Raw genomic sequence first — 57,149 nt, 5'->3', positions numbered from 1 at the left:
TCTTCTACAACACCGGCATCGATGCCCATCAGCACCTGACGCTCGACGAACCCTGGTCGCGGCCCGGCGATTACGTGCTGCTCAAGGCGCTGACCGATCTGGTTTGCGCCAGCAGTTCCTGCCCGGACGACATCGACCCCGCCAACGGCTGGCAACCCACCGATATCCACATCCGCGTGTATTCCGAGAAGGAGCGTTTCAGTCTCGCCATGGCCACTCGAAAAACAGCAGATGCCGACCCGGTACTGACCCGCGAAAGCGGTTTTCACCCCGCCACTTCGGCCCTCACCCGGCAGTTCACCGACTACCGCGGTTTCTGGACGCCGACCCGTTTCGACGGTTATGGCGCCATCGAGGAATATCACGGCTGCCGCGAACGCGTGGGGGTGATGGACCTTTCCGCGCTGCGCAAATTCGAGGTGCTCGGCCCCGACGCCGAAGCGCTGCTCGACCACTGCCTGACCCGCGACGTGCGCAAGCTCGCCGTTGGCCAGGTGGTGTATTCGGCGATGTGCTTCGAGCACGGCGGCATGCTCGACGACGGCACCCTGCTGCGCCTCGGCGCTGACGCATTTCGCTGGATCGGCGGCGAGGACTACGCCGGCGTCTGGCTGCGCGAACAGGCCGAGAAGCTGGGCATGAAGGTGTGGATAAAAAGCGCCTCCGAGCAGATCCACAACCTCGCCGTGCAAGGCCCGCTGAGCCGCCAACTGCTGGCGCAGATGATCTGGACGCCCGGCACCCAGCCACGGCTGGAAGAGCTGGGCTGGTTCCGCTTTCTCACCGGCCGCCTGGATGACTACAACGGCCCTGCGGTGATGGTCTCGCGCACCGGCTACACCGGCGAGCTCGGCTATGAAATCTGGTGCCACCCCGACCACGCCCTGCAGGTGTGGCAACGCCTGTGGCAACTCGGCGAGCCACTGGGGCTGGTACCGCTGGGGCTCGAAGCGCTGGACATGCTGCGTATCGAAGCCGGACTGATCTTCGCCGGCTACGAGTTCGACGACCAGACCGACCCCTTCGAGGCCGGCATCGGCTTCTGTGTGCCACTCAAGAGCAAGACGGCGGACTTTATCGGCCGCGATGCCCTATCAAGGCGCAATGCGGCGCCCCGCCACAAGCTGGTCGGCCTGCAACTGGAAGGCAACGAAACCGCCGCCCATGGCGACTGCGTGCACGTCGGCCGAGCGCAGATCGGGGTGATCACCAGTGCCACCCGCTCGCCCGTACTGGGCCGCAACATCGCCCTGTGCCGGCTGGATGTGGGCTATTGCGAGCCCGGTACGCTGGTCGAGATCGGCAAACTCGACGGCCAGCAGAAGCGCATTCGCGCGCAGGTTGCCGCCAGCACCGTCGCCTATGACCCGGACAAGAGCAGGGTGCGCGCATAGCCAGATCGGTTTTGGAAGGAGAATTGCTTGGTGATGGCCATTCGATCTCAAGGAGGATGAGCCCATGTGGTTCAGCAAGGCGTCCCATGGCCTGGCCGACGAAGTCAGCCAGTGGCTCAACGGCCTGTTCGATGGCAGCCCCAACACCACCTCCAGCAAGCCTCATCTGCAACGCAATGCGCACCTGGCCACCAACCTGCAGCGGTTGCAGCACGACTGGGACGAACTGCAGCGCATTCGCCAGCGAGCCGAGCGCCAGGCCCCACCACCCTGCACGGCCGAGGAATACGCGGCGCTCAAGCACGAGCTCGCCGAAACCCGGGGACAGCTCAGCGAGTTGCTCCAGGACCGCGCCCATTGCGAGCAACGCCTGCACACGCTGGAAGCCGAACGCCTGCACTGGAAAGAAGAGCGCCAGATCTGGGAGCTGACCAAGCGCACCCTTACCGAGGGCAGCTGGGCGATGAACGTGGTGGATGGCGACCCGGACCATGCCGACAACCTGATTCGCTGGTCGGAGCAGTTCCGCGAACTGATCGGCTACAGCGTCCAGGAATTTCCCGATGGCTGGGACAGCTATTTCAAGGTGGTCAACGCCGATGACCTGAAACAGGTCATGCAGGCCTTCAATGCGTCGATGGTCGATACCGGCGGCGATGGCTTCTACGCCGTGGAATACCGCATGCGCCACAAGACCCGCGGCGAAGTGTGGTACCGCGAGCGCGGGCGCTGCCTGCGCGATGCCCAGGGGCGACTGCGCTACGTGACCGGCGCGGTGCGGGAAATCAGCGACGAGAAAACCGCGGCCCAACTGCGCCAGCGTGAACAAGCCAACATCCAGGCGACCTATGGGCAGATCGCCCAGGTGGCGGGGGTGATCCGCAGCATTGCCGAACAAACCAACCTGCTGGCGCTCAACGCCGCCATCGAAGCCGCTCGAGCAGGTGAACAGGGCCGTGGGTTCGCGGTAGTCGCCGACGAAGTGCGCAATCTGGCACGGCGCACCCAGGAGTCCGTGCAACAGATTCAGGGCATGCTGCAGAAAGAGCGCGGCAATGAACCAGCTTCTGCCACCGACAGCAAAACGTGACCGGAAAAAGTGCAGAAAAAGACGCTATCAGCGGCAATAAGCCCATATAGACGCCTTTGGTGACTGGCACACTCATTGCTTTCCAGAAAAGAAACTTTATTTATCAAAGATAAAGTTTCAACCGTCTGCGCACCCCCTATTCCAACAATCGTTTTCGAGGGATTCAGTGATGGAAGAACAGAAGACCCCGCCTACGCTCGAAGAGCTGCAGGCCCTGATCGAAATGACTAATACCCTGAACATGGAAATGTTCTATTGGTGGTGTACCGCTCTGATGATCTGCATCCACGCAGGTTTTCTGTCTTACGAGATTGGTGCCTCGCGCCTGAAAAACGCCCTGGCGGCAGGCGTGAAGAACATCCTGGCGTTCGGCTTCATCGTCCCCAGCGTGTTCCTGCTCGGCTGGGCCGTGTACAACGCCTTCCCCGATGGCCTGGTGCCGCGCATGGACGCCCTGATGGCTGGCATGCCGTGGAGCCAGTCGATGGGCCCGAACATCCAGGACAACGCCACCGGCATCTTCTGGGGCGCGTTCGCGCTGTTCGCCGCCACCACCGGCTCGATTCTCTCCGGGGCGATCATCGAGCGCGCACGGATGAGCGCCTTCATCATCATGACCATCGTGCTCGGCGGCTTCCTGTGGCTGCTGGCAGCGGCCTGGGGCTGGCACCCGGAAGGCTGGCTAACCGTTCAGTGGGGCTACCATGACGTTGGCGCCGCAGGCGTGGTGCACATGGTGGCCGGGTTCTTCGCCCTGGGCGTGCTGATCAACCTCGGTGCGCGCATCGGCCGCTTCAACCCGGATGGCAGCGCCAACGCCATCGTCGGCCACAGCATGCCGATGTGCGTGGTCGGTCTGATGCTGATCATCGTCGGCTTCTTCGGCTTCCTCGGCGGCTGCATCATCTACAACTCCGGCGCGCAGTGGATCAACATCTACGGCGCGCCGACCAACCTCTCCGCCTTCGCCTTCAATACCCTGATGGGCTTTGCCGGCGGGCTGATCGGCGCCTACCTGACCACTCGCGAGCCATACTGGATGATGTCCGGCGGCCTGGTCGGCATCATTTCGGTAGCCCCCGGCCTGGATCTCTACCATCCCGGGCTGGCCTACCTGATCGGCATGGGCGTATCTGCCCTGGCACCGCTGGTCAACAACCAGCTGCTCAAGTTCAAGCTCGACGACGCCGTCGGCGCCTTTGCCGTACACGGTTTCAGCGGCTTTGCCGGGCTGGTGATCAGCGGCATCTTCCTGGCCGGCTATCCAAACGTGAACGGCATGGCCCCGGTCAGCTTCTTCGGCCAGCTCGGTGGCGCACTGGTCATGGCTGCATTGGGCTTCATCCCCGGCTATGGCATCTCCTACGCCCTCAAGAAAGCCGGCATGCTGCGCGTTCCGGCACATGCCGAGGAGCGTGGGCTGGATCTGACCGAAGTCCCCGCCCAGGCCTATCCGGAGTGGAACAGCCTGTACGGATCAAGCAGTACGGTGGGCGGCAACGTCGCACAGCCGCCACTGACCGCCGCACCGGCCAAATGACCCTCAGCCGGCTGCGAAGGCGGCCGGCCCATTGCCAAGGAGTATCGCCATGAGCATCACCACCTACGACGGTGCCAGCGCCGTATTCACTTTCGCGGACAAACCCGCGATCCTTGTCTTCATCAGCTTTCTGGTCGCCGCTGTCAGCCTCTACGCACTCATCGCCACCATGATTCACGAGAAACACAGCTACGCGCTGCCCGACGAAGAACTCGACAAGCTCAAATGACCACCCTCGACCGGCGGCGCCCGCTGCCGGTCATCCCCTCCTCACCACACCCACCTTCCGTCTGCGCATCAGCTCACCAACGGTGATTCAGGTCAGTCATTCGTGCCGCTGCATCCCCGCTGCCTGCGACAAAATGGCTGCCCACCCGCGCCCGGCGCACCAAGGCGTAGCAGGGGCTCGAAGCAGCCCGCTCAACGCAGCCAGAAGACATGTAACAAATTGTTTTCTACTCAGGGAGTTAGCTGAAACTGCCCGACAGACGGTAATTCTGGCAGGCCAATTGCTTTACTAGAAAGGAAATTAATTGCCTTACAGGAATAAATATCAGCCGCATGGCTGGTACCTCTCGAGGCAGCACATCCGGTTGGCCGCCGACAGCCGCCGGACCCTTCTCCCGTCGGCTGGAGGCAACAGGCAATGGTTCGGTTTTCCCGTATGCGCCGCAGTATGTCGTTGAGTCTTCCCCTGCTGTTCGCCAGTAGCGTTGCACTCGCTGACGACACGACCGCCGTGATCGATAGTGGCGACACGGCTTTCGTCGCGCTCTGCTCGCTGGTCGTGCTGCTGATGACCCTGCCGGGTCTCGCCCTGTTCTATGGCGGTATGGCGCGAACCAAGAACGTGCTGTCGATCCTCATGCAGGTGTTCTGCACCGCGTCGCTGATGTCGGTGCTGTTCGCCATCTACGGTTACAGCCTGACCTTCAGCAACGGCGGCTCGCTGCAAGCGGTGATCGGCGGTCTGGACAAGCTGTTCATGGCGGGCATCACCAAGGACTCGGTGGTCGGCACCATTCCGGAGTACCTGTACTTCCTGTTCATGCTGCTGTTCGCCGCCATCACCCCGGCGATCATCGTCGGCGGCTTCGCCGAGCGCATGAAGTTCTCGGCGGTGATGGTATTCATGGCCGTGTGGCTGACCATCAACTACATCCCCATGGCCCATATGGCCTGGGGCGGTGGCTGGGTGTTCGACCTGGGCGTGCAGGACTTCGCGGGCGGCAACGTGGTGCACTTGAACGTCGGTATCGCCGCGCTGGTAGGCGCCGCGCTGCTGGGGCGCCGCCGTGGCTTCGGCACGCCGTCGCTGGCGCCGCACAACATGACCATGACCCTCACCGGCGGCTCGCTGCTGTGGGTTGGCTGGCTGGGCTTCTGCGGCGGCTGCGCCCTGGCGGCCAACGGCTACGCCATGCTGGTGATGGTCAACACCATGCTCGCCAGCTGCGCCGGCGCCCTGGGCTGGATGATCGTGGAATGGCAACACCGTGGTCGGCCGAGCATGTTCGGTGCGCTGTCCGGGGCCATTGCCGGCCTGGTGGCCATCACCCCGGCCTGCGGCTTCGTCGGCCCGATGGGCGCCATCCTGCTCGGCTTCATCGCTGGCCCGGTTTGCGTCTGGTCGGTGGAAAAGCTCAAACCCATGATCGGCCTGGACGACGCCTTCGACGTGTTCGGCGTGCATGGCGTGGCCGGCATTCTTGGTGGCCTGCTGACCCCGGTATTCGCGCTCACCGCCATTGGCGGCCAGGGCTTCGCCGAAGGCCGCGACCTGTTCAGCCAGTTGCTGGTCAATGGCGGCGCCATCCTGTTCAGCATCCTCTTCTCGGCCATCACCAGCCTGATCGCCTACAAGGTCGCCGGCATGCTGTGCGGTGGGCTGCGGGTGGATGAGGAAACCGAGGTCGACGGCCTCGATCTCTCCTCCCATGGCGAAGTTGGCTACAAGTACTCCAACTGAGGGCAGTCCTGATGAAACTGATCACCGCAATCATCAAGCCGTTTCGACTCGACGCCGTGCGCGAAGCCCTTACCGAACAGGGAATCCGTGGCGTCACGGTCACCGAGGTCAAGGGGTACGGCCGGCAGAAAGGCCACACGGAAATCTACCGTGGCGCCGAATACGACGTGCAACTGGTACCCAAGCTGCGCCTGGACGTAATGGTCACGGATGACCTTTGCCAACCCGGCATCGACGCCATTCTCAAGGCGGCCCATACCGGCAAGATCGGTGACGGCAAGGTATTCGTCCAGCATCTGGAAAGCGCGGTACGGATCAGAACCGGCGAGCTGGACGGCGACGCGTTCTGAATACCTGTTCAACTGGACGAGCCGGTGCAAGCCGGCTCTGCCAGCCGCAATTTCATTACCAGGTTTCGGTGGCAGGCCCTCAAGCCCTGCGATAGCGCTGCCCGTCATCTTTGCGTGGCAGCCAACCCTTTCCAGACACGTCTTCGCCCTGCATCGGCAGGCGCCTCAGAGCCACGAATCCGTTGTCGCCACCGCCTGCATCCTGCGGTCATCGCGGCATGGCTGACCGCCAGGAGGCATCAGCACCGGGGCATGCGCAAACCTTCCTGGTACGACTCACCCTCTCGCGCAGACGACCACGGGCGCCGAGTCGGATGACATATTCCTGTACGTAGGTAGGTCAGCCTGACGGGCTCAAGACCTTGAGCCCGGCCACACCGCCGATGATCAGCGCCAGGCAGACCAGCCGCGCCACGCCAGCCGGCTCGTTGAGGTAGGCGATACCGTAGATGGCCGTACCGACCGCGCCGATGCCGACCCATACGGCATAAGCAGTGCCGATTGGCAGGTAGCGGGCCGACAAGGTCAGCAGGTACAGACTCAGGACGATGAAGAAGAGGCAGTACAGGCTCGGCCAGAGCCGGGTGAAGCCCTGCGTGCGGGGAAGGGCGGAGGCGTACATCACTTCGCAGATGCCGGCGACAAGCAAGGTCATCCAGGCCCAGGATGCAGTCATTGGAACTCCTTGAAATACACGAAGCAGGCCGTGTGAAAACGTATCGAGCGAAGGTCAGGCAAGACAAAAATCAGCGAAAAAGCGCAGTTTACGAGGTGTAAATGAGCATTTTGATTGGACTCGCATCCGAGCTGGTTTTTAACGCAGCCTGGCCGAGCGCAGTAGTTTTCACACAGCCTGGAAGGCCTGCCTTCGCGCAGGAAGGCAGGCCTGATGGGTGATCAGTACTGCTGCCCGGGCACCCAATTGGTGCCGGCCAGCGGCACGCGAGCCATGGCGGCGGACTCGACGGTAAGCGCTACCAGGTCCTCAGGATCGAGGTTGTGCAGGTGGCTCTTGCCGCAGGCACGGGCCATGGTCTGCGCTTCCAGCACCAGCACCCGCAGGTAGTTGGCAAGGCGACGACCGCCTTCGACCGGATCGAGGCGTTTGGACAGCTCCGGGTCCTGTGTGGTGATACCGGCCGGGTCGCGGCCGTTCTGCCAGTCGTCGTAGTAGCCGGCGGCCGAGCCGATCTTCTTCAGCTCATCATCCAGACGCGGGTGGTTGTCGCCCAGGGCGATCAGCGCGGCGGTACCGATGGCCACCGCATCGGCGCCCAACGCCATGGCCTTGGCCACGTCCGCACCATTGCGGATACCGCCAGAGACGATCAGCTGCACCTTGCGGTGCATGCCCATTTCCTGCAGCGCCTGCACGGCCTGCGGGATGGCCGGCAGGATGGGAATGCCGACGTGCTCGATGAACACTTCCTGGGTTGCTGCGGTGCCGCCCTGCATGCCGTCGAGGACGATCACGTCGGCGCCAGCCTTCACCGCCAGCTTCACGTCGTAGTAAGGCCGGCTGGCGCCGATCTTCACGTAGATGGGTTTTTCCCAGTCGGTGATCTCGCGCAGCTCGGCGATCTTGATCGCCAGGTCGTCCGGGCCGGTCCAGTCAGGGTGGCGGCAGGCCGAGCGCTGATCGACGCCGATCGGCAGCGTACGCATGCCCGCGACGCGCTCGGTGACCTTCATGCCCAGCAGCATGCCGCCGCCGCCCGGCTTGGCGCCCTGGCCGAGAACGATCTCGATGGCGTCGGCCTTGCGCAGGTCATCCGGGTTCATGCCGTAGCGAGACGGCAGGTATTGATAGACCAGATGTTGCGACTGGCCGCGTTCTTCCGGGGTCATGCCGCCGTCGCCGGTGGTGGTGCTGGTGCCGGCGATGCTCGCCCCGCGGCCCAGAGCTTCCTTGGCGTTGGCCGACAGCGCGCCGAAGCTCATGCCGGCGATGGTCACCGGGATCTTCAGGTGCAGCGGCTTCTTGGCGAAGCGGTTGCCGAGGATCACGTCGGTGCCGCATTTCTCGCGGTAACCCTCCAGCGGGTAGCGCGACACGCTGGCGCCGAGCAGCAGCAGGTCGTCGAAGTGCGGCAGCTTGCGCTTGGTGCCGCCACCGCGGATGTCGTAGATACCGGTCTCGGCAGCGCGCTGGATTTCCTGGATGGCCAGGCGGTCGAAGGTGGCCGATTCGCGCAGCACGGGGGGTTGTTTGTCGCTCATGATGAGGCTCCTGATCAGTACGCGCTGGCGTTGTCGACTTTGAAGTTGTACAGCTGACGGGCCGAGCCGTAGCGTTTGAAATCGGCGGCGTTTTCCTTGAAGCCGGCGCGATTGAGCAGCGCTTGCAGCTCTTCGATGTGCTCGGGGCGCATCTCTTTCTCGATGCAGTCCGAACCCAGCGACTCGACGCTGCCTTTGACGAAGATCTTCGTCTCATAGAGCGAATCGCCCAGCGCATCACCGGCGTCGCCACACACCACCAGCCGGCCGGCCTGGCCCATGAAGCAGCTCATGTGACCGATGCTGCCGCCGACCACGATGTCGATGCCCTTCATGGAAATGCCGCAACGTGCGCCGGCATCGCCCTCGATGACCAGCAGGCCGCCATGGGCGGTGGCACCGGCGGCCTGGGAAGCGCTGCCTTTGACGCGCACATAGCCGCTCATCATGTTCTCGGCGCAGCCCACGCCGACGTTGCCGTGTACGGTGATCGAGGCTTTCTGGTTCATGCCCGCGCAGTAGTAGCCGGCATGCCCCTGGATATCGATGGACACCGCTTCGTTGACGCCGACGGCGAGGTTATGCGCGCCATTGGCGTGGGTGACCACCCACTCGCGATCCTGCACATTGTTGACCTGGTCATGCAGCGCCTGGTTGAGGTCACGCACGGTTGCTACGGATAGATCGATGGTTTTCATGCTGCGTGCTCCTTAGGCCGACTCGCGTTCCCAGATGTACATAGTGGCGGGAACCGGTTCCCAGACCTTGGCCTTGTCGATGCCTGGCAGGCTCGACAGCGCCTGGTATTCCGAGGCCATGGCGACGTAATCGTCGGTCTCGGCGAGGATCGCCGGCTTGCAGGCGATCGGGTCGCGAATCACCGCGAAACCGTTGCGGGTGCCGATGGCAAAGGTGAAGAAACCGTCCAGCGCTTCCAGCGAGCTATCCAGCGCCTGCTTCAGCGAGTCGCCCTGCTGCAGGCGCCAGGCCAGGTAACCGGCAGCGACCTCGGTGTCGTTCTCGGTCTCGAAGTGGATGCCTTCGCGGCGCAGCTCCTGACGCAGGCGGAAGTGGTTGGACAGCGAGCCGTTGTGCACCAGGCACAGATCGGCGCCGGTGGAGAACGGGTGGCTGCCTTCCATGGTCACCGCGCTTTCGGTGGCCATGCGGGTGTGGCCGATGATGTGGCTGCCCTTCATCGAGGCCAGGCCGAAGCGCTCGGAAATCTCCCGCGGCAAGCCCATGCCCTTGAGAATCTCGATGCTCTGCCCGGCACTCATGATGCGCACGCTCGGCGCCAGCTCGGTCAACACAGCGCGTACGGCGGCTTCTTCGGCCTTGATCTTGAGCACGATGGCGCTGGCGTTCTGGAACCAGTCCAGCTCGGCACCGAGCTTTTGCTTCACGGCGCTCACCAGGGCGGCGAAGTCGTAGCCCTCCGTGGTGGCCTGTAGGGTCAGCTTGACCCAGCCATGGGCGACTTCATCGCCATAGATGGCGAAGCCGGCGCTGTCCGGGCCGCGGTCGGTCATGGCTTCGAGCATCGGTTCGAACAGCTTGCCGAGCTGCGACTCCAGCTGCGGATTTTTCAGGTAAAGCCCCACGATTCCACACATAGCTAAAACTCCTGGGCAGAAGGCGCCCTACCCATGGGTGGGCGCCGGAAAACGGTTGAACGGAAGAGTCGGATCAGAAGAATTCGGTGTAGCGCTTGATCTCCCAGTCGGAGACGTGACGGCTGTACTCCACCCATTCCATGCGCTTGAGCTTGATGAACTCGCCAACAATCTCCTTGCCCATCACCTCGGCGAACAGCGGGTCGGCTTCCAGCGCGTCGCAGGCTTCCTTGAGCGACTGCGGCAGGGTCTTGATGCCTCGCGCGGCGATGGCATCGAGGCCGAGGGAATAGAGGTTCTCGTTGCAGATCTGCTCGGGCATCAGCTGGCGGTCGATGCCATCCAGGCCGGCGACGATGATCGCGGCGCTGACTAGGTAGGGATTGCAGCCGGCATCCGGCAGGCGGAATTCCAGGCGGCCATAGGGCACGCGCACCATCGCCGAGCGATTGTTGGCGCCAAAGGCGATGAACGCCGGCGCCCAGGTGGCCCCGGAGAGCGAGTTGCCGACCACCAGACGCTTGTAGGAGTTCACCGTCGGCGCGGCGAAGGCGCACAGCGCCGGGCCGTGGGCCAGCAGACCGGCGGCGAAGTGGTAGGCGAGCTTCGACAGGCCCATGCCGTTCTTGTCGCTGGCATCGAAGAACAGGTTCTTGCTCTCGGCGCTGGCGAGGGACAGGTGGAAGTGCATGCCGTTGCCGGCCCGTTTCGGATCCGGCTTGGGCATGAACGAGCAGATCATGCCCAGGTCGTTGGCGATCTCCCCGGCGGCCATGCGGAAGAAGGTGAAACGGTCTGCCGATTCCATGGCATCGCTGTAGGTGTAATTGATCTCGAACTGGCCGTTGGCGTCCTCGTGATCGATCTGGTAGATGTCGAAACCTACCGGCTGCAGCGCTTCGGTCAGCTTCTCCAGAAACTCCCGGGAGCGCGACAGGCCCTTGTAGTCGTAGCAGGGCTTATCAAGGTTATCGCTGGCATCCACTAGTTGCAGGCTGCCGCTTTCATCACGGCGCATCAGGTTGAATTCCGGCTCCAGGCCGGTGTTGAGCGTCCAGCCGCGCGCCTGCAGGCGCTCCACCTGCTGCTGCAGCACGTAGCGGCTGTCGTAGGGCCAGGGCTGGCCGTCGACATGACCGATACACACCACACGGCCGTAACCCGGCTGCCATGGCACGGGAATCAGGGTCGAGAGATCGCCCTTGGCCATGAAGTCGGGCCCGTGGGGCTCCATGCCCATGCCGCAGATGGCGAAACCCGCGAACCCGGCGCCGGCTTCCGCCACCGCTTCGAGGCCCGAAACCGGTACCGACTTGGTCTTGGCCGAGCCATGGATATCCACGAACTGGGCCAGTACATACTTGATCCCGTGCTTTTCGATGACCCGCTGGGTTTCGCTTGGCAACATCACGTGTCTCCTGTCGACTCGCCGATTATTCCAATTAGGAAATTAAATTTCCCAATAAGAATGCAATCAGCTTGCCAATCTGCAAACCCGCCCTACCAGCCTCGCAAAACCCAGGTTTTCTCCTCTATGAAGAGGAAAAATGCTTTCATAGCAGGAATTTTCTGGCCCCAGCCTGCACCATTGCGACGCAATCGAGCTCATTCATGGTGCGAACTTAATATTCATGAATAGAAACTTTCCCGTATGAGTGAAATTAAAGACGCCGCCCCTCGTTTGAAACTGGAGCAGTACCTGGGCATGCAGATCCGCCGCCAGCGTCTGGCCCAGGAACTGAAGATCGCCGAGGTCGCCCGCATCGCCGGTATCAGCCAGGGCATGCTCAGCAAGATCGAGAATGCCCAGGTATCCACCAGCCTCGAGACCCTCAGCCGCCTGTGCGACGTGCTGGGCATGCCAATGTCCAAGCTGTTCAGCCAGTACGACCAGCAAGGCAGCGGGGCGCTGCTGGTGAAAGCCGGTGAAGGCCTGGAGGTGGTGCGCCGCGGCACCGAGAAAGGCCACACCTATCACCTGCTGAATCATACCCGCGGGCCGAAAAAGAGCTTCGAGGCTTATATGGTCAGCATGGACGATGCCAGCGAGGAGTTTCCGACTTTCTCTCATCCGGGCACCGAATTCCTGCACCTGCTCGAAGGCGAACTGGTCTACCGCCACGGCAACCAGCTCTACGCCATGCAGGCCGGCGACAGCCTGACCTTCGACGCCGAAGTCCCCCACGGCCCGGAACAGCTGATCCAGGTACCGATCCGCCTGCTGTCGATCATGAATTACGGCAAGGAATAACAACGCCGCCTCGCCCGAAAGCTGCCAACGCGAGTCACGCCTCAACGCGCCGACTCGCACTCCCTTCTATATCTCCCTTTCGCACCACCTGCCCCCGTACGCTTTTGCCTGCCGTGCGCCTGCTCGGCACGACTTCTGCTGCCTGACATCAAGCAACCGGCCACGGTAATTCGGCTTGAAAGCATCACTGGAACAGCGACCCACATAGTTTCCTGTAGAGATAAATAAATTCTCTACAGGCATGGACACGAACAACCTGTTCGCTTATAAAAATCACCACCGAGAAAATTAGATTCGCCGTACGAAAATATATTCACAGGCGAACCACGCATTCACCCATCAAGAATTCCTGCCGCCGACCTTTCCGAGGATCCGCCATGCAGCACGCCCAGAACCAGTACGTGATCAAGATCAGTTGCCCGGCCACGTCGGGCATCGTCGCCGCGGTGGCGTCGTTTCTTGCCGAGCATCAGTGCTACATCAGCGAGATGTCGCAGTTCGACGACGAAATCAGCAGCACCTTCTTCATGCGCGCGGTGTTCCGCTTCAATACGGGCGTGACCGATGACCTGGCGAAGATCGAAGAAGGCTTCGCCGCGGTGGCGGGCGCCTTCGACATGACCTGGGGTCTGTACAGCACCAGCAAGCCGATGCGCGTGCTGTTGATGGTCAGCAAGTTCGACCACTGCCTGGCCGACCTGCTGTACCGCCACCAGAAGGGCGAGCTGAACATGGAGATCACCGCCATCGTCTCCAACCACCTCGACCTGCGCCCCATGGCCGAGCGCGAGGGCATCCGTTTCGTTTACTTGCCGGTGACCAAGGAGAGCAAGACCGCTCAGGAAGCCGAGCTGATGAAGATCGTCGATGAAACCGGCACCGAGTTGGTGGTGCTGGCGCGCTACATGCAGATCCTTTCCAACAACCTGTGCAAGCAGCTGGCGGGCCGGGCGATCAATATCCATCACTCCTTCCTGCCCGGTTTCAAGGGTGCCAAGCCTTACCACCAGGCGTTCGAACGCGGCGTGAAGCTGATCGGCGCCACCGCCCACTACGTCACGTCGGACCTCGACGAGGGGCCGATCATCGAGCAGGAAGTGCAGCGCGTGGACCACGCCCTCAAGCCTGACGACCTGGTCGCCATTGGCCGCGATACCGAAACCGTGGCGCTGTCGCGGGCGGTCAAATACCACACCGAGCACCGGGTTTTTCTCAACGGCGACCGTACGGTGATCTTCCGATGAGCACGCTGATCGACGGCAAGGCAGCGGCCGCCCGCGTACTCGCCGAGGTGAAGGCCGATGTCGCGCAGCTGCATGCCCAGGGCCTCGAACCGGCACTGGCCGTTGTGCTGGTGGGTGACGACCCGGCCAGCCACGTGTACGTGCGCAACAAGGTGCTGCGTGCCGGTGAAGTAGGCATCCGCTCGCTCGAATATCGCCTGGCGGCCGAAGCCAGTGCCGCTGAGGTGCTGGAAGTGGTCGCCGCGCTGAATGCCAACCCGGCCGTACACGGCATCCTGGTGCAGCTGCCGCTGCCGGAACACATCGACGAAGTGCGCGTGCTTGAGGCCATCGACCCCGCCAAGGATGTCGACGGCTTTCATAGCGAGAACGTCGGCGGCCTCAGCCAGGGCCGCAAGGTGCTGACGCCCTGCACACCAGCCGGCTGCATGCGCCTGCTGCGTGACACCCTGGGCGATCTTTCCGGCAAGCACGCCGTGATCGTCGGCCGTTCGAACATCGTCGGCAAACCGATGGCAGCGCTGCTGCTGGCGGCCAACTGCAGCGTCAGCGTGCTGCATTCACGCAGCGTCGAGCCGCAGAAGCTGTGCCGCCAGGCCGACATCGTGATCGCCGCTGTCGGCCGCCCGCGAATGATCGACGCGGGCTGGATAAAACCCGGTGCGGTGGTGATCGACGTCGGCATCAACCGTATCGACGAAGACGGCAGAAGCCGCCTGGTCGGCGATGTGGACTTCGCCGCCGTACAACCGCTGGCCGCTGCCATCACCCCGGTGCCCGGCGGCGTCGGCCCGATGACCATCGCCCTGCTGATGCACAACACCGTACTCGCCGCCCGCCAGCAGAGCGGGCAGGCCATTCAGGAGGCTCGCTGATGCCTTTCTCGCTGCTCAAATACGGCCTGTCGTCGGAGTACCCGGTCGAGGTCGACCTGCCCGCCCCCAAGGAGCTGAAAGCCTCCTATGACGTGGTGATCATTGGCGCTGGCGGCCATGGCCTGGCCACCGCCTACTACCTGGCCCGGTACCACGGCATCAGCAACATCGCCGTGCTGGAAAAGGGCTACCTGGGCGGCGGCAACACCGCGCGCAACACGGCGGTGATCCGCTCCAACTACCTGACCAGCGAAGGCGTGAAGTTCTATATCGAATCGGTGCGGATGTTCGAGAACCTCTCCAACGAGTTCGACTTCAACATCATGTATTCGCACCGTGGCCAGCTCACCCTGGCCCATACCGACGCCACCGTGCGCGCCTTCCGCCAGCGCGCGGAAGTGAACAAGCACTTTGGCGGGCGCACCGAGATGATCGACCGCCAGCAGATCCGCGAACTGGTGCCGAGCCTCAACCTCGACCCCGGCCATATCCCGGTGCTGGCCGGCCTCTGGCACATCGACGGCGGCACCGCTCGCCACGATGCCGTGGCCTGGGGCTACGCCAAGCAGGCGGCCAAACGCGGCGTGGAAATCCACCAACTGACCGAAGTGCAGGATTTCGTCGTCGAGGGCGGCCGCATCCGCGCCGTGAAGACCAACCGCGGCACCATCCGCTGCGGCTGCGTGGTGCAGGCGGTGGCGGGCACCAGCTCGCTGCTGATGAACAAACTGAAGATCAAGGCGCCGATCCACACCTACCCGTTGCAGGCGATGGTCACCCAACCGTTCAAGCCATTCCTCGACCCGCTGGTGAGCTCCAGTGCCCTGCATTGCTACGTGCAGCAGACCAGCCGCGGCGAAATCGTGTTTGGCGGCGGTTCCGACCCCTACCCGCTGTACAACACCCGCTCGACCCTGGACCTCAAGGAAAGCCTGCTGGCCTCGGCCGTCGAGATGTTCCCGTTCATGGCCAACGCCAAGCTGATGCGCCAGTGGGCCGGCATCACCGACATGACGCCCGACTACAGCCCGATCATGGGCCTGTCGCCGATCGAGGGTTACTACCTCGACGCCGGCTGGGGCACCTGGGGCTTCAAGGCCACGCCGATCTGCGGCAAGACCATGGCCGAGCTGGTCGCGAGCGGCGGCAAGGTGCCGGAGCTGATCGCACCGTTCGGCCTGGATCGCTTCAGCCGCTTCCAGCAGGTCAACGAAATGGGCGCCACGGCGGCCAGCCACTGACGGGTTACAGCCAATGAAGATCATGACTTGCCCGCTCAACGGGCCGCGCAACATCAGCGAATTCACCTACGGTGGCGAGCTCAAGCACATGCCCGACCCGGCCACCTGCAGCGTCGCCGAATGGGCCGACTACGTGTTCAACAGCGAGAACCTGCTCGGCGTGGTCACCGAATGGTGGATGCACACGCCGTCGAGCTACTGGTTCCTGGCCGAGCGCCACACCGGCAGTGACGAGATCCTGCGCACCTTCGACCCTCGTGAACTGTTCGACCAGCGCGTCGATTTCGCCGCACCGGAGGCCGCCCAATGAACCGCCTGCCCGCTCCCATGGGGCTGTTGATCGACCGCAACAAACCGCTGACCTTCAGCTTCGATGGCAACACCTGCCAGGGTTTCGCCGGCGACACCGTCGCCAGCGCCCTGGCCGCCGACGGCCGCTGGCTGCTGTCGCGCTCGTTCAAGTACCACCGCCCGCGTGGCCCGCTGACCATGGCCGGCCAGGACGCCAACACCCTGGTGCAACTGCCGCACGAGCCCAACGTGCTGGCGGACGAATACCCGCTGGCGGCGGGCATCGCCGTGACGCCGCAGAACGTCAATGGCAGCCTGGACAAGGATCGCGACGCGATTCTCGGCAAATTCTCCAAGTTCATGCCGGTGGGCTTCTACTACCGCGCCTTCTACAAGCCCAAAGGCATGTGGAAACGCTGGGAGCCGTTGATCCGCAAGAAAGCCGGCCTCGGCGTGCTCGACCTGAAGTTCGAGCCGACCTACCACGACAAGGCCTACCTGTTCTGCGACCTGGCGGTGATCGGTTCCGGCCCAGCCGGCCTGTCCGCAGCACTGCACGCCGCCAATGGCGGAGCCAAGGTGCTGCTGATCGAACAGAACCCGGTGCTCGGCGGCTCGCTGACCTACGCCCGTTTCGGCCTCGACGCCAACGCTGCCATGGGCCTGCGTGAAGAGCTGGTCAGTGCGGTGCAGGGCCATGCCAATATCCGCGTACTCGATTCGGCGATCTGCAACGCCTGGTTCGCCGACAACTACCTGCCGGTGATCCAGGGCAATCGGCTGTACAAGGTACGCGCCAGGCAGTGCATCGTCGCCAGCGGCTCTTTCGACCAGCCGGTGGTCTTCCGCAACAACGACCTGCCCGGCGTGATGCTGACCAGCGCCGCCCAGCGGCTGATGCGCCTGTACGCGGTGAAACCGGGCAAGCGCGCGGTGGTCCTGACCGGCAACGACGACGGCTACCTGGCCGCGCTCGATCTGTTCGAGGCTGGTGTGGAGGTGGCCGCGGTGGTCGACATGCGCGAGCGCAGCGACACCCCCGGCCTGATCACGGCCGTGCAAGCCAAAGGCATTCCCTGCCACGTCGGCCATACCATCTATGAAGCGTTCGCCGGCAAACACGCCCAGCACATCAGCGCGGTCGACGTCCGGCGTATCAGTGCTCAAGGCAAGGTCGCCGAGGCCAGCACTCGGATCGACTGCGACCTGCTGTGCATGTCCGCCGGGTACATGCCCGTGTATCAGCTGCTTTGCCAGGCCGGCGGCAGCCTGCGCTACGCCGACGAACACGCGGCATTCTCGATCCACAACCTGCCGAAGATCCTGCGCGTGGCCGGTTCGGTGAATGGCCGCCACGATCTGCAGCGCGTCCTGGCCGATGGTCAGCGGGCAGCCAACGAAGCCCTCGCCGACCTCGGCCTGCAGGTCACGGCGGTAACCGGCGCGGACAAGGACGACAGCCAGGTCAACTTCCCCTGGCCGATCTTCGCCCACCCTCAAGGCAAGGAATTCGTCGACTTCGACGAAGACCTGCAGATCCGGGACATCGTCAACGCCACCCGCCATGGCTACCGCGACGTACAGCTGGTCAAGCGCTTCTCCACCGTCGGCATGGGGCCGTCGCAAGGCCGCCACTCGGCGCTGCCCACGGCGCGCCTGGTGGCCGATGCCACTGGCCGCAGCGTCAGCGAAACCGGGGTGACCACGGCCCGCCCACCGTTCTCGGCGGAAAAACTGGCGCACATCGCCGGGCGCGGCTTCGACCCCTATCGGCAGACCGCCATGCACCAGCGCCACGTCGAGCTCGGTGCCAAGCTGATGCCCGCAGGCGTGTGGCAGCGCCCGGCCTTCTACGGCAAGGCCGAAGACCGTGAAGCCTGCATGCAGGCAGAAGCCCGCCATGTGCGCGAAAAGGTCGGCCTGATCGATGTTTCCACCCTGGGCGGCCTGGATGTGCGCGGCCCGGATGCCGCCGAGCTGCTGGAGCGCCTTTACACCTTCGGTTTCAAGAAGCTTGCCATCGGCCGTACCCGCTACGCGCTGATGACCGCCGAGGATGGCGTGGTGATCGACGACGGCGTGGCCTGCCGCCTGGGCGAGCAGCACTTCTACGTATCGGCGACCACCAGCGGCGTGGATCGCGTTTACCGCAGCATGCTCAAGTGGAATGCGCAGTGGCGCCTGAACGTCGACATCGCCAACGTCAGCGCCGCCTTCGCCGCGGTCAACCTGGCCGGCCCGCTGTCGCGCCAGGTACTGGAAAAGGTTTGCAGCGATGTCGACCTGTCATCCGAGGGTTTCCCCTATCTCGGCGTACGTGAGGGCAAGGTCGCCGGAGTACCGGCGCGGCTGCTGCGCGTTGGTTTCGTCGGTGAGCTGGGATACGAAATCCACGTGCCGGCGCGCTTCGGCGAGCACCTCTGGGATGCGCTGATGGCCGCCGGCGCAGCTTTCGACATCCGCCCGTTCGGGGTGGAAACCCAGCGCCTGCTGCGCCTGGAAAAGGGCCACGTGATCATTAGCCAGGACACCGATGGCATGACCCACCCCGCCGAAATCGACATGGGCTGGGCCATTGGCCGCAAGAAGCCGTTCTTCGTCGGCAAGCGCACCATCGAAATCCTCGAGGCGCAGCCGCTCAAGCGCAAGTTGGTGGGCTTCACCCTGCCCAAGGGCAGCGCCAAACCGCTGGAAGGCCATCTGGTGCTCAAGGGCGCGGACATCAGCGGCAACGTCACCTCGTGCGAATACTCCGAGACCGTCGGCGCGATCATCGGCATGGCCTACGCCGCCGCCGACCAGGCCACACCCGGCATGCAGATCCCGATTCGCGTGGAAGGCGGCGAAATTGTCCAGGCCACCGTGGTGCAATTGCCCTTCTTCGACCCTGAAAGTAAACGCCAGGAGCTGTGATCATGAACCTGACTATTCGCGACCACGCTGAACGCAGCCCCATTCATGACCTGCACAGCCATGCACCGCTGACCCTGCTGGGCGACCGGCTGTTCGTCGCCGGTTCCGCAGGCGAAGGCGAGCAATTGCAACGCTGCGCGCTGATCGACCTGAGCAACCTGCCGCGGGTCGGTTTTCGCGGCACCGACAGCGCGGCCTATCTGCAGAGCAAGGGTTATCAACTGCCGGACAGGCCCAACCAGGCCTGCCTGCAAGGCAGTGGCGAGCAGGTGCTGCGGCTATCGCAGACCGAGTATTTCGTGCTCGGCAGCCTGACCGACGGCGGCGCCCGCATCGCCGCTGACGAGGCGGGCTGGCATTACGACGAGCGACAGGCCAATTACCTGCTGCCCCGCCAGGACAGCCACGCCTGGCTGGCCGTGACCGGCGCGCACCTGCCGGAACTGTTCGCCAAGCTCTGTGGCGTCGACCTGCGCGCCGACACCTTCCCGGTCGGTGCCGTGGTACAGACCTCGGTGGCGCGCCTGAATGCCATCGTGGTCAATGCCGGCACAGCGGCGTTGCCGGTCTTTCATCTGCTGTGTGATCGCGCGTCCGCGCATTACCTGTGGGGCGCCCTGCTGGACGCCATGGACGAGTTCGGCGGCAAACCGGCCGGCATCGAGGCGCTGAGTTAACGCCGATGATCGAGATTCGCCATGGCCGCCGATAAAGAAGAACTGACCGACTACCGCGTTCCCGCGCTGCAACGCGGGCTCGCCATTGTGCAGATGTTCACGGCCAGCCAGCGCAACCTGAGCAGCAACCAGATCGCCGAGCGCCTGGGCGTCAGCGTCTCGGCCATTTACCGAATTCTGGTCACCCTCACCAACATGGGCTACCTGAGCAAACTGGGCACCAACAATTACGAACTGGGCCCGCAGGTGCTCTGCGACGGCTTCGCCTACCTGGCCAGCCGTGACCTGGTGGATATCGCCATGCCCCACCTCAATACCCTGCGCGACCGCACCTCGATGTCCTGTCACCTGGGCATCCGCGAACATACCGAGGTGCTTTACCTGTACCGGGCATTCGCGGCGCAGCGGCTATCGGTGAATGTGCCCATCGGCACGCGTTTGCCGTGTCACATCACCGCACTCGGCCGCGTGCTGCTCTGCGAGCTGGAAGAAAGCGCGCTGACCGCGCTCTATGCCCATGTTCGCCTGGATGGCTACCCGGCGCCCGCGCCCAAGACGCTGCCTGAGCTGCTGCGCATGAGCAGCGAAGATCGCGCACGCGGGTTCGTTCTGCATCGCTCGGACTACTCCACCGCCATCGCCGCCCCGGTGCGTGATCACAGTGGGCGGATCGTCGCCGCCATCAACCTGTCCGGCCCTGATGCAGTGATGGATGACGACGCCAACCGGCAGGCATTGCACGAAAGCCTGCTGGCCAGCGCCGCGCAGATCTCCCGCAGCGCCGGCTACCGCACCGCCTGACAGCACGTTTCACGTGGAACGCCGATTTCTATCGGTGACGTCCCATCGATAGCGTGGTCTATGCTGCACGGCAGCCATCAAGCGAACGACCATGGAATTCGGCATCCAGCATTTTTTCGGCTATCTGATCGCAGCGATTCACGCCCTCGGTGCGCTGGCCGCCGTGCACGCGATCCTCACCGTGCGCACCGCCCAGGGCGCCATCGCCTGGGCACTGTCGCTGTTCTTCATGCCTTACCTGACGCTGCTGCCCTACGTGATCTTCGGGCGCAGCCGCTTCTACGCCTATATCGAGGCGCGCCGGGTGGTCGACAAGCAGATGCACAAGGCCATGGCTTCGCTGGACTGGCGGCCCTGGGTGCAGGAAGCCATCGCCGCCGGCGAGTCGGAAGCCTACGGCCAGCTGCGCGCGCTGCCACGCCTGGGGCGCATGCCGTGCCTGGCAGGCAACCAGGTCAGCCTGCTGGTCAACGGCAAGGCGACCTTCGAGGCGATCCTCCAGGCGATTGCCGACGCGCATCAGGTCATCCATATCCAGTTCTTTATCGTCCATGACGACAAGCTTGGCCGTCGCCTGCAGGAGGCCCTGCTCGAGCGCGCTGCCGCTGGTGTACAGGTCTACTTTCTCTACGACGCGGTGGGCAGCCACGCCCTGCCGCGCCACTACATCAAGCGCCTGCGCGATGGCGGCGTACACATGCATGCCTTTCCCACCGGCGGCGGCGTGCTCAATCGCTTTCAGCTGAATTTCCGCAACCACCGCAAGATCGTGGTGGTCGACGGCGAGCGCGGTTTCCTCGGTGGGCACAACGTCGGCGACGAATACCTGGGCGAAAAACCGCGCCTGTCGCCGTGGCGCGATACACACGTCGAAGTGCATGGCCCGGCGGTGGCCTGCCTGCAGGAATCCTTCGCCGAAGACTGGTTCTGGGCGACCCGCAAACTGCCGCCGCTGCTGTTGCCCGAGCGTTACCCGGACGAAGGCATGCTCTGCCAGGTGGTCACCAGCGGCCCGGCTGATGCCCAGGAAACCTGCTCGTTGCTGTTCGTGGAAATGCTCAACGCCGCCCGCGAGCGCATCTGGCTGACCAGCCCCTACTTCATCCCCGACGAGGCGCTGTTCGCCGCCCTGCGCCTGGCCGTGCTGCGCGGCGTGGACGTGCGCATCCTGCTGCCTTCGCGCCCCGACCACCGCATCGTCTACGCCGCCTCCAATCTGTTCGCCCTGGAAGCCCTGCGCGCCGGCGTGCGGATCTTCCGCTACAAGCCGGGCTTCCTGCACCAGAAGGTCGCGTTGATCGATGGCGACATCGGCGTGGTCGGCAGCGCCAACCTGGACAACCGTTCCTTCCGCCTCAACTTCGAAATCACCCTGGTCACCGTCGACGCCGAATTTGCCCGCCAGGTCGAAGCGATGCTGCTGGAAGACTTCAGCCAGTCCCGCGAACTGATCGGCGCCGACCGCCGCGAGGTGCATCGCCTGCAGCAATTGGGCATGCGCGTGGCGCGGCTGATTTCGCCGATTCTCTGAGCGCCTGTTCAAACGAAGCGGCAGGAACACTGCCGTGCCGCGAATCAGGGCTGCGTTTACTTGAAAACTTCGCCCCCAAGGGCTGGGTTCCTGCGAAAGACCGTTTTGAGCGGTCTGGGTATGGCAGCTTTCAGCGCTGTCCTAGCGCAGCAATTTTAGAAGCCGAGCACTGAAGAGTTCGGCGTTCTTTTTCAGGCTGAACAGCTTAGGGTCCAACAGCCAGGTGTGGGTGACCCCCATCAGCGATGTGTAGAGCAAGGTCGCGCTTTGTTCGCTGTCCTGCTCAGGCAACTCGCCCAGGCGCTTACCCTCGTCGATCAGTTGGGTCAGGCTGCGTACGATCAGCCGTGTGAGTTTGCGCTCCCGGCGTACCGTGCCGGCCATTTCGGCGGTCAGCTCGGTTTTGTTCAGCAGAATTTCGAAGGACTGACGGTGCCAGGGATTTTCCAGCAGGAGGCTGAACCAGTGCTGACAGAGATATTCGATGGCCCTTAGCGGTGTCTCCTGCCGCGCCATGCTCTGTTCCACCAGTTGCTCCAGCGGTTCCTGAGAATAGTGCAGGACGGCGCTGTAGAGCTCGTCCTTGTTCTTGAAGTGCCAGTAGATGGGGCCTCGGCTGAAGCCTGCCGCGCTGGCGATCATCGCCAGTGTCGTGTGGGAGTAGCCGTGTTTACTAAAAAGCTCCAGCGCTGCTTCGATGACTTTCACGCGGGTTTTTTCGGCGTCTTCTTTGGTTCTGCGCATGCGGGTCTTCAGTCGGCGATGGTGGCCGGCGAGGCATCTACGTCGCCGGCCTGACGTTAGAGCTTGCCGTCGTTGGCCATCTGCATATAGGTAGTGTCGAAGCGCAGTTTGACGTTATCGGCATCACCCAGCAACTTGCCCTTGGGCATGGCAATGCCGATGAAGTCCGCGTTTGCAGCGTTTTCCCCAAGCAAACCATGGGCAAAGGAGAACTGGCGTACGCTATCCATGGCGCTGAATGCCTCCGGGCTTTCGATGAAGGCCAGCGAGTCCTTGGGCGTCCAGAACATCTTCATGCCCTTGAGCTGTGACTCGTAGCCGGCCTGATCGGTGCCCGACGCCTTGCCGAGAAAGGCCCGGGCCTTGGCCCCCTCCTCGGTATCACTGGCGATGATGCCCATGACCTCGTACCAGGCGCCGACCACCGCCTTGCCAAAGGCCGGGTTGTCGGCCAGCGTCCTGGTATTGGTCAGGGTCAGGTCCTTGATGTGGCCGGGGATCTGACTGGAGTCGAAGACTCTGTGGCTGCCTGGGGTGGCGGCCACTTCATCGAGCAGCGGGTTCCAGGTCACCACGTTGCGCACATCCTTGCTGGCGAACGCGCCAACGATGTCGGCATCCGAGGTATTGACCACCTCTACATCACGCTCGCTGAGGCCGACACTGTCCAGCGCATGAGCCAGCAGGTAATGGGAGACGGAGAGCTCGACCAGGTTGACCTTCTGCCCCTTGAGGGTTTTCAGGTCGGCGCTGTCCTTCATCACCATGCCATCGTTGCCATTGGAGTAGTCGCCGACAATCAGCGCCGTGCTGTCGACGCCACCGGCGGCGGGAATCGACAGCGCGTCCATGCTGGTCAGTACCACGGCGTCGAACTGCCCGGCCGTGAACTGGTTGATCGATTCGACGTAGTCGTTGATCTGGGTGATTTTCACCTCGATCCCGTACTTGTCGGCCCACTTCTTCATGATTCCCGACTCGTCGGCGTACTTCCACGGCATCCAGCCGGCGTAGATGGTCCAGGCCAGGTTGAACTGCTGCTTCGTCTCGGCATGGGCAGCCATCGGCAGCAAGCTCGCGCAGGCCAGACTGGTGGCGCAGATCAGGGTTTTCAGCGTCTTGAACGGCATGGGATGACTCCTTGTGCAATCGGAAAATGCATCAGAAGAATTTCAGGTAACGCTGGATTTCCCAGTCGGAAACGTGGGTGTGGTAGGCATTCCATTCGTCACGTTTGAAGTCGACGAAGGCCTGGAACAGGCTGTCGCCGAAGACTTCGCGGCTTAGCGGGTCTTTCTCGAAGGCATCGATGGCTTCGCTCAAGGTGCGCGGCAGGCATTCGATGTCCATCTCGGCGACCTGTTTTTCGTTGTAGTTGTACATGTTCTCGCGGTGCGGCAGGCCTGGTTCCAGCTGCTCGCGCACGCCTTCCAGGCCGGCAGCGAGAATCATCGCGGCGCCCAGGTAGGGGTTGCTGGCGATGTCGGCGGCGCGACATTCCACCCGACCGCCCTGGGAAGGAATGCGCAGCATGTTGGTGCGGTTGTTGTTGCCGTAGCAGACGAATACCGGCGCCCAGGTGGAGCCGGACATGCTGCCCTTGCGCACCAGGCGTTTGTAACTGTTGACGGTCGGCGCGATCACCGCGCAGATGGCCTGGGCATGCTTGAGCACGCCAGCGATGAAGTGGTAGCCGAGCTTGCTCACGCCGCAGTCGTGCAGGTCGTCGCCGTCAGGCTCGAACAGGTTGCGCCCGGTCTCGCGGTCGGCCAGCGACATGTTGTAGTGCGCGCCACTGCCGGTGCGCTTGGCCGATGGTTTGGGCATGAAGCTGGCGAAAGCTCCGTGCTTGCGGGCGATTTCGTTGGCCAGCATGCGGAAGAACACGAAGCGGTCGGCCATGGTCAGCGCGTCGGCGTATTTGAAGTCGGTCTCGAACTGGCCATTGGCGTCTTCGTGGTCGAAGGAGTAGACATCCATGCCGATGTCGTTCAGCGCCTCGACCAGTTCGCCAACGATGTGCAGGTTGTCCATCAGCCCACGCGGGTCGTAGCAGGGCTTGGCCAGATCGTCACGGGCGCTGATCGGCTCGAAGCCGCCATCGGCGCTGTCCTTGTAGATGAAGAATTCGGTTTCGATGCCCAGGTTGAACGTGTAACCCATGGCGGCGGCGGCATCGACCTGGCGCTTCAGTGCACCGCGCGAGCAGGCGGCGAAAGGTTTTCCATCCAGGTAAAGGTCGCTGGCGAACCAGGCCAGGTCCTTGTTCCAGGCGCACTGGATGGCGCTGGCCGGATCGGGCATGGCGGCCACTTCGTTGTCGCTGATGTCCTGTGGCACGCCGTCCAGCGCGGCGCCGGTGTAAAGCTCGGAGCCTTCGAGCATTTGCCCAAGGTGCGACAGAGGCACGAATTTGCCTTTGATCACGCCATGGATATCGACATAGCTGGCCATGGCGTACTTGACGCCTTTGGCTTGCAGGTTGTGTTTCAGGTTCTCGGCAGCAGGGCTGTGACTCATGACGTGAGCTCTCCAGTGAATAGTTCGTAGCGCATGGCGCGCTGGCACGAATCGTTCATTCAACATACATGCCAGCGTGTATATAAATTAATGAACGTCACGGCCGCTGCTGTGCACGTCAGGATCACAGGACTTTGCGAGGAATTTTCAAATGATTGAATTGGTTAAGGAAAAGCGCTTCATGCCGCTGGGTGATCTGCGGCTGCAAAGCGGTCAGGTGCTGCGTGACGCGCAGCTCTGCTATCAGGTGCTCAGCCAGGCGAACGCGGCGCGGGACAATATCGTGCTGCTGCCGAGTTACTACGGCGGCACACATTGGGGCAACTTGCCCTTGCTTGGTGCAGGAAGTCCGTTGGCCAGCGGTGAGTACTGTGTGGTTTTGGTGTCGATGCTCGGGGCCGGTTGGTCCACCTCGCCAAGCAATGCCGCAGAGGGGCAGCGTGGCGCCGATTTTCCACAGATCGCGCTCGGCGATAATGTCGAGGCGCAGCGTCTCCTGCTCGATAGGCTGTTCGGTGAGTGGCGCCTGGCACTGGTGGCGGGTTGGTCGATGGGGGGTATGCAGGCCTTTGCCTGGGCTATGGCGTATCCACAGCGGGTTGCACGCATCCTGCCCATCTGCGCGACCGCTCAGTGCTGGCCGCACAATCGGGTATTTCTCGAGGGGGTCAAGGCGGCGCTGTGCGCCGATGCCGCCTGGCAGGGCGGACACTATGGACAGCCGCCTGAAGCCGGGTTGCGCGCTTTTGCGCGTGTTTATGCAGGCTGGGCCTATTCGCAGGCGTTCTACCGCAAGGATCTGTATCGCGCGCTGGGGTTCGAGACGATCGAGGACTTGTTGGCCTACTGGGAAGAGGATCACCTGCAGCAGGACGCCAATGACCTTTTGTGCGTGCTGCAGGCCTGGCAGCGTACCTGGTTCGCCGACTCACTGGTTGCCGAGCTAGGCCGTATAGAGGCCCGCACCCTGATCATGCCGGGCAGCAGCGACCTTTACTTCACGGTCGAGGATGCTCGGCACGAAGCCGCGCTGATCCGCCAAGCCGAGCTGCGCATATTGCAGTCGGACTGGGGGCATTGTGCAGGCGGCCCCGGCCGGGAGCCGCAGGCGATGGCGCAAATATTTTCGGGGATGGCGCAATTGCTGGCGGGCTGATCGTGCCTGCTGCGCCATGTTGCGGCTTACAGGGACGTTGGCCACCTCTCAGACGAAAGACCTCCTTCACCAGGCACCAAGCCGTGACTTGACAGCAACTGCTGCCGAGCCAGGCGGATCTCGATGTTTGTTTGCGCATGGTCAGCGACCCAGCCGCCCGCACATCAAGCCCGGTCGTGCCGCAATGCTCGCCGTGAACCTTGAATCGCCCAGCCTTCGGGTAGACGTTGCCGCCGAGAACACGCCTGACAAATCCCGCGATCCGCCTTGCGCTCAGCGCTGTTTGGGTGCTGCCTTCAAGTCAATCAACCGATCGTAACGCCCATCTAAAACGAGCGATTCGATCAAATATACGCCGCAATCCCTGAACCAACTAGAAAATATTTGATCGATTCAATCACCAATGCTATTAATACTGAACAAAACAATCATAAAGACAGGATAAGCCATGAAATTCCACGGTATCGTCCCTGCCCTCGTCACGCCGTTCAATGCGGCCCAGGAGGTCGATGAACCGGCGCTTGCCGCGCTTATCGAGAGCCTCGTCTCTTCCGGTGTGCACGGCCTGTTCGTGCTGGGCACCAATGGCGAGTTCTTCGCGCTCTCCGACGCCGAGAAAGTGCGCATTGCCAAACTGACCGTTGAGCTCGCCGCCGGCCGCGTGCCGGTGATTGCCGGCACCGGCGCCTTCGCCACCCGCGATGTGATCGAACTGAACAAGAAGATGAGCGATGTGGGCGTTCAGGCCCTGTCGGTCATCACGCCGTTCTTCAATGCCGTCAGCCAGAGCGAACTGATCAATCATTACCAGCGCATCGGCGACGCCTCCGACCTGCCGATCATGCTCTACAACATCCCCGCCAAGACCGGCATGTCGATCGGCATCGGCGCGGTTGCCGCGCTTTCCCAGCACCCGCAGATCAAGGGCATCAAGGACAGCGCTGGCAACTTCGACGCCCTAGTGCAGATGATGCGCTACCGCAGCGACGACTTCGCGGTGTTCGCCGGCACCGACTCGCTCATCTACTGGAACCTGCTGGCTGGCGGTGACGGCGCGGTGGCGGCCACTGCCAACGCCGTGCCCCATGTGGTGATGGAGATCTGGAACCAGTTCCAGGCCGGCAACCACGAAGCCGCCCGCGCCGCTCAGGAAGCCCTGCGTCCGCTGCGCGACGCCTTTGCCCTGGGCACCATGCCGTCCGTGCTGAAGAAGGCCACCGACCTGCTCAACGTGCCGGTCGGCCCCTGCCGCGCGCCCGTTACCGCCCTCGATGAACAGACCGTGCACAAGCTCGAAGGCTTGCTGGCCGTCTACCAACGCTGAGCCGGAGGACCACCATGTATCACTTCCAGACCGTCAAACACGTCGTTCACGGCCCCGACAGCCTCAATAGCCTGGGCGACAAGCTGGCGCTGCTCGACAAACCACTGCAGCGCGTGGTGCTGGTCACCCAGAACGCCATGCACCAGCTGGGCGTCACCGAACGCGTGGTCGCTCAGCTGCAGGCCAAGTCCATCGCCGTCACCGTGATCGATGACGTCGAGATCGAGCCGACCCTGGAAAACATCGAAGGCGTGTTCCGCCGCGCCGTGGCCCCTGCCGCGCCAGATGCGCTGATCGCCATCGGCGGCGGCAGCGTGCTGGACGCCGCCAAGCTGTTCGCCGTGCTGCTCACCAACGACATGCCGCTACGCGACATGCTCGGCATCGACAAGGTGCCCAACGCCGGCGCGCCCATGGTGCTGGTGCCAACCACCTCGGGCACCGGCTCGGAAGTCACCCCCAACGCCATCGTCACCCTGCCGGACGAAGAGCTGAAGATCGGCGTGGTCAGCCGTCACCTGCTGCCGACCCTGGTGATCCTCGACGCCACCCTGACCCTTGGCCTGCCCAAGCCGATCACCGCCGCCACCGGCATGGACGCCTTCACTCACTCGCTGGAGTCGTTCATTTCCACCAAGGCCAATCCCATCAGCGACACCTTTGCCCTGGAGTCGATGCGACTGATCGCCGGCAGCATCGTCGAGGCCTATCAGCAGCCCGGCTCGGTGCAGGCCCGCAGCGACATGCTGCTCGGCTCGATGTATGGCGGCCTGGCCCTGACTGCCGCCGGCACCGCTGCCGTACACGCCCTGGCCTACCCGCTGGGTGGCAAGTTCCACGTCACCCACGGGGTGGCCAACGCCATGCTGCTGCCCCACGTGATGGCCTTCAATATGGATGCCTGCGCGCCACGCCTCAAGCGCGCTGCCTGCGTCTGCGGCCTGGCGCAAGAGACGGACAGTGACGAAGTGGCCGCGCGCAAACTGATCGACCAGATCAGCGCCTGGACCGCCACCCTGGAGATTCCCCAGAACCTGCGCGACTTCGGCGTGGCCGAGGAGCACCTGGCGGACATGGCCGTGGCGGCCTCCAAGGTCACCCGCCTGATGGTCAACAATCCCAAAGCACTAAGCCTGGACGACATCCAGCAGCTGTACCGGCGCCTGCTGCCATGAAACGCCCCCTGCTGGTGATCGCCGACGACCTGTCCGGCGCCGCCGATTGTGCGGCCGGCTTCGCGCGCCACGTGGCTACCGAGGTGCTGCTGGACCCGCGGGCCGAGCACCGCGCCCAGCCGGTGACCGCCATCGACCTGGACACCCGTCGCCTGCCGCCGGACCAGGCCGCGCAGCGCCATCACGCCCTACTGGAAACCCGCACCTTCGCCGGCCACGGGCTGTACAAGAAGGTCGACTCGACCCTGCGCGGCAACCTGCTCAGCGAAGTTGCCGCGCTGTTGGGCAAGGGCATGGCGCTGGTCGCCCCCGCCTTTCCGGCGATGGGTCGTACTACCTTGGGCGGCGTGCAGTACGTCGATGGCGTGGCCGTCGATCAGAGCGATGTCTGGCGCAACGAAGGCCTGAGCGGCACGAGCGATCTGCTCGAACTGTTCGGCAGTGACGGCTTGCGCTGCGCCGCACTCGACCTCGAACAGGTACGCGGCGCCGAGCTGGCTGGATCGCTGGCCCGCCATCTGCGAGCCGGTACCCAGGTGCTGGTCTGCGATGCCCAGTTGGATGCCGACCTGCAGGCGCTGGCCCAGGCCTCGGTCGAGCACGCCGATCAACTGTTCTGGGTCGGCTCGGCCGGCCTCGCCCAACACCTGCCCGCCGCCCTGGGGCTCGCACCGCGCATAGCGCCGGCGCTGCCTGAGGCCGCAAAGCCTGTGCTCACCGTGGTCGGCAGCATGTCGCGGCATTCCCAGGCTCAGGCCGCGCTGCTCGCCGAGCGCAGCGGCCAGCAATGGCAGCGCATCGAACCACAGCTGTTGCTGGCAACTGATGCAGCCGATCAGCGCGACGCGTTGAGCGCTCGCTTGGCCGCGCAGATGGCGAGCGGCAAGGATCTGCTGATCAGCCTCGAACAGCGCGACCGCGACCCAGCTCAAGCGACGTTGCTGGGCGCGCCCCTGGCGCAGTTGCTGCTGCCGGCCATCACCAAGGCCGGCGCACTTATCGCCACCGGCGGCGAAACCGCCCGCGCCCTCCTTGCCGCTGCCGCCATCGACAGCCTGCAGCTGCACGGCGAGCTGGCCCCCGGCGTGGTGCTGTCCAGCGCCCGCCGGCAGGGCCGCGAGCTGGCCATCGTCACCAAGGCCGGTGGCTTCGGCCAGCCGGACACCCTTTACCAGGCCTGGGCTCGCCTGCACGGCGCCAGCCATTCCCAGCCCCTCTCCGAGAAGGAAGCCCACCATGTCTGAACGCCCCGTAATCGGCATCACCCTGGGCGATGCTGCCGGCGTCGGCCCGGAAATCATCATGAAGTCCCTGGCCCATGACAGCGTCTACGCCATGTGTCGACCGCTGGTCATCGGCGACGCCCGGCGACTGGCCGATGCCAACCGCATCGTCGGCGGCAGCCTCGAGGTCAACGCCATCGAGCATCCGCGTCAGGCACGGTTCCAGCCCGGCGTGGTGGACTGCATCGACCTCGACCTGATCCCCGACGACCTGCCCTACGGCCAGCTCTCGGCGATCGCCGGCGACGCGGCCTTCCGTTACATCGAGCGCACCGTGCAGCTCACCGAAGCCGGTGAGCTCGACGCCATCTGCACCGCGCCGCTGAACAAGGAAGCCCTGCACGCCGGTGGGCATATCTTTCCCGGCCACACCGAAATGCTCGCCCACCTGACCGGCATCGAAGAGGTGTCGATGATGCTGATGACGCCGACCCTGCGGGTCATCCACGTCACCACCCACATCGGCATCATCGACGCCATCGCCCGCATCGAGCCGGGTCTGGTGCGCCGCACCATCGAGCGCGCCCACGAGACCCTGGTACGCGCCGGCATCGACAATCCGCTGATCGCGGTGTGCGGCATCAACCCCCACGCCGGCGAGAACGGCCTGTTCGGCTACGGCGAGGAGGCCACCAAGATCCAGCCGGCCATCGACGAGCTGCGCGCCCGCGGCTGGCGCGTGGAAGGCCCGCTGCCGGCCGACACCCTGTTCTTCCGCGCTGGCCGTGGCGACTTCGACGCGGTGGTCGCCATGTACCACGACCAGGGCCATGGCCCCGTGAAGGTCATGGGCCTGGAGGCCGGGGTCAACGTCACCATCGGCCTGCCGGTGATCCGTACCTCGGTCGATCACGGCACCGCCTTCGACATCGCCGGCAAGGGTATCGCCGACGAACGCAGCCTGATCGAGGCGCTGCGCCAGGCCGTGGAACTGGCCACACGCAAACGCAAGCAGCCGACTCCTACCCACGCCTGAGTCACCCCCAACTTCCTCACGCAAGCCCTAGACAAGAACAATCGGAGCGAATGATGGAAACCTTCAACACCCAAGGCACGTTGATCATCATCGGCATGGTGGTCGTCTACATCCTGTTCACTTCCTGGCTGACGATGCGCATTCGCAGCAAGAACACCGAACAGTACATGGTCGCATCGCGCAGCATGCCGGCCTTTATCGTCGGCATGCTGATGATGTCCGAATACATCGGCGCCAAATCCACCATCGGCACCGCCCAGGCGGCGTTCGAAAGCGGCATGGCCGCGGCCTGGGCGGTGGTCGCCGCCGCCATCGGCTTTCCGCTGTTCGCCATCCTGATGGCCAGGAAGCTCTACAGCTCCGGTGAATACACCATCTCCGGCTTCATCGAGCGCCGTTACGGTTATGGCGCCAAGATGATGGTCTCGGTGATCATGATCTACGCCCTGCTGCTGGTGAACGTGGGTAACTACGTCAGCGGCGCGGCGGCCATCGCCACGGTGATGCATATCAACCTGCCCACCGCCGCCTTCATCACCGCCATCGTCAGCACCCTCTACTACGCCTTCGGCGGCATGAAGAGCGTGGCCTACATCAGCGTGCTGCACACCGTCGTCAAATACGCCGGGGTGATGATCGTGCTGTGGATCGCCCTCAAGCTGGCCGGCGGTTTCGATCAGGTTCACCAGAGCCTGCCAGCGCACTACTTCACCTGGGACGGCGCCATCGGCGGCTCCAAGGTGATGGCCTGGATCATCGGCACCGTGGGCGCGATCTTCTCCACCCAGTACATCATGCAGGCGATCAGCACCACCAAGAGCGCCAAGTCCGCACGCAACGCCGCGCTGTGGGCTGGCCTGATGTGCCTGCCGATCTCCATCGCCCTGGGCGTGATTGGCGTGGTGTCCAAGTACCTGCATCCGGACATGGACAGCCTCTACGCCCTGCCGGTATTCCTTCAGTCGATGAGCCCATGGATGGCCGGTGTGGTCACCATCTCCCTGGTCGCCTCGGTGTTCGTCGGCGTCAGCGCCGTGGCCCTGGCCATCACCTCGCTGGTGGTGCGCGACTTCTACGTGCCAATCTGCAAGCCCAACGCCGAACGCGAATTCCGCATGACCAAGGTGATCAGCCTGATCGTCGGTTTCGTGCCCCTGGTGTTCGTGTTCGCCGCGCCGGAAATTCTCAACCTGTCGTTCTTCACCCGCGCCCTGCGCCTGTCGATCACCGTCATTGCCCTGGTGGCCATCTACCTGCCGCTGTTCGCCACCGGCCGCGGCGCGACCTGGGGCCTGGGCGCCGCCACGGTCACCACCAGCGTGTGGTACCTGATGGGCAACCCGTACGGCATCGATAACATGTACATCGCCCTGATCACCCCGGCCGTGGTGATCTGCATCGAGCGCCTGCTGCCGCGCAGCAAGGCCGACGCCAACGCTTCGGAGGTTTCCAATGCCAACTCTTGAACAGCGCCACGACGCCTACCTGCCCACGCCCTATGCCCAGAACCATGCCGCCAATCTGCATGAACTGGCCGACGGCACCCTGCTGTGCACCTGGTTCGCCGGCACCCAGGAAGGCATGGCCGACATCTTCGTGCTGCTGGCACGCCGCGACCCGGCTACCGGCGTGTGGAGCGAGCCGCAGAAGATGTCCGAAGACGCCAGCCGCTCGGAGCAGAATCCCATCCTGTTCCAGGCGCCGAATGGCCCGCTGTGGCTGATCTGGACCGCCCAGGTTTCCGGCAACCAAGAAACCGCCATCGTACGCCGTCGCCTGTCCGAGGACGGCGGCCTGACCTGGGGTCCGATCGAGACGCTGTTCGATGAAGTGGGCACCTTCGTGCGCCATCCGCCAGCGGTGCTGAGCAACGGCGACTGGGTATTTCCAGTGTGGTACTGCATCACCCAACCGGGCGAGAAATGGATCGGCAACCATGACGTCAGCGCGGTGATGATCAGCAGCGACCAGGGCCGCACCTGGAGCCGCCACGACGTACCGCAGAGCACCGGCGCCGTGCACATGAACGTCCATCAACTGAGCGACGATAGCCTGCTGGGCCTGTTCCGCAGCCGCTGGGCCGACAACATCTATGCCAGCCGCTCGACCGATCTGGGCCGCACCTGGAGCGTACCGGCGCCCACAGAATTGCCGAACAACAACTCGTCGATCCAGTACATCCGCCTGGTCAGCGGCGAACTGGCGCTGGTCTACAACCCGATCAACGCCGAGGGCATCGAGCAGCGCCGTGCCTCGCTGTACGACGAGATCGAGGACGAGGGCGACGAGCGTGTCACGCCGACCGTCAATGCCGATGGCCGCGGCGCCGTGTGGGGCATCCCGCGGGCGCCCATGAGCCTGGCGATTTCAGCCGATGAAGGTCGCAGCTGGCCGCTGCGTCTGGATATCGAGCTCGGCGATGGCTTCTGCATGACCAACAACTCCCAGGAGAAGCTCAATCGCGAGTTCTCTTACCCAAGCATCATCCAGGCCCGCGACGGTAGCCTGCACGTCGCCTTCACCTACTTCCGGCAGAAGATCAAACACGTGCATATTCCCCTGGCGGCTATCCGCTAGAGCCAACGGGCGCCCTGGCGGCGCCCCTTTTGCGTGGAGAATCCAGATGAGTGAAGACCGCCGCTGCGCCTTGGTCACCGGGGTCAGCTCGGGCATCGGCGAAGCCATTGCCCTGCGCCTGCTCGAAGACGGCTGGCAGGTGATCGGCATGAGCCGACGCGCGCCGAGCCTGCAACACCCGAACCTCAGTTTCATCGCCGCCGACCTGGCCGACAACGCCTCGCTGGCCGGTGCCCTGGGGGACATCCCCGCACTGGACGCCATCGTTCACGCCGCCGGTTTCATGCGCACCGCGCCCTTGGGTGAACTGCGCGCCGAGGACGGCGCGGCCATGTGGCAGGTGCACGTCAGCGCTGCCACGCAACTGGTCAACGGCCTGCTCGACCGCCTGCGAGCACCGGGACGCATCGTGCTGGTCGGCAGTCGCACCATGAACGGTGCGGCCGGCCGCAGCCAGTACGCTGCCACCAAGGCCGCGCTGATCGGCCTGGTACGTTCCTGGGCCATCGAGCTGGCGCCCAGGGGCATCACCGTCAACCTGGTCGCCCCGGGCGCCACCGAAACGCCGATGCTGATCGACCCGGCCCGCCAGGGCACGCCACCGCGCCAGCCGCCCATCGGGCGTTTTATCCAGCCCCGTGAAGTGGCGGCCATGACCGCCTTTCTACTCGGCCCCGACGCCGGCGCCATCACCGGTCAGCAGCTGGTGATCTGTGGCGGTGCCTCGTTGTGAGCTGGCCAGGCGGTAAGTGATACAGTGCAGCCGCCTCTCCCTGAAGGATCGCCATGAAAGTCGCCAAACGCCGCCAGGCCATTCTCGAGCTGGTGCTCTCCAACAACGGCAACGTCAACGTCGAGACGCTGTGCAGCTCGCTCGGCGTGTCCGAAGCCACGGTGCGCCGCGACCTGTCCTCGCTCGCCGAGCAGGGCATGATCATGCGCACCTACGGCGGCGCCGCGCACATCGGCAAGCATGCCCCGGAAGCTTCGCTGGAAGAGCGCAGCAGCCATTCCAGCCTGGAGAAGGAGCGCATCGCCCGCGCCGCACTGGCCCATGTGCAGGACAACGATACCGTGCTGCTCGACGGCGGCACCTCGACCGCGAGCCTGGCCCGGCTGTTGCGCGAGCGCACCGGCCTGCACGTGATCACCAACAACCTGCTGGCCCTGGAATCGCTACATGAATTGCCGCAAGGGCGGGTGACGGTGCTAGGCGGCGACCTGCGCCCCGGCAGCATGGCCACCTTCGGCCCCGCGGCCATGGCGATGCTCGAACGGCTGAGTGCCGACAAGGTGTTCGTCAGCGCCGATGGCGTGGTCGCCGGGCGCGGCCTGTGCGAAGCGAGCGCCAGCCAGGCCTATCTGAAGGATTTGATGATCCGCCAGGCGGCGGAGGTGTTCGTGCTGGCCGATGCCAGTAAGCTGGGCCGCGACCAGCAGCAATACTGGACGCCTCTGAACACCCGCTGGACGCTGATCACCACCGGCAGCGCCGAACAGCTGGCCGATTTTGACGGTGATCCGCGAGTGATCCAGCAGCGGCTCTAGGCTCTGTACGAAAAGTACCTGCGCTCGGTGATGCTTCGTTAAAAATCGGCTGGATTGCCAGCTCAGTCGGAATGCTCATTTACAGCTCGTAAACTCCGCTTCCTCACCGATTTTTGCCTCGCCTGACCTTCGCTCGGAGACTTTTCGGACAAACCCTCGGCCGCTGCTGGTCGCTTCAGGTTACTGACGCGGACGCAACGAGCCGCAGTCAGCCGACACCCAGCGCGCCTCGGATTCCATGCTGCCCTGCTGGCGGCCGGCGCCGCTGTCGAACTCGCCGTTGACCTTGGTGGTGAAGTTCTTGTCGTCGAGGAAGTGCGCCTCGCCCTGGCCGCGGCCCTGCGGGCAGGTGAAGTTGAACACCCAGCGGTCGTTGTCACGGGAAGTGATCTGCTGGCTGCAGTTGGGGTCCTGCAGGGGAATGTTCTGCGCATCGACCTGGGCCTGGCTGATGCAGTACTGCACGCCCTTGTCGCCGAGCTGGATGCCTTGCTGGGCCATGGCCCGCTCCATCATTTCGCGCTGGGCCTGGGGCAGGTTCTTGAACTGCTGCAGCATCACGTCGCTGCTCGGCAGAGTCTTGCCGCCCAGTTGCATGTTGTTGGAAGTGATTTCCCAGAGACCGGGCTGGATCGGTTGCTGGGCGGATGCCATGAAGGGCAGCGCCAGCAGGCAGAGAGGCAGTAACTTCACACTAAGCTTTGACATACGGAACTCCGTTCTATGACCGCGACGCGGCTCGCCAGATATCCGACAGCGCAGCGGCGGGTAAGTCTCGACGCAATGCTATCAGGACACCTTTAATCCTCGCGCTCCTGACGATACAGCCTGAGGCCCCGCGCCTGGTAGTTGGCCAGTGCACTGGGATGGTCGAGGGTGCAGGTGTGTACCCACACCCGCCGGGTGCCAGGCCACGCCCAGGCAGACTGCAGCGCGTGGGTCAGCAGCGGGCCGCCGAAGCCCTGGCCGAAGAAGGCTTCTGCCAGACCGAAATAGAGGATTTCCACGGCGCCTTCGGCGTCGCGCTGCAGTTCGTAGTAACCGGCGATCGCGCCTTGGTGATAAGCGACCCAGGTGCGGTGGTCGTCGCTTTCGATCGCCTCACGCCACTGCGCGTCGGACCAGGCGAGCTTGTCCGTCCACTCCCAGGGCTCGCCGACCAGTTGATAGAGAAAACGGTTGAGCTGGAACTGCTTGATGCGGCACTCGACCACCTGCAGATCATCGGGCATGGGCTTGCCGCGCACCTGCTCGGCGCTGCGCATTTCCAGGTAATAGGTGATGTTGCCGCCGTGCTCGCTCATACCGTGATCCGTCGTGTTGAGAGGCCTGGGCCTCGTGGCGAAGCACGCAGGCTAACGAGCAGCGCCGCGTGGGGCAATCCCGAGTCAGGTCGGACAGCGATAGCCGCCCGCAGCACCGCTACACATTTAGCGAAAATCCCGCCGGCCACTGCGCTTTCTTCCGCCCCTTCGCTTATTTACTCTCGGCAGCCCCGACCGCCGCCAGCGACATCACCATGACCTTGATCGCCACTCCCAACGCCCCCAGCGCCTGGCGCCAGCAACTGGCCCGGTTCATGGACGGCAAGCCCGTCCAGCGCGTCATCACCACGCTGATCCTGATCAACGCCGCGATCCTCGGCATGCTCACCTCCAGCGAGCTGACCCTTGAGTGGGGCTGGCTGCTGGTGCCTGTGGATATGTTCATCCTGGCGGTGTTCGTGATCGAGCTGGCGCTGCGCTTCGCCGCGCGGGGCATCGGCCTATTGCGCGATCCCTGGGCAGTATTCGATTGCCTGGTGGTCGGCATCGCCCTGGTGCCGGCCAGTGGCCCGTTCAGTGTACTGCGGACCTTGCGCGTATTACGGGTGCTGCGTCTGGTGTCGATCAACCCGAGCATGCGCAAGGTGGTGCAGGCGCTGCTGGCATCCCTGCCGGGCATGGGCAGCATCGTCATGCTGATGGGGCTGCTGTTCTACGTCGCTGCGGTGATGGCGACGCAACTGTTCGGCGAGCACTTTCCCGAGTGGTTCGGCAGCATCGGTGCCAGCCTCTACACCCTGTTCCAGGTGATGACCCTGGAGAGCTGGTCGATGGGCATCGTGCGGCCGGTGATGGAGCAGTATCCGCTGGCCTGGGTGTTCTTCGTGCCCTACATCCTGATCGCCACGTTCATGATGCTCAATCTGTTCATCGCGGTGATCGTCAACGCCATGCAGGATGCCCAGGGGCCGGACCCCGAGGTGGCGGCGCGGGCACAGCGCGAGGAGATGATTCTTCAGGAGCTGAAGGCGCTGCGGGCGGAGTTGGGGGAGATGCGCACCCGCTCCCACATGATTCAACGTATGGCAGCTTGCCCTGTCACCGGTCCCACTTGCAGCTCCACAGCTCCACCACCGGCTGACTCGCCGTCGGCGGCCCGAGCCACTCGCTGAACGGCTGGCATCCCTTTGCATGGCATAACTGATAGTCGCCCGCCTCGGGCGTGCGCCCCAGGCGCAGCGGTTGCAGGGGCGGCATCTGCCGCTGGTAATGCCAGGCGCCGTCACGTAGCACGGCACCATCGGGTATTTCCATGCCGGCGCCGCTGCCGCGGACCCGCGCCTCGCCGAGCAGCAGCCCGTCCGGCGTGACGCGGTAGTCCTCTTCCCAGCGGATTTTCTCGATGGTGTGGTTCCAGGCCAGGGTGAAGGACGGTACGGGCACCTGTGCCCATACCGCCCCCGCCAGCCCCAGACACAAGCCGATCAAGCGGCGGCCACAGCAACGCGGCGCGCGCGCCACAGATGCTGAGCGATCAGCAGAGCGCCGAGCGCATAACCGATCTCGTCACTGATCGGCAGGGCCAGAATCAGCGCCACACCGGCGGCGAATGCCCAGATGCGCTCCCACCAGGCCAGGCGCGTGTTCAGGTAACCGACCACCGCCATGCCCCACAGCCCGACCGCGAACACGCTCTTGATGAACATGTACAGGGTCGCGCCCCAGCTGTCGCCCTGCATCATCAGGGCCGGGTCGTACACGGCCATGAACGGCACCACGAAGCCGGCAGCGGCGATACGCACCGCCCACAGGCTGATCTTGAAGCCGTTCTCCTTGGCGATCGGCGCGGCCGCGAAGCAGGCCAGCGCCACCGGCGGCGTGAGGTCGGCCATCAGGCCGAAATAGAACACGAACATGTGCGAGACGATCAACGGCACGCCCAGGTCCAGCAGCGCCGGCGCAGCGATCGCGCTGGTGATGATGTAGTTGGGAATGGTCGGGATGCCCATGCCAAGAATCAGACAGGTGATCATGGTCAGCACCAGCGACAGGAACAGGTTGTTCTGGCCGATGGCGAGGATGTAGCCGGCAAAGGTGGTGGCGATACCGGTCAGCGAAACCACGCCAATGATCACGCCTACCAGGGCGCAGGCGATACCGACCGGAATCGCGTGGCGCGCGCCTTCGGCCAGCGCATGCACGCAGGCCTGCAGGGTTTCCCGGCCGCCCTTGATGAACCAGCAGACCGCCACCAGCGCGCCGATCACCCCGAACACCACGCCGATGCCGAGCTGGAAGAAGCCGGCGCAGAGAATGCCCAGGGCAATCCAGAACACCATGCGCATGATCTTCGACGACACCTTGAGGATGATCGCCGAACCGAGGATCACGATGGCGGTGAGCGCCAGGCCCACGGTGCCGGAGAACATCGGCGTGCGCCCGGAGAACAGCAGGTACACCAGCACCAGCAAAGGAATCAGCAGGAACCAGCGCTGCTTGACCGCCGCCCAGGCGCTGGGGCACTGGTCTTTCGGCAGGCCGCGCAGATTGGCACTCTTGGCCTCCAGGTGAACCATCCAGAATACCGAGCCGAAATACAGCAGCGCGGGAATCAGCGCCGCCTTGGCGACTTCTACGTACGGCACGTTGATGGTCTCGGCCATGATGAACGCCACCGCACCCATCACCGGCGGCATGATCTGGCTACCCATGCTCGATGTCGCTTCCACCGCACCGGCAAAAGCCGGGCGATAACCGAAGCGCTTCATCAACGGAATGGTGAACTGCCCGGTGGTCACCACGTTGGCCACGCCGGAGCCGGTAATGGTACCCATCAGCGCGGACGAGGCCACCGACACCTTGGCCGGGCCGCCCAGCTTGTGTCCGAACAGGCCCATGGCAAAGTCGGTGAACAGCTTGATCATCCCGGCCTGCTCGAGGAAGGCGCCGAACAGGATGAACAGGAAAATGTAGGTCGCCGAGACGTAGGTCGGGGTGCCGTAGAAGCCCTCGGTGCCGAAGGCCAGCTGGTTGACGATCTGGTCGAAGCCGTAGCCCCGATGCGCCAGGTCGCCCGGCAGGTACTCGCCGAACAGGCCGTAGAGGAGGAACAGTCCGCAGATCAGTGGCAGGGCGATGCCCATGACGCGCCGCGCCGCCTCGAAGATGAGCACCGTCAGACCGACGCCGATGATCATGTCCCAGGTGGTGAGGTCGCCGGAGCGCAGAATCAGATCACCTTCGAAAATCCACTGGTAGGCGAAGGTGGCCATGCCGGCCAGGCCGAGCAACCAGGCCAGGGGCTGGTTCGGGCGGCCCTTGCCGAAGGCCGGGTAGCAGAGAAAGACCATCAGCAGCAGGAAGCCGACGTGCCCGGCACGCAGTACCTGGCTGGACACCGGGTGAAAGGCTGCCGTGATGATCTGGTACGTGGAGAACAGCAAGGCGGTGTAGAACAGCGCCTTCGGCCATTCGTTGGGGCTGCTGTTGAGCCCTTGGTTTTCGCTCATGAAGGTCGTGCCTCACGCAAGGAAAGCTGGAAATGAGCCGATGCATTCGTGGTTCGTAGGATGGGCGAGGCGACTGTGGTGGATGAAACAAGCGCCGCGATTACAGCTGCGCCGTAACCCACCACCGTCGCAATACCGACTGGTGGGTTACAGGTCACTGTTCGCGTCCTGCTTCAGAACACGATCCGGCGTGAACCCACCTACGATTCGGCTGTTACTTCAGTACGCCGGCTTCCTTGTAGAAACGCTCAGCGCCTGGGTGCAGGGGAATCGGCAGCCCTTCGGTGGCGGTTTCCAGCTTGATGTCCTTGGCGGCCGAGTGCGAATTGACCAGGCGCGGCAGGTTGTCGAACATCAGTTTGGTCATCTGGTAGGCCACTTCGTCGTCGACACCTTCATGGCTGACCAGAATGTTGATGATGGCGGCAGTCGGTACGTCCTGATCCTGGCCGTCGTAGGTGCCGGCAGGAATGACGCGGGATTGGTAGGCGCTGCTGCCGATCTTGGTCACCACCTCTTCCGGGATGGCCACGAAGGTGATTGGCACCATCGACGCCAGGTCACGGATGGCGGCCATGCCCAGGCCGGACGACTGCAGGGTGGCGTCCAGCTGGCGGTTCTTGATCAGCTCGACCGACTCGGCATACGGCATGAACTCGACGCGGCCCATGTCCTTATAGCTCAGGCCCGCAGCCTTGAAGATCGCCCGGGCGTTGAGCTCGGTACCGGATTTCGGGGCACCGACGGAGATGCGCTTGCCCTTGAGGTCTTCCAGGGTCTTGATGCCGGATTCCTTGCTGGCGACGATCTGGATGTAGTTCGGGTAGGTGGCAGCGATGGCACGGATCTTCTTCAGCGGCGCCTTGAAGCCAGCGTCCTCGACGCCCTTCCAGGCATCGTCCACCGAATCGCCCAGGGCAAAGGCCAGCTCACCGCGCCCGGCCTGCAGCAGATTGAGGTTTTCCACCGAAGCCTTGGTGGCCTGCACCGAAGTCTTCGAGCCTTCGATGCCGCTGCCATAGACCTGAGACAGGGCTACGCCGATCGGGTAGTAAACGCCGCTGGTGCCGCCGGTGAGCACGTTGATGAAGGTAGGCGCGGCGATGGCCGCGGTGCTGGCAGTGAAGGCCGCTGCAGCAGCGAACAGGCTGAAACGCTTGGTCATTCGCATGGGTGTTTCTCCGTATTGTTCTTGTCAGAGAGCCGGTCTGAATGCCGGTTGCCATGGACATAGCAGAAGCCGTGCCACACGCCGCAGTGCCCATGCCAGGGCGGTTTGCCGAGAAAGGCAGCAGGAAAATCAGCGAAAGCCTGCCGATTTCGATCAGGCAATCGGCAGGATTCCGCTCATGAGGTTTGAAAAAGCGAGGCGCCCCCGCCCGCTCGCGCAATAACCTGCCGTCAACCCACCAGGTCAGGAAACAGACCTGTCCGCCGCCACTCAATCCTCGTCGCTGCTCCCGGCAGGCCGATAACTGCTGCGCTGCAGACCATGGCGCTGCATCTTCTCGTTAAGGGTACGGCGCGGCAGTTGCAGCAGCTCCATGGTCTTGAGGATGCTGCCCCGGCAACGCAGCAGGGCGCTGTGCAGGCACTGCGCCTCGAAGGCCTCCATCTGCTGGGCCAGCGACTGGCCGACGTCATCCTCCAGCGAACCACCAAGGCCTAGGGCATGGCGCTCGGCGGCGTTGATCAGCTCGCGCACGTTGCCGGGCCATTCCTGGCCGAGCAGGTCGGCCAGCTCCGCCGGCGTCAGCGGTTCCAGGCTGCGGCCATGGCGCTGCGCCGCGTCCTCGGCGAAATGTTCGAACAGCAGGGCGATATCCTCGCGGCGCTCGCGCAGCGGCGGGATCTGCAGCGTGGCGACGTTGAGCCGGTACAACAGGTCCTCGCGAAAGCGCCCGGCCTTCACCTCGTCGAGCAGGTCGGGCTTCACCGCGCTGATCACCCGCAGGTCGACGCGGATACTGCGGTTGGAGCCCAGCCGCTCCAGGGTCTTTTCCTGCAGCACGCGTAGCAGCTTGACCTGCTGGGCCAGCGGCAGGCTCTCCACCTCGTCGAGAAACAGGGTGCCGCCATCGGCATGCTCGATGCGCCCGATGCGCTTGTTCTGCGCACCGGTGAAGGCGCCGCTTTCATGGCCGAACAACTCGCTCTCGAACAGGTGCTCGGGAATCGCCGCGCAGTTCAGCGCCACGAAGGGCTTGTCGGCGCGCTCGCTGAAATCGTGCAGGCAGCGCGCCACGCGCTCCTTGCCGGCGCCGGTTTCGCCGCGGATCAGCACGTTCACCGAGGTGCCAGCCAGGTCGAGCACCTGCCGGCGCAGGCGCACCATGGCCCGGGACACGCCGAGCAGCTGGGCGGCGATGCCATCGCGTACCGCGAACTGCTGGCGCAGGGCGCGGTTGTCGATGACCAGCTGGCGCTTTTCCAGGGCGCGGCGCACGGTGTCGAGCAGCCGGTCCGGGGTGAAGGGCTTTTCGATGAAATCGTAGGCGCCCTGCTTCATTGCCTGCACCGCCACCGGCACGTCGCCATGGCCGGTGATCATGATCACCGGCAGGTCGCGGTCACAGTCGACGATACGGCTCAGCAGCTGCAGGCCATCGGTACCGGGCATGCGCACGTCGCTGATCACCACACCTGGAAAATCGGCATCGATCAGCGTCAGGGCCTCGGCGGCGCTGGCGCATGCCTGCACGCTGAAACCCGACAGTTCCAGCCACTGCTGGGCCGCCTCGCGGATTGCCGCCTCGTCGTCGACGACGATCACCTGACCAGTCATGGCCCCTCCTTATCGATGTTGTCCACAGCCTGGCTCGCGGCCAGTGGCAGGCGCAGGGTGAACACTGCGCCCGCGTCGTGATTACCCGCCTCCAGGCTGCCGCCCAGGTCGCGCACGATGCCATAGGAAATCGCCAGTCCGAGCCCCAGCCCGTCACCCACTGGCTTGGTGGTGAAGAACGGCTCGAACACGCTGCCCAGATGCTCCGGGGCAATGCCGCCACCACTGTCGCGGATCTGCAGCACGCATTGCCCGTCCTGCACGTCGATGCGCACCTCGAGCAGGCGCTGCGGGCTTTCCAGCATGGCGTCCAGAGCATTGTTGAGCAGATTGAGAATGACCTGTTCGAGGCGGATGGAATCGCCGCACACCCGCCCTTCGCTGATGATCTCGCGGCGTAGTTCCACCTGCTCACCGCGCAGGCGTGGCGCCAACAGCAGCAGCGCCTGCTCCAGCACCTCGCTGAGCAGCAGCTGCTCACGCAGCCCGTCCGGGCTCTTGCGGGCGAACGTCTTGAGGTGGCTGGTCAGGGTGGCCATGCGCTGCAGCAGGCCATCAATGCGGGTCAGCCCTTCACGGGCCTCCTGCTGGCGGCCGTTGTCGAGCAGCAGGCCGAGGCTGCCCAAATGCATCTGGATGGCCGTAAGCGGCTGATTGATCTCGTGGGCCATGGCGGCGGACATCTGCCCCAGGGCCGCCATCTTTGCCGCATGCACCAGACCTTGCTGGGCTTCGCGCAGCTCGGCGGTGCGCAGCGTCACCTCACGCTCGAGGTTCTCGCGGATGCTAGCCTGCAGGCGCTGGTTCTTGCGCCGCTGCAGCAGGAACAGCACCAGGAACACCAGGGTCAGCCACACGCCGGCGGCGGCCAGGCGATAACTGCGTGCGGTGTCCCCCAGGCTGCTTTCCTCGATCAGCAGGTGTAGGGTCCAGGCCTCGCTGGGCAGTTCCTGGCGCTGCCAGAGGTAGTTATGCCGGCCGTCGGGGCCGTCGATGATCACCCAGTCGGCATCGCCGTCGAAGTGCGGGCCAGGCTCGCGGGTCAGCGTCTGCAATTGCCGCTCGGCGTACTTGCGCACCTCCACCAGCTCGGCATGGTCCAGCTCGTCGAGTTCTTCCAGGGCGCGGAACCGCCAGGCCGGCCGGCTGCTGAGGATCACCACGCCGTAGCTGTCGGCGACCAGCAGCACGCCGGGTTGGCCGACCCAGTCGCGCTGCAGCTCCTCCAGCTCCAGCTTGACCACCAGCACGCCCAGCACCGAACCGTCGTTGTCATACACCGCGTGGGAGAGGAAATAGCCGGGCACGCCGGTGGTCACCCCCACTGCGAAATAGCGGCCGGCGTTGTGCTGCATGGCGTCCTGGAAATAGGGGCGAAAGCTGTAGTTGCTGCCCACGAAACTACTCCACTCGTTCCAGTTGCTGGCGGCGAGCGTCACGCCCTTGCGGTCGATCAGGTACAGCACGCTGGCGCCAGCAGCGGCGTTGAGCAGTTCGAAGCGGCGGTTGAGCTTGTCGCGCAGGTGCGGATCTTCCGGCGCCTTGAGCAGCGCCCGGATGTCGCTGTCCATGGACAGCAACTGCGGCACCGAGCGAAAACGGTCGACCAGGGTCTGGATCGACTGGGCGTAGAGCTGCAGCTGCCCGTGGGCCTCGCTGCTGCGGTCATCCCAGGCGCGCTGCTCGGCGTAGCGACTGGCCAACCACAGGCTGACAGCCAGGCCAAGAATGACCAGCAGCACGATGGCGACGGTGCGATAGCGCAGAAACAGGGCGGTCATGCATGACTCGGGTTCTTATGATGCCGGCATGTTAGCCCGAAACGTGCGCAGGGCGAGTAACCGATGCCGCGGCCGTTGTCGCCTGGGTTAGCCGAAGGCGTAACCCGGGGTGAGAGATTCAGTACGTACAGACGCCCCGGGTATCGCTGCGGTCAACCCAGCCTACAGGCAATACAGCTCAGGGTCGCGTCATCATCAGTTCGGGCACCGGACGGCCAGCGACGAGCTGCTCGTCGACCAGCCGCACCACGTCCGCTTCACTGCGCACCTGATACCAATGGCCCTGTGGATAAACCGTCAGGGTCGGGCCCTGATCACAGGGAAACTGGCACTGGGTGCGGGTGATATGCACGCCGCCCTCGCATTCCAGCTTGCCGGCCGCCTTGACCTGCTCGCGCAGCTTTTTCCACAGCGGCAAGGCGCCGCGACGGGCGCAGCGCGGGCCGTTGCACAGCAGCACACGATACTGGTGGGCAGGAATCGTCGACCAGGCGTGGCTGCCCGGCAGTTCCGGTACGTCGACGCAGCCGAGGTGCAATTCCGCCCGCTCGATCAGCGCACAGGCAGCGCCAGCCGCGTCGGCATCGAGCTGGCCGAACAGGCTGGTAACGAACACGCGTTTGGGGTCGGTTCTGGCCGCCAGTTCACTGCGCAGCCAGTCGACATGCTGGCTGCTGCTCTGTGGCTCTAGGTCGATCACCAGGCAGGTGCCGCTGCCCTCGCCCACGCGATGCCAGAGGCCGTCGTAGCCCGCGCCGGTGTCGACGATATCGGCCAGTGCCGCCTCGCCCCGCAGCTCGGCCAGCCGGGCACGAAACAGCTCGGCGAAGGAACCGACGAGCAGATCGGGGCCGGCGAACAATACCTGGGCATAGGGCGTGACAGTCATGGTCGGGCTCCGCAAAAAGTGCGGCAGTTTAACAGCGCTGGCGCGGATAGGTTTCGTAGCCGCATCGAGCGCGGTTTCGTAGCCTGGGTATCGCTTCGCTCTACCCAGGCTACGGATTGGTTGAGTAGGTTACGCCACTATCCAGCAACGCCCGCCACAGAGCCTCAAGCTCGGCGAACTCACGGTCCACCGCCGGCAACGCCGGCCGCTGCAACACCAGCACCGGCACGCCGCGCTCGCGGGCGACCTGCAGCTTGTGCTCGGTGGCCGCGCTGCCGCTGTTCTTGCTGACCAGCACATCGCAGTTCAGCCGCGCGAACAGCGCGCGCTCGTCTTCCAGGCTGAACGGCCCGCGGGCACCGATCACCTCGGCCCGCTCGCCCGCCGGCTGGCCTTGCAGGCAACGTATCGTCCAGTGCTGATGGGCGGGAATCTCGTGCAGATGCTCCAGCGGCTCGCGCCCCAGGGTGAACAGTGGCCGCCTGAATGGCGCCAGGGCGGCGATCAGCGAGGGCCAGTCGAACACCTCGCGCCAGTCATCACCCGGTGATGCCGTCCAGCCCGGACGCCGCAGCGCCCAGCAGGGCACGCCGGCCTGCTGGGCAGCGCGTGCCGCGTTATGACTGATCTGTGCGGCATAGGGATGCGTAGCGTCGACCAGCAGTGTGATGCCTTCCCTGTGGATAAACTCGGCCAGCCCTTCGGCACCGCCAAAGCCACCGACGCGCACCTGACAAACAAGGTCATCCGGCACCTTGCCCAACCCAGCGAGGCTGTAGATATGTTCGGGGCCAAGGCGGCGGGCGAGACTCAGCGCTTCACCGATCCCGCCCAGCAACAGGATCCGGCTCATCGCGGCTTGCTGACGTCGAGCAGGGTGATCGGCAGCGCGCCGCGCCAGGTGTCGAAGCCGCCCAACGGCTTGGCCTGGGCCACCTCGATGCGGGTCAGCTCGCCGCCGTGTTCGCCGCGAAAGGCGATCAGCGCTGCCTCGCTCTGCAAGGTCACGGCATTGGCCACCAGCCGGCCACCGGGCTTGAGTGCCTGCCAGCAGTGCTGCAGCACACCGGGCACGGTCACGCCGCCTCCGATGAAGACCGCATCCGGCGCGGCCAACCCGCCCAGCGCCTCGGGCGCCCGCCCGGCCACCAGTTGCAGGCTGGGCACGCCAAGGGCATCACGGTTGTGGGCGATATGTGCCTGGCGCCCGTCATCCGCCTCGATGGCGATGGCGCGGCAGCTCGGGTGGGCGCGCAGCCATTCGATACCGATGGAACCGCAGCCGGCACCGACATCCCAAAGCAGCTCACCCGGTGACGGCGCCAGCCGCGACAGGGTAATGGCCCGTACATCACGCTTGGTCAGTTGGCCGTCGTGACGATAGGCGTCATCAGGCAGACCGGGGGTCAGCGGCAGGCAGCGGGCGCCCTCACCGACCAGGCAATCGATGGCCACCAGATTGAGATCCGCGGCGCGCTCGAGGGACCAGCCTTCGGCCACCCCGTCGATACGCCGTTCGTGCTCGCCGCCCACGTGCTCGAACACGCTTAGCCGGCTAGCGCCGAAACCCCGCTCACGCAGCAACTCGGCGATAGCGGCCGGGCTGTCGCCATCGTTGCTCAGCACCAGCAGGCGCACGCCGGGGTGGATCTGCGCCTGCAACGCCGCCAACGGGCGGGCGACCAGCGATACGACGGCGGTGCTCTGCAGCGGCCAGCCCAGACGGGCCGCGGCCAGGGACACCGACGATGGCGCTGGCAGGATACGCAGCTCGTCCGGCGCCAGCTCGCGGGCCAGGCTGGCGCCGACGCCGAAGAACATCGGGTCACCGCTGGCCAGCACGCAGACCGGCGTGCCGCGGCGCTCGAGCACTGGCGTCAGGGAAAACGGCTTCGGCCAGGGCAACCGTACAGCGCGGATGCAATGGGGCAGAAGCGCCAGCTGGCGCTCGCTGCCGACCACCAGCTCGGCCGCCAGCAATGCATGCCGCGCCGTCTTACCGAGGCCGGCGTAGCCATCTTCACCAATGCCCACGACGGTCAGCCAGGGTGTCATTTCTCAGTCCTCATCATTGGCCGCCAGCAATGGATTGGGTGGAATTGCCATTCGCCCGATCTGTAGCAATGGCCTTCTCTACAGCGACTGCCATCAACACATTGCAGCCATGCTTCTGTGCGATCCGACGACGCGGCTTTTCATCCCGGCGGGCAAAGCGGGCATAATAGCGCCTCTGTCGGTGCCAAGCGGCTACATGTGAGCCAATGCGGCCTAAGAGGGAACACGAGCAGATCGTTCTGCAGCGTGGCTGCCCCCGCAACTGTTGCAGCGAGCGCCTTGCCAATCGCCACTGGGAAACCGGGAAGGCCAGCCAGGCGCCATGACCTGCGAGCCAGGAGACCTGCCGACCGATTCAGTCGCATGAGCCCACACCGGGCGGGGTGTCCCGGTGAGAGAAGCGAAACCTTCTCTGGCCTATCCTCGAACGGATGCCCATGTGACCCGACATTGGTGATCCGTTGAAACAGCCTGCTCGCACACCATCCCCACCTGTTCGCCCCTCGGCCTGTCCGGGGTTGCTGCGTATCGTGCAGGCGAAGGATGGTGGCATCTGCCGCATCAAGCTGCCCTGCGGCCGCCTCGAAGCCGAGCAGGCCCAACGCATTGCCCATGCCTCGCAGCAGCATGCCGGCGGGGTGATCGAGGCAACCAACCGCGGCAATCTGCAGATTCGTGGCATCCACGCGGGACGTGAGGACGCGCTGATCGGCGAGCTGCTGGACGCCGGCCTGGGCCCCAGCACGCCCGGCGCCGATGACGTGCGCAATCTGATGGTCAGCCCAGCCGCTGGACTCGATCCGCAGGCGCTTGTGGATATCTCACCACTGGCCACCGAGCTGCTGACGACGCTGGAGAACACGCCGCGCCTCCATGCCCTGTCGCCGAAGTTCGCCCTGCTGCTGGACGGCGGCGAACGCCTGGCGATGCTCGAACACCCCCACGATATCTGGCTCAGCGCCCTGCCCCTCGATGACGGGATCGGCTATGCCTTCGGCCTGGCTGGCTGCCCGCCCGTTTCGGCAGATGATGCGCCCGCATTGGCTATCGTGCCGCAAGCCGAAGCTCATACGCTGATCATCATCCTGCTCGACCTGTTTCTCGAGCTGGCCGCCCCCGAGCAGATGCGCATGCGCCATCTGCTGGAAACTCATGCGCCTGCCGAGCTGCTACAGCGTCTTCAGGCTCGGTTGGGCAATGCGCTGCTGCCGATGAACGATTGGCGCCGGATACCGGCGCACGCCAATACCCATCTCGGCATCCATAAACAGCACCAGCCTGGTCTCGTGCATATCGGCGCCAGCCCTCCCCTTGGCCGGCTGGCGGCAGAACAGCTGCTCGGCCTGGCAGCACTCGCCCGCCGCTACGGCGACGGCAGCCTGCGCCTGACGCCCTGGCAGAGCGTGCTGTTGCCCAATATTCCCGAGGCCGCTGCCGATGCAGTTATCCACAGCCTGCATGCGCTGGGCCTGCTGACCGATGCCAGCGCACCGCTGACGCGTATCATCGCCTGCACCGGCGCCAGCGGCTGCGCCAAGGGGTTGGCCGACACCAAGGCCGATGCCCTGCGTCTGGCCGAACGGCTGCCCGCAGGCAGCGAGCAGCCAGGCATTCACCTCTCGGGATGTAGTCGCTCCTGCGCTGCCGCCCATCGCGCGCCCTTTACGTTGCTGGCCGTGGCCGAAGGTCGCTACGACCTGTTCGCCCGTCAGCCTCTCGGCAGCGGCTTCGGCCAGCTGCTGGGCCATCACCTGACACCTGACGAAGCCGGCGCCCTGCTCGCCTCGCTCACCGCTACCCGGAGTTCCACCCGATGACCGATTACATCCGCGATGGTCAGGAGATCTATCGCAACTCCTTCGCCATCATCCGTGCCGAGGCCGACCTGAGCGCCATTCCGGCGGATCTGGAGAAGCTCGCGGTGCGGGTCATCCACGCCTGCGGCATGGTCGACGTGGTGCAGGATCTGCGCTTCTCGCCGGGTGCCGGCAAGGCCGGGCGTGAGGCACTGGCCGGAGGCGCGGCGATTCTCTGCGATGCGCGCATGGTCGCCGAGGGCGTCACCCGCGCACGGCTGCAGGCCGCCAACCCGGTGATCTGCACCCTCAACGATGCCGGCGTGCCGGAGCTGGCCAAACAGCTCGGCAACACACGCTCGGCGGTGGCCCTGGAGCACTGGCGCGAACACCTGGAAGGCTCCGTGGTGGTGATCGGCAATGCACCAACGGCGCTGTTCTACCTGCTCGACATGCTCGCTGCGGGCGCGCCCAAGCCGGCGCTGATCCTCGGCTTCCCGGTCGGCTTCGTCGGCGCCGCCGAATCCAAGGATCTGCTTGCCGCCACTTACGCCGAGCATGGCGTGCCCTACGTGATCGTCCAGGGCCGCCGCGGTGGCAGCGCCATGGCCGCCGCGGCGATCAACGCCCTGGCCACGGAGGTCGAGTGATGAACAGTATGGAACGCCTCGGCAAAGGCCGCCTGCTTGGCCTGGGCGTAGGCCCCGGCGACCCGGAACTGATCACTCTCAAGGCCCTGCGGCTGCTCAAGTCGGCGCCGGTGGTCGGCTATTTCGTGGCCAAGGCCAAGGCCAACGTCGGCCAGAGCGGCAATGCCTTCGGCATCATCGAGGCGCACTTGGACGACAGCCAGCAACGCCTGCCGCTGGTCTACCCGGTGACCACCGAAAAGCTCGAGCCGCCACTGACCTACGAAGGTGTGATCAGCGACTTCTACGACACCTGCGCGCTGCAGATCGCCGAGCATCTGGACGCCGGTCGCGACGTGGCGGTGATCTGCGAGGGCGACCCGTTCTTCTACGGCTCCTACATGTACCTGCACGACCGCCTGGCCGAGCGCTACGAGGCCGAGGTGATCCCCGGCGTCTGCTCGATGCTCGGCAGCGCCGCGGTGCTCGGTGTGCCGCTGGTGTACCGCAACCAGAGCCTGTCGGTGCTCTCCGGCGTGCTGCCCGAGGACGAGCTGAGCGAGCGGCTGCGCAACGCCGAAGCCGCCGTGGTGATGAAGCTGGGGCGTAACTTCGAGAAGGTGCGCCGCGTGCTGCAGGCGCTCGGCCTGCACGACCGCGCCCATTACGTGGAGCGCGCGACCATGGCCAACCAGCGCATCGTGCCGCTCGATGAAGTCGAGCCGATGGCCTCGCCGTATTTTTCGATGATCGTGGTGCCGGGCGAGAAGTGGCGCGGTTGAGCCGCGCCCTCTCCTGCACATTGAATCTGGAATCCCCATGACCCTTTCCCCTGCCATCGTCATTCTCGGCCCCTCCGCGCTGGCCACCGCGCAGCGCATACAGGCGCTTTATCCACAGGCGGTTATCCACGGCCTGAATGGGCGAGTCGAAGCCGATGCGGCCTATGACGACTTCGGCGACACCCTGCGCGGCCTGTATCGCAGCGGCACGCCGATCATTGCCCTGTGCGCCGCCGGTATCGTCATTCGCAGCCTGGCGCCGCTGCTCGCCAGCAAGGGCGCCGAGCCGCCGGTGCTGGCGGTGGCCGAAGACGGCAGCGCCGTGGTGCCGCTGCTGGGCGGCCTGGGTGGCGTCAACCGCATGGCCCGGGAGATCGCGGCAAGCCTGCAGGTCAGCGCGGCGATCACCACCAGCGGCGAACTGCGCTTCGGCACCTGCCTGCTCGACCCGCCGAGCGGCTACGTCCTGGCGGATCTGGAACAGGGCAAGCGCTTCGTTTCCGACCTGCTCGGCGGGGAAAAGCTGCGCATCGACGGTGATGCACCCTGGCTGGATCAGAGCAAACTGCCGATGGCCGAGGATGCAAGGCGTACCCTGCATATCACCACAGAGCAGCGCACGGCTCAGGCGGATGAGCTGCTGATTCATCCACGCACGCTGCTCGCTCTGGTCGACAGTACGGACAACCTTGCCGCGCGAATCGGCCAGGCGTTCGAACAATCAGGCCTTGCGCAGAAAGCCCTGGCCGCCCTGCTCGCACCAGCAGCCCTGATGACCGATAAGGCGCTAGCCCAGGCCGCCAGTGAACTGGGCATGCCGCTGCGCTTTGTCACGCCGCATAGCGCACTGCCCGCGGCTATCGCGCAGCAAGACGGCCTGCAGCTGCTGAAGTCCGAATCGCCCGACGCCGCGCAAACCATCGGCCGGCCGCGTGGCCGCCTGACCGTGATCGGCCTCGGTCCTGGCGCCGCCGAGCATATGACGCCCGCCGTACGCCGCGCCTTGGATGAGGCCCAGGACCTGCTCGGTTACGAAACCTACGTGCGCATGGCCGAGCCGCTACGCGACGATCAGGTGCGCCATTGCAGTGACAATCGCGAAGAGCTGCAACGCGCCCGACACGCCTTCGAGCTGGCTGCCAGTGGCCGCCGCGTGGTGGTGATTTCCTCAGGCGACCCCGGCGTGTTCGCCATGGCGGCGGCGGTACTGGAAGCCCTCGAAGAGGCTGAAGCGCCCGCTGACTGGCACGCCGTTGAGCTGGAGGTGCTGCCCGGCGTCTCCGCCGCTCTGGCCACCGCTGCCAAGGCCGGGGCGCCGCTGGGCCACGACTTCTGCCTGATCTCCCTGTCGGATAACCTCAAGCCCTGGACAGTGATCGAGAGCCGTCTCGACCACGCCGGCGCCGCCGACCTGGCCATGGCCTTCTACAACCCGATCTCCAAGGCGCGCCCCTGGCAGCTCGGTCGCGCCCTGGAAATCGTCCGTACCCACCGCACGCCGGACACCGTGGTGGTACTGGGCCGCGATATCGGCCGCCCTGCCGAAGCACTGCGGGTGATCAGCCTTGGCGAGCTGACGCCGGAGATGGTCGACATGCGTACCCTGGCGATCGTCGGCTCCAGCCAGACCCGGCGCTTGCCCCGTGGTGACGGTGGCGAGTGGGTCTACACGCCTCGCAGTTATCCACAGGCGTAGCCTCAGGCCTTTACATCACCTTTACATCGCCCTGACAGCGCCTTGCACAGACCTCTGGATAATCGACGCTGCCCCGCTCCCTGCGGGGTCATCTTCTTCTCCGGAGCCCATGATGAACGCCCGACTCCCTCGCCTCGCGGTTGCTGCCCTGCTGCTCTCGCTTTCCGTCAATGCATTGGCCGGCCCCGGAGGTCCAGGCGGACCGGGTGGCGGCCCTGGCTGGCACGGCGGCCCCGGGCCAGGTTGGGGCGGACCTGGGCCGCGGCATGGTCACGGCCTGCCAGACCATGCTCGCGAGCTGTGGATAGGCAGTGCGCTGTACTTCGTCGCGGCCGGCACCTACTACATGTGGAACGCCGACCGCCGCCAGTACATCGTGGTCGAGGCGCCGCCGGTGATCCGCGCGGCGCCCACCGCCAACTACGACGTGATCGCCTACCCGGCCCGTGGCCAGAACGCCGACCTGCAGGCCCGCGACCGCTACGAGTGCCACAGCTGGGCGGTCAGCCAGAGCGGCTTCGACCCGGCCACGGCCTACAGCGCGCCGCCGGTCAACGCCAGCGACACTTACCGGCGCGCCCTGGGCGCCTGCCTGAGCGGGCGCGGCTACAGCATCAATTGAGCAGTGCGTTGAGATCGTCGTAGAGCGCCTGGGGAATCTGCACGCCATCGGCGAGGCTGCCGGCGCGAGCATCGTAGCGGCGCTGCGATGGCAGTCGCGCGCCCTGTCCTTCGATACCGTCGAACAGTGCCTCGGCCCGGGCCAAGTGCGCGTCGGCCGCAGCGCCGAGAAAGCGTTGTGGATCGAGGGCAATGATCAGCTCACCATGGTAAGGCGACGACTTGCTGCCAGCGTCGTAGGCCAGCGACTCGGCACTGGTTAGGTCGCCGATCAGCGGCCCGGCGATCAGCTCCACCATGGCCGCCAGCGCCGAGCCCTTGTGGCCGCCGAAGGTCAGCATGGCGCCGTTCATCACCGCTTCGGCACTGGTGCTGGGCTGGCCGCTGGCATCGATGCCCCAGCCTTCGGGAATCGGCTTGCCGGCGCGGCGGTGCAGCTCGATGTCACCACGGGCGATGGCGCTGGTGGCGAAGTCGAAGATGAACGGGTGCTTGCCGGCACGCGGCCAGCCGAACGCGATGGGGTTGGTGCCGAAGATCGGCTTGCTGCCGCCGGCTGGCGCGACCCAGGCATGGCTGGGGTTGCAGGCCAGGGCGACGAGACCGAGCTCGGTGAGCTGTTCGATCTCCACCCACAGCGCGGAGAAATGCACGCAGCGGTTGATCGCCAAGGCGGCGATGCCATTGGCCCTGGCCTTGTCAGCCAGCACTGGCAGCCCGGCCTGGAACGCCAGTTGCGAGAAGCCACCGCGGGCATCGACGCGCACGATCGACGGCGCCTGGTCGATCACCTCCGGCTCGGCATCGGCGACCACCTTGCCGGCCTTCAGCGAACTGACGCAGCCCAACACCCGGTACAAGCCATGGGACGCACAGCCATCGCGCTCGCCGGCCACCACGGTGGCGGTCACCGCATGGGCCTGGGCCTCGCTGAAACCAGCATGGCGCAGGATGGACAACGATAGCGTGCGGGCTTCGTCCAGGGTCAATCGAATCATCGTGGGCTCCTTGGGCAGGTAGGCGGTCAGCGGCATATGCCGACCTTATACACTGGCGTCATGGCCGCCCACTGGCTTGATCGCTTTGCACCAAGGCGTTGCCGATTTCGGCACAGCCGCGCGGCCGCGATCAGCCGGCCTTCAGTTGCCGGCGCAACTCGGCGAGCACCGGGGCACTGTCCGGGCGTACACCGCGCCACAGGTGGAAAGCTTCCACGGCCTGCTCGACCAGCATGCCGAGGCCGTCGAGGGTACGTGCGGCGCCCTGCTCCGCGGCCCAGCGATTGAACGCCGTGGGGCCGGCGCCGTACATCATGTCGTAGCAACAGGTATGGCCAGGCTGGATCAGGCTGGCGGAGATCGGCGGCAGCTCGCCGGCCAGGCTGGCCGAAGTGCCGTTGACGATCAGGTCCACCGGCGCGTCGATCCAGTCGAAACCGCTGGCCACCACCGGGCCGAGATCGGCGAACTGACGGACCAGTTGCTCGGCCTTTTCCACCGTGCGATTGGCGATCACCAGGGTTTGCGGCTGCTGCGCCAGGAAGGGTTCGAGAATGCCGCGCACCGCGCCACCGGCGCCAAGCAGCAGGATGCGCTTGCCGCGCAACTCGATGCCGGCGTTCACGGTCAGGTCGCGCACCAGGCCGGCGCCGTCGGTGTTGTCACCGAGCAGGCTGCCGTCGTCGAGCTTCTTCAGGGTATTCACCGCACCGGCGCGGCGGGCGCGCTCGGTCAGGCTATCGGCCAGGGCGAACGCCTGCTCCTTGAACGGCACCGTGACGTTGCCGCCCAGGCCCTCAGCGAAGAAAGCGCGGGCATAGCCCTCGAAATCCTCCAGCGGCGCCAGCAGCGCCTCGTAGCTGAGCTGCTGACCGGTCTGTTCGGCGAACAGCCGGTGGATCAGCGGCGACTTGCTGTGGCCGATGGGGTAGCCGAATACACCGTAGCGATCCATTGAAGTTTCCGCAGGTAAAAGCCAAAAGCGGCAAGCCTGCAGCTTTTGGCGGCGCGCTTCAAGCCTGCTGCAGGCCGAGCCAGTCGCGGTCGGTCAGGAAGTACTCGGTCAGGCGCGCTTCCTCGCTGCCCGGCTCGGGCTTCCAGTCATAGCCCCAGCGCACCTGCGGCGGCAGCGACATGAGGATCGACTCGGTGCGCCCGCCCGACTGCAGGCCGAACAGCGTGCCGCGGTCGAACACCAGATTGAACTCCACGTAGCGGCCGCGGCGGTATTCCTGGAATTCGCGCTGCGCCGGCGTGTAGGGCGTGGCCTTGCGGCGCTGCACGATGGGCAGGTAGGCGTCGATATAGGCATCGCCGATGGCGCGGATAAAGGCGAAGCAGGTGTCGAAACCCCATTCGTTGAGGTCGTCGAAGAACAACCCGCCGATACCCCGTGGCTCGCCGCGGTGCTTGAGGTGGAAGTAACGGTCGCACCAGGCCTTGTAGCGCGGGTAGACGTCGGCACCGAACGGCGCACAGGCCTGCTCGGCAACACGGTGCCAGTGCACGCAGTCCTCTTCGTTGCCGTAGTAAGGGGTCAGGTCGAAGCCGCCACCGAACCACCACACCGGCTCCTCGCCTTCCTTCTCGGCGCTGAAGAAGCGCACGTTGGCGTGGGACGTGGGCACGTACGGGCTGTGCGGGTGGATGACCAGCGATACCCCCAGGGCCTGGAAGCCGCGACCGGCCAACTCGGGGCGATGGGCGCTGGCCGACGGCGGCAGGTTTTCGCCGAACACGTGGGAGAAGTTCACGCCGCCCTTTTCGATCACCGCGCCGTCGCCGATCACCCGCGTACGTCCGCCACCGCCACCCGGCCGCTGCCAGGCGTCTTCGACGAAGCTGGCCTGGCCATCCTCGTTTTGCAGGGCGGCGCAGATACGGTCTTGCAGGTCGAGCAGGTAGGCCTTCACGGCCTCGGCTTGATTACTCACGGGGGCACCTTGTGTGGCGAGCGACAGCTGAAATCGGCGGCTAGCATAGCACCGGCCATCCGCGCTCCGCAGTTGACGCCGGTCAACCAGAGGTGCGACGTTCAGCCGCTGAGCAAAATCGCTTCAACCCCGTGGGGAACTCGGGGTCTATTGCACTCACTCTTCAAGCAGGAGCAAGACGATGGCCAAACGCATCCAGTTCAGCCGCCACGGTGGCCCCGAGGTACTCGAATACGTCGACTACCAACCCGCCGCTCCCGGCCCGCACGAGGTGCGTGTGCACAACCAGGCCATCGGCCTCAACTTCATCGACACCTACTTCCGCAGCGGCCTGTACGCGCCGCCTTCGGTGCCCTCCAGCCTGGGCACCGAAGGCGCCGGCTTCGTCGACGCCATCGGTTCCGAGGTCAAGGGCTTGCAGGTCGGTGACCGCGTGGCCTACGCCACCGGCCCGCTGGGCGGCTACAGCGAGCTGCACGTGCTGCCGGCGGACAAGCTGGTCAAGCTGCCCGACGCCATCAGCTTCGAGCAGGCCGCCGCGGTGATGCTCAAGGGTCTGACCGTGCAATACCTGCTGCGCCAGACCGCCGACCTGAAAAGCGGCGACATCATCCTGTTCCATGCTGCCGCCGGTGGCGTCGGCTCCTTCGCCTGCCAGTGGGCCAAGGCCCTGGGCGTCAAGCTGATCGGCACCGTGAGCTCGGCGAAAAAGGCCGAATACGCCAAGCAAAAAGGCGCCTGGGCGACCATCGACTACAGCCATGAGAACGTCGCCCAGCGCGTGCTGGAACTGACCGACGGCAAGAAATGCCCGGTGGTCTACGACGGCGTCGGCAAGGACACCTGGGAAACCTCGCTGGACTGCGTGGCGCCGCGCGGCCTTATGGTCAGCTTCGGCAACGCCTCGGGCGCGGTCACCGGCGTCAACCTCGGCATCCTGTCCCAAAAGGGCTCGCTGTACGTCACCCGCCCGACCCTGGCGGGCTACGCCAACACCCCGGAAAACCTGCAGAAAATGGCCGACGAGCTGTTCGGCATGATCGCCAAGGGCAAACTCGACGTGGAAATCACCGGCCGCTACCCACTCAGCGAAGCTGCCACCG

Annotated in this window: 51 protein-coding genes, 1 pseudogene and 1 riboswitch (2 of these 53 cut by a window edge); of the genes and pseudogenes, 31 read left to right on the top strand and 21 right to left on the bottom strand. The window is 64.8% G+C overall.

Annotated features, from left to right (window positions below):
* From PVA39_RS00720 to PVA39_RS00690, 6 genes and pseudogenes are all read left to right on the top strand, one after another.
* Positions 1-1,394, top strand: the 3' portion of a protein-coding gene (locus PVA39_RS00720; RefSeq protein WP_274122376.1) for a DUF1989 domain-containing protein. Its footprint begins 952 nt before the window's first position; 1,394 of the gene's 2,346 nt are visible here — the last part of the coding sequence; its start codon lies off the left edge, out of view; it ends in the stop codon at positions 1,392-1,394.
* A 64-nt stretch (positions 1,395-1,458) separates the two neighbouring features.
* Positions 1,459-2,436: pseudogene (locus tag PVA39_RS23290) on the top strand (methyl-accepting chemotaxis protein); the annotation flags it as partial.
* 217 nt (positions 2,437-2,653) lie between these two features.
* Positions 2,654-4,024: an ammonium transporter gene (locus PVA39_RS00705; protein WP_274122375.1), complete on the top strand. Its 1,371-nt coding sequence runs from the start codon at positions 2,654-2,656 to the stop codon at positions 4,022-4,024.
* A 49-nt stretch (positions 4,025-4,073) separates the two neighbouring features.
* Positions 4,074-4,253: a hypothetical protein gene (locus PVA39_RS00700; RefSeq protein WP_274122374.1), complete on the top strand. Its 180-nt coding sequence runs from the start codon at positions 4,074-4,076 to the stop codon at positions 4,251-4,253.
* A gap of 417 nt (positions 4,254-4,670) precedes the next feature.
* Positions 4,671-5,993, top strand: coding sequence for an ammonium transporter (locus tag PVA39_RS00695; RefSeq protein ID WP_274122373.1), 1,323 nt, complete (start codon positions 4,671-4,673; stop codon positions 5,991-5,993).
* 11 nt (positions 5,994-6,004) lie between these two features.
* Entirely contained in the window at positions 6,005-6,343 is a 339-nt protein-coding gene (locus tag PVA39_RS00690; RefSeq protein WP_274122372.1) for a P-II family nitrogen regulator, read from the top strand.
* 340 nt (positions 6,344-6,683) lie between these two features.
* Here PVA39_RS00690 and PVA39_RS00685 read toward each other — a convergent pair whose 3' ends face one another.
* The 5 genes from PVA39_RS00685 to glnT (PVA39_RS00665) form a co-directional block, all read right to left on the bottom strand.
* Positions 6,684-7,019 (bottom strand): DMT family transporter, encoded by a 336-nt coding sequence (locus PVA39_RS00685; RefSeq protein WP_274122371.1) that lies wholly within the window; start codon positions 7,017-7,019, stop codon positions 6,684-6,686.
* Positions 7,020-7,240: 221 nt separating this feature from the next.
* Entirely contained in the window at positions 7,241-8,563 is a 1,323-nt protein-coding gene (locus PVA39_RS00680; protein WP_274122370.1) for an FMN-binding glutamate synthase family protein, read from the bottom strand.
* Between the two features lie 14 nt (positions 8,564-8,577).
* Positions 8,578-9,261 carry a protein glxC gene (locus tag PVA39_RS00675; protein WP_274122369.1) on the bottom strand — a complete coding sequence of 228 codons (684 nt, stop codon included), beginning with the start codon at positions 9,259-9,261 and terminating at the stop codon, positions 8,578-8,580.
* A 12-nt stretch (positions 9,262-9,273) separates the two neighbouring features.
* On the bottom strand, positions 9,274-10,179 hold the full coding sequence (locus tag PVA39_RS00670; RefSeq protein WP_274122368.1) for a class II glutamine amidotransferase: 906 nt from the start codon (positions 10,177-10,179) through the stop codon (positions 9,274-9,276).
* A 73-nt stretch (positions 10,180-10,252) separates the two neighbouring features.
* The gene (glnT, locus tag PVA39_RS00665; protein ID WP_274122367.1) at positions 10,253-11,587 is read right to left on the bottom strand and encodes a type III glutamate--ammonia ligase; all 1,335 of its coding nucleotides are present in this window, start codon (positions 11,585-11,587) and stop codon (positions 10,253-10,255) included.
* Positions 11,588-11,830: 243 nt separating this feature from the next.
* On the opposite strand from glnT (PVA39_RS00665), the gene PVA39_RS00660 reads away from it, so the two are divergent.
* The 9 genes from PVA39_RS00660 (at position 11,831) to cls (ending at position 22,003) form a co-directional block, all read left to right on the top strand.
* Positions 11,831-12,430, top strand: a complete 600-nt coding sequence (locus tag PVA39_RS00660) for a helix-turn-helix domain-containing protein (RefSeq protein ID WP_274122366.1) — start codon at positions 11,831-11,833, stop codon at positions 12,428-12,430.
* 377 nt (positions 12,431-12,807) lie between these two features.
* On the top strand, positions 12,808-13,674 hold the full coding sequence (gene purU / locus PVA39_RS00655) for a formyltetrahydrofolate deformylase (RefSeq protein ID WP_274122365.1): 867 nt from the start codon (positions 12,808-12,810) through the stop codon (positions 13,672-13,674).
* On the top strand, positions 13,671-14,549 hold the full coding sequence (gene folD, locus PVA39_RS00650; RefSeq protein ID WP_274122364.1) for a bifunctional methylenetetrahydrofolate dehydrogenase/methenyltetrahydrofolate cyclohydrolase FolD: 879 nt from the start codon (positions 13,671-13,673) through the stop codon (positions 14,547-14,549). Before purU ends, folD begins: the two co-directional genes overlap by 4 nt.
* A complete protein-coding gene (locus PVA39_RS00645; protein WP_274122363.1) occupies positions 14,549-15,790 on the top strand; it encodes an FAD-dependent oxidoreductase in 1,242 nt (413 codons plus the stop codon). Before folD ends, PVA39_RS00645 begins: the two co-directional genes overlap by 1 nt.
* A 13-nt stretch (positions 15,791-15,803) precedes the next feature.
* Complete coding sequence (locus PVA39_RS00640; protein ID WP_274122362.1) at positions 15,804-16,100, top strand: sarcosine oxidase subunit delta; 297 nt, start codon at positions 15,804-15,806, stop codon at positions 16,098-16,100.
* Entirely contained in the window at positions 16,097-18,994 is a 2,898-nt protein-coding gene (locus tag PVA39_RS00635; RefSeq protein ID WP_274122361.1) for a 2Fe-2S iron-sulfur cluster-binding protein, read from the top strand. Before PVA39_RS00640 ends, PVA39_RS00635 begins: the two co-directional genes overlap by 4 nt.
* On the top strand, positions 18,994-19,671 hold the full coding sequence (locus PVA39_RS00630) for a sarcosine oxidase subunit gamma (protein WP_443200938.1): 678 nt from the start codon (positions 18,994-18,996) through the stop codon (positions 19,669-19,671). Before PVA39_RS00635 ends, PVA39_RS00630 begins: the two co-directional genes overlap by 1 nt.
* A 21-nt stretch (positions 19,672-19,692) precedes the next feature.
* A complete protein-coding gene (locus tag PVA39_RS00625) occupies positions 19,693-20,472 on the top strand; it encodes an IclR family transcriptional regulator (protein ID WP_274122359.1) in 780 nt (259 codons plus the stop codon).
* Between the two features lie 91 nt (positions 20,473-20,563).
* Positions 20,564-22,003 (top strand): cardiolipin synthase, encoded by a 1,440-nt coding sequence (gene cls / locus PVA39_RS00620; RefSeq protein ID WP_274122357.1) that lies wholly within the window; start codon positions 20,564-20,566, stop codon positions 22,001-22,003.
* Positions 22,004-22,144: 141 nt separating this feature from the next.
* Here cls and PVA39_RS00615 read toward each other — a convergent pair whose 3' ends face one another.
* Genes PVA39_RS00615 through glnT (PVA39_RS00605) form a run of 3 tightly spaced genes read right to left on the bottom strand, consistent with a single transcriptional unit; the run spans position 22,145 to position 25,267 of the window.
* Positions 22,145-22,747, bottom strand: coding sequence for a TetR family transcriptional regulator (locus tag PVA39_RS00615; RefSeq protein WP_274122356.1), 603 nt, complete (start codon positions 22,745-22,747; stop codon positions 22,145-22,147).
* A 56-nt stretch (positions 22,748-22,803) separates the two neighbouring features.
* Positions 22,804-23,877: a putative urea ABC transporter substrate-binding protein gene (locus PVA39_RS00610; RefSeq protein ID WP_274122355.1), complete on the bottom strand. Its 1,074-nt coding sequence runs from the start codon at positions 23,875-23,877 to the stop codon at positions 22,804-22,806.
* Between the two features lie 31 nt (positions 23,878-23,908).
* Entirely contained in the window at positions 23,909-25,267 is a 1,359-nt protein-coding gene (gene glnT, locus PVA39_RS00605) for a type III glutamate--ammonia ligase (protein WP_274122354.1), read from the bottom strand.
* Positions 25,268-25,418: 151 nt separating this feature from the next.
* Here glnT (PVA39_RS00605) and PVA39_RS00600 point away from each other — a divergent pair, with 151 nt between their 5' ends.
* The 9 genes from PVA39_RS00600 (at position 25,419) to PVA39_RS00560 (ending at position 35,306) form a co-directional block, all read left to right on the top strand.
* Positions 25,419-26,423 carry an alpha/beta fold hydrolase gene (locus tag PVA39_RS00600; RefSeq protein ID WP_274122353.1) on the top strand — a complete coding sequence of 335 codons (1,005 nt, stop codon included), beginning with the start codon at positions 25,419-25,421 and terminating at the stop codon, positions 26,421-26,423.
* A gap of 448 nt (positions 26,424-26,871) precedes the next feature.
* On the top strand, positions 26,872-27,747 hold the full coding sequence (dapA, locus tag PVA39_RS00595) for a 4-hydroxy-tetrahydrodipicolinate synthase (RefSeq protein WP_274122352.1): 876 nt from the start codon (positions 26,872-26,874) through the stop codon (positions 27,745-27,747).
* A 14-nt stretch (positions 27,748-27,761) separates the two neighbouring features.
* The gene (locus PVA39_RS00590) at positions 27,762-28,922 is read left to right on the top strand and encodes an iron-containing alcohol dehydrogenase (RefSeq protein WP_274122351.1); all 1,161 of its coding nucleotides are present in this window, start codon (positions 27,762-27,764) and stop codon (positions 28,920-28,922) included.
* A complete protein-coding gene (locus tag PVA39_RS00585; protein ID WP_274122350.1) occupies positions 28,919-30,166 on the top strand; it encodes a four-carbon acid sugar kinase family protein in 1,248 nt (415 codons plus the stop codon). Before PVA39_RS00590 ends, PVA39_RS00585 begins: the two co-directional genes overlap by 4 nt.
* Positions 30,159-31,181, top strand: coding sequence for a 4-hydroxythreonine-4-phosphate dehydrogenase PdxA (pdxA, locus tag PVA39_RS00580; protein WP_274122349.1), 1,023 nt, complete (start codon positions 30,159-30,161; stop codon positions 31,179-31,181). Before PVA39_RS00585 ends, pdxA begins: the two co-directional genes overlap by 8 nt.
* A 53-nt stretch (positions 31,182-31,234) precedes the next feature.
* Positions 31,235-32,647 carry a sodium:solute symporter family protein gene (locus PVA39_RS00575; protein ID WP_075928959.1) on the top strand — a complete coding sequence of 471 codons (1,413 nt, stop codon included), beginning with the start codon at positions 31,235-31,237 and terminating at the stop codon, positions 32,645-32,647.
* A complete protein-coding gene (locus tag PVA39_RS00570) occupies positions 32,634-33,758 on the top strand; it encodes a sialidase family protein (RefSeq protein WP_274122347.1) in 1,125 nt (374 codons plus the stop codon). The genes PVA39_RS00575 and PVA39_RS00570 overlap by 14 nt, the downstream gene beginning before the upstream one ends.
* Before the next feature lie 46 nt (positions 33,759-33,804).
* Positions 33,805-34,491 carry an SDR family NAD(P)-dependent oxidoreductase gene (locus PVA39_RS00565; protein WP_274122346.1) on the top strand — a complete coding sequence of 229 codons (687 nt, stop codon included), beginning with the start codon at positions 33,805-33,807 and terminating at the stop codon, positions 34,489-34,491.
* Positions 34,492-34,544: 53 nt separating this feature from the next.
* Positions 34,545-35,306, top strand: coding sequence for a DeoR/GlpR family DNA-binding transcription regulator (locus PVA39_RS00560; RefSeq protein ID WP_093500985.1), 762 nt, complete (start codon positions 34,545-34,547; stop codon positions 35,304-35,306).
* A 180-nt stretch (positions 35,307-35,486) separates the two neighbouring features.
* On the opposite strand, the gene PVA39_RS00555 is transcribed toward PVA39_RS00560, so the two are convergent.
* Positions 35,487-36,014, bottom strand: a complete 528-nt coding sequence (locus tag PVA39_RS00555; RefSeq protein ID WP_443200924.1) for a DUF3617 domain-containing protein — start codon at positions 36,012-36,014, stop codon at positions 35,487-35,489.
* A gap of 92 nt (positions 36,015-36,106) precedes the next feature.
* On the bottom strand, positions 36,107-36,610 hold the full coding sequence (locus tag PVA39_RS00550; RefSeq protein WP_274122345.1) for a GNAT family N-acetyltransferase: 504 nt from the start codon (positions 36,608-36,610) through the stop codon (positions 36,107-36,109).
* 215 nt (positions 36,611-36,825) lie between these two features.
* On the opposite strand from PVA39_RS00550, the gene PVA39_RS00545 reads away from it, so the two are divergent.
* Positions 36,826-37,743, top strand: a complete 918-nt coding sequence (locus PVA39_RS00545; RefSeq protein WP_274122344.1) for an ion transporter — start codon at positions 36,826-36,828, stop codon at positions 37,741-37,743.
* Here PVA39_RS00545 and PVA39_RS00540 read toward each other — a convergent pair.
* From PVA39_RS00540 to cbiE, 8 genes are all read right to left on the bottom strand, one after another.
* A complete protein-coding gene (locus tag PVA39_RS00540; RefSeq protein ID WP_274122343.1) occupies positions 37,670-38,059 on the bottom strand; it encodes a DUF1850 domain-containing protein in 390 nt (129 codons plus the stop codon). The genes PVA39_RS00545 and PVA39_RS00540 overlap by 74 nt on opposite strands.
* A complete protein-coding gene (locus PVA39_RS00535) occupies positions 38,056-40,080 on the bottom strand; it encodes a TRAP transporter permease (protein ID WP_274122342.1) in 2,025 nt (674 codons plus the stop codon). Before PVA39_RS00535 ends, PVA39_RS00540 begins: the two co-directional genes overlap by 4 nt.
* A 214-nt stretch (positions 40,081-40,294) precedes the next feature.
* Complete coding sequence (locus PVA39_RS00530; protein ID WP_274122341.1) at positions 40,295-41,251, bottom strand: TAXI family TRAP transporter solute-binding subunit; 957 nt, start codon at positions 41,249-41,251, stop codon at positions 40,295-40,297.
* A gap of 270 nt (positions 41,252-41,521) precedes the next feature.
* Positions 41,522-42,865 (bottom strand): sigma-54-dependent transcriptional regulator, encoded by a 1,344-nt coding sequence (locus PVA39_RS00525; RefSeq protein ID WP_274122340.1) that lies wholly within the window; start codon positions 42,863-42,865, stop codon positions 41,522-41,524.
* Positions 42,862-44,646 (bottom strand): sensor histidine kinase, encoded by a 1,785-nt coding sequence (locus tag PVA39_RS00520; protein ID WP_274122339.1) that lies wholly within the window; start codon positions 44,644-44,646, stop codon positions 42,862-42,864. Before PVA39_RS00520 ends, PVA39_RS00525 begins: the two co-directional genes overlap by 4 nt.
* Before the next feature lie 178 nt (positions 44,647-44,824).
* Entirely contained in the window at positions 44,825-45,535 is a 711-nt protein-coding gene (locus PVA39_RS00515) for a (2Fe-2S) ferredoxin domain-containing protein (protein ID WP_274122338.1), read from the bottom strand.
* Positions 45,536-45,644: 109 nt separating this feature from the next.
* Entirely contained in the window at positions 45,645-46,388 is a 744-nt protein-coding gene (locus tag PVA39_RS00510) for a cobalt-precorrin-6A reductase (protein ID WP_274122337.1), read from the bottom strand.
* The gene (gene cbiE / locus PVA39_RS00505) at positions 46,385-47,590 is read right to left on the bottom strand and encodes a precorrin-6y C5,15-methyltransferase (decarboxylating) subunit CbiE (protein WP_274122336.1); all 1,206 of its coding nucleotides are present in this window, start codon (positions 47,588-47,590) and stop codon (positions 46,385-46,387) included. The genes PVA39_RS00510 and cbiE overlap by 4 nt, the downstream gene beginning before the upstream one ends.
* A gap of 162 nt (positions 47,591-47,752) precedes the next feature.
* A riboswitch (cobalamin riboswitch) is annotated at positions 47,753-47,955 on the top strand.
* A gap of 96 nt (positions 47,956-48,051) precedes the next feature.
* Between cbiE and cobG the strand changes: the two genes are divergently transcribed.
* The 5 genes from cobG (at position 48,052) to PVA39_RS00480 (ending at position 53,115) form a co-directional block, all read left to right on the top strand.
* Complete coding sequence (gene cobG, locus PVA39_RS00500) at positions 48,052-49,407, top strand: precorrin-3B synthase (protein ID WP_274122335.1); 1,356 nt, start codon at positions 48,052-48,054, stop codon at positions 49,405-49,407.
* On the top strand, positions 49,404-50,036 hold the full coding sequence (locus PVA39_RS00495; RefSeq protein ID WP_075959366.1) for a precorrin-8X methylmutase: 633 nt from the start codon (positions 49,404-49,406) through the stop codon (positions 50,034-50,036). The genes cobG and PVA39_RS00495 overlap by 4 nt, the downstream gene beginning before the upstream one ends.
* Before the next feature lie 8 nt (positions 50,037-50,044).
* Positions 50,045-50,797, top strand: coding sequence for a precorrin-2 C(20)-methyltransferase (locus tag PVA39_RS00490; protein WP_274123384.1), 753 nt, complete (start codon positions 50,045-50,047; stop codon positions 50,795-50,797).
* Between the two features lie 37 nt (positions 50,798-50,834).
* Positions 50,835-52,493 (top strand): precorrin-3B C(17)-methyltransferase, encoded by a 1,659-nt coding sequence (cobJ, locus tag PVA39_RS00485; RefSeq protein WP_274122334.1) that lies wholly within the window; start codon positions 50,835-50,837, stop codon positions 52,491-52,493.
* A gap of 112 nt (positions 52,494-52,605) precedes the next feature.
* Complete coding sequence (locus PVA39_RS00480) at positions 52,606-53,115, top strand: hypothetical protein (protein ID WP_274122333.1); 510 nt, start codon at positions 52,606-52,608, stop codon at positions 53,113-53,115.
* Here PVA39_RS00480 and PVA39_RS00475 read toward each other — a convergent pair.
* The 3 genes from PVA39_RS00475 to hemF all read right to left on the bottom strand — a co-directional run bounded on the left by PVA39_RS00475 (position 53,108) and on the right by hemF (position 56,046).
* Entirely contained in the window at positions 53,108-54,112 is a 1,005-nt protein-coding gene (locus PVA39_RS00475; RefSeq protein ID WP_274122332.1) for an Ldh family oxidoreductase, read from the bottom strand. The two genes, PVA39_RS00480 and PVA39_RS00475, sit on opposite strands and share 8 nt — an antisense overlap.
* Positions 54,113-54,242: 130 nt before the next feature.
* On the bottom strand, positions 54,243-55,067 hold the full coding sequence (aroE, locus tag PVA39_RS00470) for a shikimate dehydrogenase (protein WP_274122331.1): 825 nt from the start codon (positions 55,065-55,067) through the stop codon (positions 54,243-54,245).
* A gap of 58 nt (positions 55,068-55,125) precedes the next feature.
* Positions 55,126-56,046 carry an oxygen-dependent coproporphyrinogen oxidase gene (gene hemF, locus PVA39_RS00465; RefSeq protein ID WP_274122330.1) on the bottom strand — a complete coding sequence of 307 codons (921 nt, stop codon included), beginning with the start codon at positions 56,044-56,046 and terminating at the stop codon, positions 55,126-55,128.
* A 181-nt stretch (positions 56,047-56,227) separates the two neighbouring features.
* Here hemF and PVA39_RS00460 point away from each other — a divergent pair, with 181 nt between their 5' ends.
* Positions 56,228-57,149, top strand: the 5' portion of a protein-coding gene (locus tag PVA39_RS00460; protein WP_274122329.1) for an NADPH:quinone reductase. Its footprint extends 56 nt past the window's final position; 922 of the gene's 978 nt are visible here — the first part of the coding sequence; its start codon is at positions 56,228-56,230; the stop codon falls past the right edge of the window.

The sequence above is a fragment of the Pseudomonas sp. CNPSo 3701 genome (genome assembly GCF_028674975.1).
Taxonomy (GTDB): domain Bacteria; phylum Pseudomonadota; class Gammaproteobacteria; order Pseudomonadales; family Pseudomonadaceae; genus Aquipseudomonas; species Aquipseudomonas straminea.
The sequence above is the reverse complement of the archived record's forward strand: the minus strand, read 5'-3'. Positions and strand labels throughout refer to the sequence as shown.

Excerpts from the sequence above, each read along its gene's own strand:
- PVA39_RS00705 (WP_274122375.1), top strand. The coding sequence starts at position 2,654 with ATGGAAGAACAGAAGACCCCGCCTACGCTCGAAGAGCTGCAGGCCCTG.
- PVA39_RS00700 (WP_274122374.1), top strand. The coding sequence starts at position 4,074 with ATGAGCATCACCACCTACGACGGTGCCAGCGCCGTATTCACTTTCGCG.
- PVA39_RS00695 (WP_274122373.1), top strand. The coding sequence starts at position 4,671 with ATGGTTCGGTTTTCCCGTATGCGCCGCAGTATGTCGTTGAGTCTTCCC.
- PVA39_RS00690 (WP_274122372.1), top strand. The coding sequence starts at position 6,005 with ATGAAACTGATCACCGCAATCATCAAGCCGTTTCGACTCGACGCCGTG.
- PVA39_RS00685 (WP_274122371.1), bottom strand. The coding sequence starts at position 7,019 with ATGACTGCATCCTGGGCCTGGATGACCTTGCTTGTCGCCGGCATCTGC.
- PVA39_RS00680 (WP_274122370.1), bottom strand. The coding sequence starts at position 8,563 with ATGAGCGACAAACAACCCCCCGTGCTGCGCGAATCGGCCACCTTCGAC.
- PVA39_RS00675 (WP_274122369.1), bottom strand. The coding sequence starts at position 9,261 with ATGAAAACCATCGATCTATCCGTAGCAACCGTGCGTGACCTCAACCAG.
- PVA39_RS00670 (WP_274122368.1), bottom strand. The coding sequence starts at position 10,179 with ATGTGTGGAATCGTGGGGCTTTACCTGAAAAATCCGCAGCTGGAGTCG.
- glnT (WP_274122367.1), bottom strand. The coding sequence starts at position 11,587 with ATGTTGCCAAGCGAAACCCAGCGGGTCATCGAAAAGCACGGGATCAAG.
- PVA39_RS00660 (WP_274122366.1), top strand. The coding sequence starts at position 11,831 with ATGAGTGAAATTAAAGACGCCGCCCCTCGTTTGAAACTGGAGCAGTAC.
- purU (WP_274122365.1), top strand. The coding sequence starts at position 12,808 with ATGCAGCACGCCCAGAACCAGTACGTGATCAAGATCAGTTGCCCGGCC.
- folD (WP_274122364.1), top strand. The coding sequence starts at position 13,671 with ATGAGCACGCTGATCGACGGCAAGGCAGCGGCCGCCCGCGTACTCGCC.
- PVA39_RS00645 (WP_274122363.1), top strand. The coding sequence starts at position 14,549 with ATGCCTTTCTCGCTGCTCAAATACGGCCTGTCGTCGGAGTACCCGGTC.
- PVA39_RS00640 (WP_274122362.1), top strand. The coding sequence starts at position 15,804 with ATGAAGATCATGACTTGCCCGCTCAACGGGCCGCGCAACATCAGCGAA.
- PVA39_RS00635 (WP_274122361.1), top strand. The coding sequence starts at position 16,097 with ATGAACCGCCTGCCCGCTCCCATGGGGCTGTTGATCGACCGCAACAAA.
- PVA39_RS00625 (WP_274122359.1), top strand. The coding sequence starts at position 19,693 with ATGGCCGCCGATAAAGAAGAACTGACCGACTACCGCGTTCCCGCGCTG.
- cls (WP_274122357.1), top strand. The coding sequence starts at position 20,564 with ATGGAATTCGGCATCCAGCATTTTTTCGGCTATCTGATCGCAGCGATT.
- PVA39_RS00615 (WP_274122356.1), bottom strand. The coding sequence starts at position 22,747 with ATGCGCAGAACCAAAGAAGACGCCGAAAAAACCCGCGTGAAAGTCATC.
- PVA39_RS00610 (WP_274122355.1), bottom strand. The coding sequence starts at position 23,877 with ATGCCGTTCAAGACGCTGAAAACCCTGATCTGCGCCACCAGTCTGGCC.
- glnT (WP_274122354.1), bottom strand. The coding sequence starts at position 25,267 with ATGAGTCACAGCCCTGCTGCCGAGAACCTGAAACACAACCTGCAAGCC.
- PVA39_RS00600 (WP_274122353.1), top strand. The coding sequence starts at position 25,419 with ATGATTGAATTGGTTAAGGAAAAGCGCTTCATGCCGCTGGGTGATCTG.
- dapA (WP_274122352.1), top strand. The coding sequence starts at position 26,872 with ATGAAATTCCACGGTATCGTCCCTGCCCTCGTCACGCCGTTCAATGCG.
- PVA39_RS00590 (WP_274122351.1), top strand. The coding sequence starts at position 27,762 with ATGTATCACTTCCAGACCGTCAAACACGTCGTTCACGGCCCCGACAGC.
- PVA39_RS00585 (WP_274122350.1), top strand. The coding sequence starts at position 28,919 with ATGAAACGCCCCCTGCTGGTGATCGCCGACGACCTGTCCGGCGCCGCC.
- pdxA (WP_274122349.1), top strand. The coding sequence starts at position 30,159 with ATGTCTGAACGCCCCGTAATCGGCATCACCCTGGGCGATGCTGCCGGC.
- PVA39_RS00575 (WP_075928959.1), top strand. The coding sequence starts at position 31,235 with ATGGAAACCTTCAACACCCAAGGCACGTTGATCATCATCGGCATGGTG.
- PVA39_RS00570 (WP_274122347.1), top strand. The coding sequence starts at position 32,634 with ATGCCAACTCTTGAACAGCGCCACGACGCCTACCTGCCCACGCCCTAT.
- PVA39_RS00565 (WP_274122346.1), top strand. The coding sequence starts at position 33,805 with ATGAGTGAAGACCGCCGCTGCGCCTTGGTCACCGGGGTCAGCTCGGGC.
- PVA39_RS00560 (WP_093500985.1), top strand. The coding sequence starts at position 34,545 with ATGAAAGTCGCCAAACGCCGCCAGGCCATTCTCGAGCTGGTGCTCTCC.
- PVA39_RS00555 (WP_443200924.1), bottom strand. The coding sequence starts at position 36,014 with ATGTCAAAGCTTAGTGTGAAGTTACTGCCTCTCTGCCTGCTGGCGCTG.
- PVA39_RS00550 (WP_274122345.1), bottom strand. The coding sequence starts at position 36,610 with ATGAGCGAGCACGGCGGCAACATCACCTATTACCTGGAAATGCGCAGC.
- PVA39_RS00545 (WP_274122344.1), top strand. The coding sequence starts at position 36,826 with ATGACCTTGATCGCCACTCCCAACGCCCCCAGCGCCTGGCGCCAGCAA.
- PVA39_RS00535 (WP_274122342.1), bottom strand. The coding sequence starts at position 40,080 with ATGAGCGAAAACCAAGGGCTCAACAGCAGCCCCAACGAATGGCCGAAG.
- PVA39_RS00530 (WP_274122341.1), bottom strand. The coding sequence starts at position 41,251 with ATGCGAATGACCAAGCGTTTCAGCCTGTTCGCTGCTGCAGCGGCCTTC.
- PVA39_RS00525 (WP_274122340.1), bottom strand. The coding sequence starts at position 42,865 with ATGACTGGTCAGGTGATCGTCGTCGACGACGAGGCGGCAATCCGCGAG.
- PVA39_RS00520 (WP_274122339.1), bottom strand. The coding sequence starts at position 44,646 with ATGACCGCCCTGTTTCTGCGCTATCGCACCGTCGCCATCGTGCTGCTG.
- PVA39_RS00515 (WP_274122338.1), bottom strand. The coding sequence starts at position 45,535 with ATGACTGTCACGCCCTATGCCCAGGTATTGTTCGCCGGCCCCGATCTG.
- PVA39_RS00510 (WP_274122337.1), bottom strand. The coding sequence starts at position 46,388 with ATGAGCCGGATCCTGTTGCTGGGCGGGATCGGTGAAGCGCTGAGTCTC.
- cbiE (WP_274122336.1), bottom strand. The coding sequence starts at position 47,590 with ATGACACCCTGGCTGACCGTCGTGGGCATTGGTGAAGATGGCTACGCC.
- PVA39_RS00495 (WP_075959366.1), top strand. The coding sequence starts at position 49,404 with ATGACCGATTACATCCGCGATGGTCAGGAGATCTATCGCAACTCCTTC.
- PVA39_RS00490 (WP_274123384.1), top strand. The coding sequence starts at position 50,045 with ATGGAACGCCTCGGCAAAGGCCGCCTGCTTGGCCTGGGCGTAGGCCCC.
- cobJ (WP_274122334.1), top strand. The coding sequence starts at position 50,835 with ATGACCCTTTCCCCTGCCATCGTCATTCTCGGCCCCTCCGCGCTGGCC.
- PVA39_RS00480 (WP_274122333.1), top strand. The coding sequence starts at position 52,606 with ATGAACGCCCGACTCCCTCGCCTCGCGGTTGCTGCCCTGCTGCTCTCG.
- PVA39_RS00475 (WP_274122332.1), bottom strand. The coding sequence starts at position 54,112 with ATGATTCGATTGACCCTGGACGAAGCCCGCACGCTATCGTTGTCCATC.
- aroE (WP_274122331.1), bottom strand. The coding sequence starts at position 55,067 with ATGGATCGCTACGGTGTATTCGGCTACCCCATCGGCCACAGCAAGTCG.